This is a genomic window from Saccharothrix saharensis (assembly GCF_006716745.1).
In the GTDB taxonomy this organism is placed as follows: domain Bacteria; phylum Actinomycetota; class Actinomycetes; order Mycobacteriales; family Pseudonocardiaceae; genus Actinosynnema; species Actinosynnema saharense.
Genome location: NZ_VFPP01000001.1, coordinates 1,550,344 through 1,606,421, shown reverse-complemented (window position 1 = coordinate 1,606,421; position 56,078 = coordinate 1,550,344). Strand labels below are relative to the sequence as shown.

At 72.3% G+C, this 56,078-nt stretch carries 55 protein-coding genes and 2 pseudogenes (1 of these 57 running past the window's edge); 32 read left to right on the top strand and 25 right to left on the bottom strand.

Annotated elements, in window-relative coordinates:
* From FHX81_RS06375 to FHX81_RS40335, 3 genes are all read left to right on the top strand, one after another.
* On the top strand, positions 1-139 hold the 3' end of the coding sequence (locus FHX81_RS06375) for an MFS transporter (protein WP_141975970.1). Its footprint begins 1,058 nt before the window's first position; 139 of the gene's 1,197 nt are visible here — the last part of the coding sequence; its start codon lies beyond the left edge, outside the window; its stop codon occupies positions 137-139.
* 124 nt (positions 140-263) lie between these two features.
* On the top strand, positions 264-506 hold the full coding sequence (locus tag FHX81_RS06370; RefSeq protein WP_211363394.1) for a hypothetical protein: 243 nt from the start codon (positions 264-266) through the stop codon (positions 504-506).
* The gene (locus FHX81_RS40335) at positions 503-958 is read left to right on the top strand and encodes a hypothetical protein (RefSeq protein WP_170231848.1); all 456 of its coding nucleotides are present in this window, start codon (positions 503-505) and stop codon (positions 956-958) included. Before FHX81_RS06370 ends, FHX81_RS40335 begins: the two co-directional genes overlap by 4 nt.
* Positions 959-994: 36 nt before the next feature.
* Here FHX81_RS40335 and FHX81_RS06365 read toward each other — a convergent pair whose 3' ends face one another.
* From FHX81_RS06365 to FHX81_RS06355, 3 genes are all read right to left on the bottom strand, one after another.
* Positions 995-1,903, bottom strand: coding sequence for an NADP-dependent oxidoreductase (locus FHX81_RS06365; RefSeq protein WP_141975968.1), 909 nt, complete (start codon positions 1,901-1,903; stop codon positions 995-997).
* Positions 1,900-2,361: a MarR family winged helix-turn-helix transcriptional regulator gene (locus FHX81_RS06360; RefSeq protein ID WP_141975966.1), complete on the bottom strand. Its 462-nt coding sequence runs from the start codon at positions 2,359-2,361 to the stop codon at positions 1,900-1,902. The genes FHX81_RS06365 and FHX81_RS06360 overlap by 4 nt, the downstream gene beginning before the upstream one ends.
* Positions 2,362-2,586: 225 nt before the next feature.
* Positions 2,587-3,003 carry a peptidoglycan-binding domain-containing protein gene (locus FHX81_RS06355; protein WP_141975964.1) on the bottom strand — a complete coding sequence of 139 codons (417 nt, stop codon included), beginning with the start codon at positions 3,001-3,003 and terminating at the stop codon, positions 2,587-2,589.
* Positions 3,004-3,193: 190 nt separating this feature from the next.
* Here FHX81_RS06355 and FHX81_RS06350 point away from each other — a divergent pair, with 190 nt between their 5' ends.
* The 4 genes from FHX81_RS06350 to FHX81_RS06335 all read left to right on the top strand — a co-directional run bounded on the left by FHX81_RS06350 (position 3,194) and on the right by FHX81_RS06335 (position 7,382).
* Positions 3,194-4,195 carry a helix-turn-helix domain-containing protein gene (locus FHX81_RS06350; protein WP_141975962.1) on the top strand — a complete coding sequence of 334 codons (1,002 nt, stop codon included), beginning with the start codon at positions 3,194-3,196 and terminating at the stop codon, positions 4,193-4,195.
* A 366-nt stretch (positions 4,196-4,561) separates the two neighbouring features.
* A complete protein-coding gene (locus FHX81_RS06345) occupies positions 4,562-5,563 on the top strand; it encodes a FecCD family ABC transporter permease (protein ID WP_141975960.1) in 1,002 nt (333 codons plus the stop codon).
* A complete protein-coding gene (locus tag FHX81_RS06340; RefSeq protein ID WP_246107659.1) occupies positions 5,560-6,588 on the top strand; it encodes a FecCD family ABC transporter permease in 1,029 nt (342 codons plus the stop codon). Before FHX81_RS06345 ends, FHX81_RS06340 begins: the two co-directional genes overlap by 4 nt.
* Positions 6,585-7,382 (top strand): ABC transporter ATP-binding protein, encoded by a 798-nt coding sequence (locus tag FHX81_RS06335; RefSeq protein WP_141975956.1) that lies wholly within the window; start codon positions 6,585-6,587, stop codon positions 7,380-7,382. Before FHX81_RS06340 ends, FHX81_RS06335 begins: the two co-directional genes overlap by 4 nt.
* 125 nt (positions 7,383-7,507) lie before the next feature.
* Here FHX81_RS06335 and FHX81_RS06330 read toward each other — a convergent pair whose 3' ends face one another.
* The gene (locus tag FHX81_RS06330) at positions 7,508-8,335 is read right to left on the bottom strand and encodes an SDR family NAD(P)-dependent oxidoreductase (RefSeq protein ID WP_141975954.1); all 828 of its coding nucleotides are present in this window, start codon (positions 8,333-8,335) and stop codon (positions 7,508-7,510) included.
* Positions 8,336-8,337: 2 nt separating this feature from the next.
* Positions 8,338-9,108 carry a carbon-nitrogen hydrolase family protein gene (locus tag FHX81_RS06325; RefSeq protein WP_211363393.1) on the bottom strand — a complete coding sequence of 257 codons (771 nt, stop codon included), beginning with the start codon at positions 9,106-9,108 and terminating at the stop codon, positions 8,338-8,340.
* Between the two features lie 75 nt (positions 9,109-9,183).
* On the opposite strand from FHX81_RS06325, the gene FHX81_RS42805 reads away from it, so the two are divergent.
* Together FHX81_RS42805 and FHX81_RS06320 are read left to right on the top strand one after the other, a co-directional pair.
* Positions 9,184-9,762: a helicase domain-containing protein gene (locus FHX81_RS42805; RefSeq protein WP_342787171.1), complete on the top strand. Its 579-nt coding sequence runs from the start codon at positions 9,184-9,186 to the stop codon at positions 9,760-9,762.
* Positions 9,717-11,237: a UvrD-helicase domain-containing protein gene (locus FHX81_RS06320; protein WP_342787170.1), complete on the top strand. Its 1,521-nt coding sequence runs from the start codon at positions 9,717-9,719 to the stop codon at positions 11,235-11,237. Before FHX81_RS42805 ends, FHX81_RS06320 begins: the two co-directional genes overlap by 46 nt.
* 676 nt (positions 11,238-11,913) lie before the next feature.
* Here the strand turns inward: FHX81_RS06320 and FHX81_RS06310 are convergent.
* On the bottom strand, positions 11,914-12,936 hold the full coding sequence (locus FHX81_RS06310; RefSeq protein ID WP_141975950.1) for an LLM class flavin-dependent oxidoreductase: 1,023 nt from the start codon (positions 12,934-12,936) through the stop codon (positions 11,914-11,916).
* A gap of 63 nt (positions 12,937-12,999) precedes the next feature.
* Here FHX81_RS06310 and FHX81_RS06305 point away from each other — a divergent pair, with 63 nt between their 5' ends.
* The 5 genes from FHX81_RS06305 (at position 13,000) to FHX81_RS06285 (ending at position 18,699) form a co-directional block, all read left to right on the top strand.
* Positions 13,000-13,269 (top strand): GNAT family N-acetyltransferase, encoded by a 270-nt coding sequence (locus FHX81_RS06305; RefSeq protein WP_141975947.1) that lies wholly within the window; start codon positions 13,000-13,002, stop codon positions 13,267-13,269.
* A 241-nt stretch (positions 13,270-13,510) separates the two neighbouring features.
* On the top strand, positions 13,511-15,187 hold the full coding sequence (gene mptB / locus FHX81_RS06300; protein WP_141975945.1) for a polyprenol phosphomannose-dependent alpha 1,6 mannosyltransferase MptB: 1,677 nt from the start codon (positions 13,511-13,513) through the stop codon (positions 15,185-15,187).
* Positions 15,180-16,424 (top strand): mannosyltransferase, encoded by a 1,245-nt coding sequence (locus tag FHX81_RS06295; RefSeq protein ID WP_246107658.1) that lies wholly within the window; start codon positions 15,180-15,182, stop codon positions 16,422-16,424. Before mptB ends, FHX81_RS06295 begins: the two co-directional genes overlap by 8 nt.
* 16 nt (positions 16,425-16,440) lie before the next feature.
* Positions 16,441-17,688, top strand: coding sequence for a glycosyltransferase 87 family protein (locus FHX81_RS06290; RefSeq protein WP_141975943.1), 1,248 nt, complete (start codon positions 16,441-16,443; stop codon positions 17,686-17,688).
* A 9-nt stretch (positions 17,689-17,697) separates the two neighbouring features.
* Positions 17,698-18,699 carry an MBL fold metallo-hydrolase gene (locus FHX81_RS06285; RefSeq protein ID WP_141975941.1) on the top strand — a complete coding sequence of 334 codons (1,002 nt, stop codon included), beginning with the start codon at positions 17,698-17,700 and terminating at the stop codon, positions 18,697-18,699.
* Here the strand turns inward: FHX81_RS06285 and FHX81_RS06280 are convergent.
* From FHX81_RS06280 to FHX81_RS06265, 4 genes are read right to left on the bottom strand one after another with little or no spacing between them, the layout of a single operon-like run.
* Positions 18,692-19,447: an alpha/beta fold hydrolase gene (locus FHX81_RS06280; protein WP_141975939.1), complete on the bottom strand. Its 756-nt coding sequence runs from the start codon at positions 19,445-19,447 to the stop codon at positions 18,692-18,694. The genes FHX81_RS06285 and FHX81_RS06280 overlap by 8 nt on opposite strands.
* An 8-nt stretch (positions 19,448-19,455) precedes the next feature.
* Positions 19,456-19,893 carry a response regulator gene (locus FHX81_RS06275; protein WP_141975936.1) on the bottom strand — a complete coding sequence of 146 codons (438 nt, stop codon included), beginning with the start codon at positions 19,891-19,893 and terminating at the stop codon, positions 19,456-19,458.
* Positions 19,890-21,383, bottom strand: coding sequence for a sensor histidine kinase (locus FHX81_RS06270; RefSeq protein WP_141975934.1), 1,494 nt, complete (start codon positions 21,381-21,383; stop codon positions 19,890-19,892). Before FHX81_RS06270 ends, FHX81_RS06275 begins: the two co-directional genes overlap by 4 nt.
* Positions 21,383-22,573 carry a PP2C family protein-serine/threonine phosphatase gene (locus FHX81_RS06265; RefSeq protein WP_141975932.1) on the bottom strand — a complete coding sequence of 397 codons (1,191 nt, stop codon included), beginning with the start codon at positions 22,571-22,573 and terminating at the stop codon, positions 21,383-21,385. The genes FHX81_RS06270 and FHX81_RS06265 overlap by 1 nt, the downstream gene beginning before the upstream one ends.
* 110 nt (positions 22,574-22,683) lie before the next feature.
* Here FHX81_RS06265 and FHX81_RS06260 point away from each other — a divergent pair, with 110 nt between their 5' ends.
* Entirely contained in the window at positions 22,684-23,385 is a 702-nt protein-coding gene (locus tag FHX81_RS06260) for a lysophospholipid acyltransferase family protein (protein WP_141983769.1), read from the top strand.
* 4 nt (positions 23,386-23,389) lie between these two features.
* Here the strand turns inward: FHX81_RS06260 and FHX81_RS06255 are convergent, their stop codons facing one another.
* Complete coding sequence (locus FHX81_RS06255) at positions 23,390-23,842, bottom strand: YkvA family protein (protein WP_141975930.1); 453 nt, start codon at positions 23,840-23,842, stop codon at positions 23,390-23,392.
* An 86-nt stretch (positions 23,843-23,928) separates the two neighbouring features.
* Here FHX81_RS06255 and FHX81_RS06250 point away from each other — a divergent pair, with 86 nt between their 5' ends.
* Positions 23,929-24,657 carry a hypothetical protein gene (locus FHX81_RS06250; protein ID WP_141975928.1) on the top strand — a complete coding sequence of 243 codons (729 nt, stop codon included), beginning with the start codon at positions 23,929-23,931 and terminating at the stop codon, positions 24,655-24,657.
* Positions 24,658-24,833: 176 nt separating this feature from the next.
* Here the strand turns inward: FHX81_RS06250 and FHX81_RS06245 are convergent, their stop codons facing one another.
* The 5 genes from FHX81_RS06245 to FHX81_RS06225 all read right to left on the bottom strand — a co-directional run bounded on the left by FHX81_RS06245 (position 24,834) and on the right by FHX81_RS06225 (position 30,070).
* Positions 24,834-25,556: a D-Ala-D-Ala carboxypeptidase family metallohydrolase gene (locus tag FHX81_RS06245; RefSeq protein WP_141975926.1), complete on the bottom strand. Its 723-nt coding sequence runs from the start codon at positions 25,554-25,556 to the stop codon at positions 24,834-24,836.
* Between the two features lie 198 nt (positions 25,557-25,754).
* Positions 25,755-27,710 (bottom strand): NAD(P)/FAD-dependent oxidoreductase, encoded by a 1,956-nt coding sequence (locus tag FHX81_RS06240; RefSeq protein WP_170231954.1) that lies wholly within the window; start codon positions 27,708-27,710, stop codon positions 25,755-25,757.
* On the bottom strand, positions 27,707-28,546 hold the full coding sequence (locus FHX81_RS06235; protein ID WP_141975922.1) for a ferredoxin: 840 nt from the start codon (positions 28,544-28,546) through the stop codon (positions 27,707-27,709). Before FHX81_RS06235 ends, FHX81_RS06240 begins: the two co-directional genes overlap by 4 nt.
* A 180-nt stretch (positions 28,547-28,726) precedes the next feature.
* Positions 28,727-29,479: a DUF4142 domain-containing protein gene (locus FHX81_RS06230; RefSeq protein WP_246107657.1), complete on the bottom strand. Its 753-nt coding sequence runs from the start codon at positions 29,477-29,479 to the stop codon at positions 28,727-28,729.
* Positions 29,480-29,491: 12 nt separating this feature from the next.
* Positions 29,492-30,070 carry a hypothetical protein gene (locus FHX81_RS06225; protein WP_211363392.1) on the bottom strand — a complete coding sequence of 193 codons (579 nt, stop codon included), beginning with the start codon at positions 30,068-30,070 and terminating at the stop codon, positions 29,492-29,494.
* A 178-nt stretch (positions 30,071-30,248) separates the two neighbouring features.
* On the opposite strand from FHX81_RS06225, the gene FHX81_RS06220 reads away from it, so the two are divergent.
* From FHX81_RS06220 to FHX81_RS06210, 3 genes are all read left to right on the top strand, one after another.
* Complete coding sequence (locus tag FHX81_RS06220) at positions 30,249-30,812, top strand: sigma-70 family RNA polymerase sigma factor (protein WP_141975920.1); 564 nt, start codon at positions 30,249-30,251, stop codon at positions 30,810-30,812.
* A gap of 3 nt (positions 30,813-30,815) precedes the next feature.
* Complete coding sequence (locus FHX81_RS06215) at positions 30,816-31,547, top strand: anti-sigma factor family protein (RefSeq protein WP_141975918.1); 732 nt, start codon at positions 30,816-30,818, stop codon at positions 31,545-31,547.
* Between the two features lie 276 nt (positions 31,548-31,823).
* Entirely contained in the window at positions 31,824-32,732 is a 909-nt protein-coding gene (locus FHX81_RS06210; protein WP_141975916.1) for an NAD(P)-dependent oxidoreductase, read from the top strand.
* On the opposite strand, the gene FHX81_RS06205 is transcribed toward FHX81_RS06210, so the two are convergent.
* A complete protein-coding gene (locus FHX81_RS06205; protein WP_141975914.1) occupies positions 32,685-33,029 on the bottom strand; it encodes a DUF742 domain-containing protein in 345 nt (114 codons plus the stop codon). The two genes, FHX81_RS06210 and FHX81_RS06205, sit on opposite strands and share 48 nt — an antisense overlap.
* Positions 33,030-33,626: 597 nt before the next feature.
* Between FHX81_RS06205 and FHX81_RS06200 the strand changes: the two are divergent.
* Positions 33,627-33,827, top strand: a pseudogene (locus tag FHX81_RS06200) (ATP-binding cassette domain-containing protein); the annotation flags it as partial.
* A 272-nt stretch (positions 33,828-34,099) separates the two neighbouring features.
* On the opposite strand, the gene FHX81_RS06195 reads toward FHX81_RS06200, so the two are convergent.
* Positions 34,100-34,504, bottom strand: a complete 405-nt coding sequence (locus tag FHX81_RS06195) for a hypothetical protein (RefSeq protein WP_170231953.1) — start codon at positions 34,502-34,504, stop codon at positions 34,100-34,102.
* Between the two features lie 372 nt (positions 34,505-34,876).
* Between FHX81_RS06195 and FHX81_RS40330 the strand changes: the two genes are divergently transcribed.
* The gene (locus tag FHX81_RS40330; protein WP_170231952.1) at positions 34,877-37,168 is read left to right on the top strand and encodes a carboxypeptidase-like regulatory domain-containing protein; all 2,292 of its coding nucleotides are present in this window, start codon (positions 34,877-34,879) and stop codon (positions 37,166-37,168) included.
* Between the two features lie 287 nt (positions 37,169-37,455).
* Here FHX81_RS40330 and FHX81_RS41865 read toward each other — a convergent pair.
* Positions 37,456-37,539, bottom strand: a pseudogene (locus tag FHX81_RS41865) (DNA-binding response regulator); the annotation flags it as partial.
* 166 nt (positions 37,540-37,705) lie between these two features.
* Between FHX81_RS41865 and FHX81_RS06170 the strand changes: the two are divergent.
* On the top strand, positions 37,706-38,578 hold the full coding sequence (locus tag FHX81_RS06170) for a universal stress protein (protein ID WP_141975905.1): 873 nt from the start codon (positions 37,706-37,708) through the stop codon (positions 38,576-38,578).
* Between the two features lie 61 nt (positions 38,579-38,639).
* Here the strand turns inward: FHX81_RS06170 and FHX81_RS06165 are convergent, their stop codons facing one another.
* The gene (locus FHX81_RS06165) at positions 38,640-39,074 is read right to left on the bottom strand and encodes a universal stress protein (protein ID WP_141975903.1); all 435 of its coding nucleotides are present in this window, start codon (positions 39,072-39,074) and stop codon (positions 38,640-38,642) included.
* 208 nt (positions 39,075-39,282) lie between these two features.
* Between FHX81_RS06165 and FHX81_RS06160 the strand changes: the two genes are divergently transcribed.
* The 6 genes from FHX81_RS06160 to FHX81_RS06135 all read left to right on the top strand — a co-directional run bounded on the left by FHX81_RS06160 (position 39,283) and on the right by FHX81_RS06135 (position 45,206).
* Entirely contained in the window at positions 39,283-39,759 is a 477-nt protein-coding gene (locus FHX81_RS06160) for a universal stress protein (protein ID WP_141975901.1), read from the top strand.
* Between the two features lie 83 nt (positions 39,760-39,842).
* Positions 39,843-40,268, top strand: coding sequence for an OsmC family protein (locus tag FHX81_RS06155; protein WP_141975898.1), 426 nt, complete (start codon positions 39,843-39,845; stop codon positions 40,266-40,268).
* Positions 40,265-40,738: a universal stress protein gene (locus FHX81_RS06150; RefSeq protein ID WP_141975896.1), complete on the top strand. Its 474-nt coding sequence runs from the start codon at positions 40,265-40,267 to the stop codon at positions 40,736-40,738. Before FHX81_RS06155 ends, FHX81_RS06150 begins: the two co-directional genes overlap by 4 nt.
* Positions 40,735-41,358, top strand: coding sequence for a CBS domain-containing protein (locus FHX81_RS06145; protein WP_141975894.1), 624 nt, complete (start codon positions 40,735-40,737; stop codon positions 41,356-41,358). The genes FHX81_RS06150 and FHX81_RS06145 overlap by 4 nt, the downstream gene beginning before the upstream one ends.
* Positions 41,339-43,864 carry an HAD-IC family P-type ATPase gene (locus tag FHX81_RS06140; RefSeq protein WP_141975892.1) on the top strand — a complete coding sequence of 842 codons (2,526 nt, stop codon included), beginning with the start codon at positions 41,339-41,341 and terminating at the stop codon, positions 43,862-43,864. Before FHX81_RS06145 ends, FHX81_RS06140 begins: the two co-directional genes overlap by 20 nt.
* Positions 43,865-44,726: 862 nt before the next feature.
* Positions 44,727-45,206, top strand: coding sequence for a hypothetical protein (locus FHX81_RS06135; RefSeq protein WP_141975890.1), 480 nt, complete (start codon positions 44,727-44,729; stop codon positions 45,204-45,206).
* Between the two features lie 496 nt (positions 45,207-45,702).
* Here FHX81_RS06135 and FHX81_RS06130 read toward each other — a convergent pair whose 3' ends face one another.
* The 3 genes from FHX81_RS06130 to FHX81_RS06120 form a co-directional block, all read right to left on the bottom strand.
* Entirely contained in the window at positions 45,703-46,431 is a 729-nt protein-coding gene (locus tag FHX81_RS06130) for a DUF6544 family protein (RefSeq protein WP_141975888.1), read from the bottom strand.
* A gap of 52 nt (positions 46,432-46,483) precedes the next feature.
* Entirely contained in the window at positions 46,484-47,194 is a 711-nt protein-coding gene (locus FHX81_RS06125; protein WP_141975886.1) for a universal stress protein, read from the bottom strand.
* 79 nt (positions 47,195-47,273) lie between these two features.
* Positions 47,274-48,254, bottom strand: coding sequence for an Acg family FMN-binding oxidoreductase (locus FHX81_RS06120; protein WP_141975884.1), 981 nt, complete (start codon positions 48,252-48,254; stop codon positions 47,274-47,276).
* 281 nt (positions 48,255-48,535) lie between these two features.
* Between FHX81_RS06120 and FHX81_RS06115 the strand changes: the two genes are divergently transcribed.
* Positions 48,536-50,224: a sensor histidine kinase gene (locus tag FHX81_RS06115; protein ID WP_141975882.1), complete on the top strand. Its 1,689-nt coding sequence runs from the start codon at positions 48,536-48,538 to the stop codon at positions 50,222-50,224.
* Between the two features lie 13 nt (positions 50,225-50,237).
* On the opposite strand, the gene FHX81_RS06110 is transcribed toward FHX81_RS06115, so the two are convergent.
* Positions 50,238-50,894, bottom strand: coding sequence for a response regulator (locus FHX81_RS06110; RefSeq protein ID WP_141975880.1), 657 nt, complete (start codon positions 50,892-50,894; stop codon positions 50,238-50,240).
* A gap of 830 nt (positions 50,895-51,724) precedes the next feature.
* Between FHX81_RS06110 and FHX81_RS06105 the strand changes: the two genes are divergently transcribed.
* The 3 genes from FHX81_RS06105 to FHX81_RS06095 are packed head-to-tail and all read left to right on the top strand — an operon-like array spanning position 51,725 to position 55,172.
* The gene (locus tag FHX81_RS06105; RefSeq protein ID WP_141975878.1) at positions 51,725-52,213 is read left to right on the top strand and encodes a universal stress protein; all 489 of its coding nucleotides are present in this window, start codon (positions 51,725-51,727) and stop codon (positions 52,211-52,213) included.
* Entirely contained in the window at positions 52,210-54,819 is a 2,610-nt protein-coding gene (locus FHX81_RS06100; RefSeq protein WP_141975876.1) for a bifunctional acetate--CoA ligase family protein/GNAT family N-acetyltransferase, read from the top strand. Before FHX81_RS06105 ends, FHX81_RS06100 begins: the two co-directional genes overlap by 4 nt.
* Positions 54,820-54,878: 59 nt before the next feature.
* A complete protein-coding gene (locus tag FHX81_RS06095; RefSeq protein ID WP_141975874.1) occupies positions 54,879-55,172 on the top strand; it encodes an OsmC family protein in 294 nt (97 codons plus the stop codon).
* A 504-nt stretch (positions 55,173-55,676) separates the two neighbouring features.
* On the opposite strand, the gene FHX81_RS06085 is transcribed toward FHX81_RS06095, so the two are convergent.
* Positions 55,677-55,973 carry an HPF/RaiA family ribosome-associated protein gene (locus tag FHX81_RS06085; protein WP_141975872.1) on the bottom strand — a complete coding sequence of 99 codons (297 nt, stop codon included), beginning with the start codon at positions 55,971-55,973 and terminating at the stop codon, positions 55,677-55,679.
* Positions 55,974-56,078 lie beyond the last annotated feature (105 nt).

The following is a 56,078-nucleotide window of genomic DNA, read 5'->3' as shown; positions in this document are numbered from 1 at the left end:
CCTGGTCGCGGAGGCAGTGGGGCTGCGCGTCGGGATGCTCGGCGCGGTGCTGCTCTGCGTGCCGATCGTGTCGAGCGTGGTGGTGGTCCAGCGCCGTGCTCGACACCTGCCCGCGGAGCGCGGGCAGAACCCGATGTGACGCAGGCGGCGGACGCGGTCGGCGCCGCGCGAGGGCGAACGGCGGAGGGAGTCGGTGACGGTGGCGTCCGAGATCGAGGTGAGCGCCATGCGCCGTGCGGTCGTCCTGTCGACCTTCGGCCTGGGTGGGACGAGCCCGAACCCACCGGTCGGCTGCGTCGTCCTGGACCGCGGCGGACGACCGTGCCAGGGGCGGCACCGCGGTGGTGACCCTCGAACCGGGCAACCACCACGGCCTGACGCCGCCGTGCCGCCACGCAGTCCTCGACGCGGGCATCGCCCGGGTCGTCATCGGCCCGGCGGACCCGACCTCGCAGGCGGGAGGCGGCGCGCCAGGCCGCGCGCCGCCGGGGTGGACGTCGAGGTGAACGTGCCGGCCGACACCGTCCGGCAGGTGCTGCGGCCCTGGTCGCACGCGCCGGCGCTCGGGCGCCCCCACGGCACCTGGCTGTACGGGACCGACCGGCACGGGCGGATCACCTCGCCGAGCCGGGCCCTGGTCCGCCGGCACCGGGCCGCCTTCACGCTGACCGCCACCACCGTCACGGAAGACCTCGACCACCTGCTGAAGACGCTGCACGCGGGCGGGACGCGCTTCGTGCCGGCCGCCTGTCGTCCTGACCTGTCGCACCGGCTGCTCGCCGCGCGGCTGGTCGACCAGGCGGTGTGCTACGCGGTCCCGGCGGGCCCGTCCGGGTTGGGCGAGCCGGTGCCGGCGTCCTGGCCCGACGGTTTCGACGTCGAAGCCGTCGACCCGACCGACGGATGGGTCCGCATCACCGCGACGCCGTCACGCCCGGACAGCGGAGCCGGGCAGTAGACCGAGGGCGGTCGGGCCCGACGGCGGACGGCGGGCTCATGCGGTCAGCACGACCTTGCCGCGCCCGTGGCCCCCGGCGACCAGGCGGTGCGCCTCGGCGACCTCGGTCAGTGGGAACGTCGCGGCCACGGTGGTCAGCAGCTCGCCCTTCGCGGCCAGCTCCGCCAGCTCGGCCAGGCGTTCGGCCGACCGCTCCTGCGGGCCGCCGGTGAACACCACGCCCAGCTCGGCGGCGGCCGGGGCGTCGGCGATCGTGACGATGCGGTCCGTGCCGCCGCGCAGCTCGATCGCGGCCGGCAGCACGCCCTTGCCCGCCACGTCGAACACCGCGTCGACCCCGTCCGGCGCCACCGCGCGCACCCGCTCGACCAGGCCGTCACCGTACGTCGTCGGCGTGGCGCCGAGGGCGGCGACGTGCTCCTGGTTGGCCGGTCCGGCGGTGCCGACGACCCGCAGCCCGGCCAGCACGCCGAGCTGCACGGCCATCGTGCCCACACCGCCCGCCGCGCCGTTGACCAGCAGCGTCTCGCCCGCCTTGACGCCCAGCAGGCGCAGCGCCCGGTCGGTGGTCTCGACGGCCACGGGCAGCGTCACGGCGTGCTCCCACGACAGCCCCGCGGGCTTGCGCGCGACCGTGGTGGCCAACGCGTGCTCGGCGTACGCGCCGGTGTCGGACCAGCCGAGGACCTCGTCGCCGATCGACAGCCCGGTGACGTCCGGGCCGACCGCGTCGACCTCGCCCGCGACCTCGATGCCGAGGATCGTGGGCAGCGGCGTGGTGAAGACGGACTCCATGGCGCCTTCGCGCACCTTCGCGTCGAACGGGTTCACGCCGACCGCCCGCACCCGCAGGCGCACCTGGCCGGGACCGGGCTCGGGCCGGTCGACCTGGTCCAGGCGCAGCTCTTCCGGGCCGCCGAAGCGGTTGAGCACAACGGCTTTCACGATGTCTCCTCAGCGGATGCCCGACGGGCGATCGCGTGTTCGACCGCGCCGGCGAGCCGGGTGAAGGCGTCGATCTCGGCCGCGGTCAGGCCGGCGGTGCAGGCGCGTTCGAGCGTGGCCCACAGGTCGGTCAGCGGTTCCCGCATCGCCCGGCCCTTGTCGGTGAGCCACACGTGCAGCACCCGCCGGTCGCGCTCGCTGGGCTCCCGGGTCAGCAGCCCGGCCTCCTGCATGCGCCGCAACGACTTCGACACCGTCGAGTGGTCCAGCCCGACGCGGCCGAGCAGTTCGGACTGGGTCTGCCCGTCGCGGTCGAGCAGCCGCATCAGCAGCAGCTCCTGGCCGGGGTGCAGGTCCAGGTCGCGCAGCAGCGCGGCGGCGAACCCGCGGTGCGCCCGGGCCAGGGTGAAGATCGCGTAGCTCAGCCTGCCCGCGTCGGCGGTGCTCGGCTGATCCACCGCTGCTCCTCCCGCGCCCGCAACGTGCGTCGGCCACTCGAACCTAGCACGATCAGGTGGCCGGCCACCTTGTCATCGCCATCGCCCGATCGCGTGGTGACGCGATCCCGGGACGGCCTGCGCGCCACGGGTCGGTGAGGTGCCACGCGGACCACGAGAGGCCCGACGGCACGGCAGGGAGGTGCGGACCCCCGCCCGGGACAGCGGGCGAGGGTCCGCACGTGCTCACGGCACGCGGTTGCAGTCCCCGCTCGTCTTGACCGGGTAGTGCTTGATCGCCCTGCGGGTCTGCGGACCGTATTCGCCGTCGGCGGGGATGCCCTCGACCGCCTGCGCCCTCATCAGCGCCTTCCGGGTGTTGCCGCCGAAGTCGCCGTCGATCGTCAGGGCGATCCGGTAGCAGTACTGGAGGGTTCGCTGGAGCGCGCGCACGGCGTTGCTGTTGGCCCCGACGCCCATGTGGCAGTCGGCGCTCCACACCGTGGCCGAGCGGTGGATCGGGATCCACGCGACGGGGGACCACATGCCCTCGTCGTTGCAGTAGTAGGACATCCGCGCGTCCGCCGCGGCGGGTGCGGTGAACCCGGTGACGCCTGCCGCGGTGACGACGAGGGCGATCAACAAGGCGCGTGTTCCGGACACGGTCGTTCTCCTTTCGCCATGGGACGTGGCGGACTGTTCCGATCACCCGTCGGGCCGGACAACGGCGGCGGGACGGTGGGATGTGACGAGGCTTCGAGCTGCGGCAACGGCGTGGTGGTGGGACGCGGTGCGGGATGCCGCCCGACTCGGCGGCCTTCTCTGCCATAGTGGGATCGGAGGGAGGGGCGGCATGGGCGGTGAACCCGGCACCGACCTGTCCGAGCGGCTCAGGGGATTGAAGGAGCGGTCCGGACGCAGCTACCAGGATCTGGCACGGCGGGTGGGGGTCAGCGGGTCCGCGCTGCACCGGTACTGCACGGGGGAGTCGCTGCCGGCGGACTTCGGGGTGGTGGAGCGCTTCGCCCGCGCGTGTCGGGCGACTCGCGAAGAGGTGGCGCAGTTGCGCCGGCTGTGGCTGGTCCTCGAGCTGCGCCGCAGCGAGGCCAAAGCGCCGAGCACCTCGTCCGTCGCGCCCGTGAGCGCGTCCGCGTCCGCCACGGACGGCCCGGAGCCCGTCGAGCCGGTGGTGCGACGGCGGGTGGTGTGGTGGAAGGCCGCCGCGGTCGTCGCGGTGGCGCTGGTGGTCGGGCTCGTGGCGGTGCTCGTCGACTCGCGGCGGCAGGTCGCGCCTGCCACCGTGCCGCTGCTGCTGTCCGATCGCTGTCCCGACGTGCTGCGGATCGGCCAGAGCGGCGAGTGCGTCCACGAGCTGCAGACGCTCCTGCGCGAGATCGGCGGCGTCCTGGCGATCGACGACAACTTCGGCCCGCGCACGCGGATGCGCACCATCGGCTTCCAGGTGCTGAGCGGGCTGCCCGCCACGGGCGAGGCGGACGAAGCCACCAAGAGCGCCCTGTACGCCAAGAAGGCCGAGCTGCGCAGCTGGCCCGCCGAACGGGTCGAGGAGCGCATCCGCGAGGTGTTCCCCGAGGAGCCCGACCGCGCGGTGGCCGTGGCCCGGTGCGCCTCGGGGGTGGACCCGCTGTGGGTGCTGGCCAACGTCGACGGCACCGACAACTGGGGAGTGTTCCAGCTGTCCGACCGTCTGCTGCGGCAGTACTCCGCGACACCGCGGGACGCGCTGGACCCCGAGCGCAACATCGCCCTGGCCCGCCGCACCTGGGAACGCACCCGCGACTTCTCGGCCTGGCCGCACTGCGGCGCGGTGGCACCCGAGTCGGGCGCGGGCTGATCAGGACCGGACCTCCTCCGACACCGCCGACCACGACGTGCTGGTGGGCGAACCGGGGCGGGGCGATGGCCGCTCGCGGCCCGGGTCGCATCGCCACCCCACCGTCGTCCACGCCCCACGAAGCGGCGCGAGCCCGGCCGATCCCGCCCGGACCGGTGCTGCCCGGCTCGACCGGAGGCGGTCTCCGGTCACTCCGCGTGGACCGCCTCGTCGGAGCCGAGCCGCTGCGACGCGGTGTCGCCGCACCGGCCGGGTCGCCCGACGCCGGCCCGTGCGCCCGGGTCCGCCTCGGCCATCGGGCCCGGCCGGACGATCGACTCGGCCCCCGTGTCGGTTAGCCTTACCTAAACTTCCGGGGAGGTGCGGGTGTCGCGCGAAGCGGTGCGAGGGGTCGGCCTGCTCGTGTCGATCGGCGTGCTGGGCGTGATCGTGCTGCTCAGCCTGTGGATCGGCACCAAGAGCATCCCGTTCGCCGACACCTTCGCCCTGCTCCTGGCCGACGACGGCACCGGTGACGCGGCCATCGTGCGCGATGTCCGCGTGCCCCGGGCCGTGCTCGGCCTGCTGGTCGGCGCGGCGCTCGGCCTGTCCGGCGCGGTGATGCAGGCGCTGACCCGCAACCCGCTCGCCGACCCCGGCCTGCTCGGCGTGAACATGGGCGCGGCGGCGGCGATCGTGTCCGCCATCGCGTTCTTCGGCATCACCAGTCCCACCGGGTACGTGTGGTTCGCGCTGCTCGGCGCGGCGGGCACGGCGACCGTCGTCTACGTGCTGGGCGCGGCCGGTCGCGGCGCGGCCACGCCGGACCGGTTGGTGCTCAGCGGCGCGGCGCTGACCGCGGTGCTGTACGCCTACGTCTCGGCGATCCTGCTGCTGTTCACGCACACGTTCGACTCGTTCCGGTTCTGGAACGTCGGCTCGCTGGCGGGCCGTGACTTCGAGCTGGTCGGGCAGGTCTCGCCGTTCGTGCTGCCCGGCATCCTGATCGCGTTCCTGCTGGCCCGCAACCTCAACGTGCTGGCGCTGGGCGACCACACGGGCAGGGCGCTGGGCGCGAACGTCCACCGCACCCGCGCGTTCGGCGTCCTCGCCGTCACGCTCATGGCGGGCGCGGCGACGGCGGCGGCCGGGCCGATCGCGTTCGTCGGCCTCACCGTGCCGCACGTGGCCCGCATGATCGGCGGCAGCGACCAGCGCTGGGTGCTGGCGTACTCGGCGGTGCTCTCGCCGATCCTGCTGCTCGGCTCGGACGTCGTCGGCCGGGTGATCATCGCACCGCAGGAGATGGAGGTCGGCATCATCACCGCGTTCATCGGCGCCCCCGTGTTCATCGCGCTGTGCCGGCGGCGGAAGCTGGCCACGCTGTGAGGACCGTGCGCACGCCCGCCGTCTCGCTGCGGATCAGCGAACGCGCCCTGCTCGTGAGCGCGGCGATCGCCGTGCTGACCGCGGTCGCCGCCGTGGCCACCATGGTCACCGGCGACTTCCCGCTCACCGTCGGCGAGGTGCTGGCCACGTTCGCCGGCCAGGGCGACGGCTACGCCGACTTCGTCATCTTCACGCTGCGCCTGCCGCGGCTGATCACCGGCCTGCTGGTCGGCGCGGCGCTCGCGCTCAGCGGCGCGATCCTGCAGAGCCTGTCCCGCAACCCGTTGGCCAGCCCGGACATCATCGGCTTCACCCAGGGCGCGGCCACCGGCGCGATCGCGGTCCTCGTGCTCGCGCAGGGCAGCATGGCGGCCACCGCGCTCGGCGCGACCGTCGCGGGCCTGCTCACCTCCACCGCCGTGTACCTGCTGGCGCTCAAGCAGGGCGTGCAGGGCTTCCGGCTGGTGCTCATCGGCATCGGCGTGAGCGCCATGATGCTCGCGGTCAACTCCTACCTGATCACGCGGGCCACCCTGGAGAGCGCGCTGGCCGCGCAGACGTGGCTGGTCGGCGGCCTGAACAACCGGGGCTGGGACCAGGCGCAGGTCGTCGCGGCGGTGCTGGCCGTGCTGCTGCCGTGCGCGTTGGCGCTCGGCCGCCGGCTGGCGCTGCTGGAGATGGGCGACAGCGCGGCGACCGGCCTGGGCGTGCCCGCCGAGCGCACCCGCCTTTCGCTGCTGGCGGTGAGCGTCGGCCTGGCCGCCGTCGCCACGGCCGCCGCCGGGCCGATCAGCTTCGTGGCGCTGGCCGCGCCGCAGGTCGCCCGCCGGCTCACCGGCGCGTCCGGTCCCGGTCTGGCCGCGTCGGCGCTGATGGGCGGCCTGCTGCTGGTCGTGAGCGATCTGGCGGTGCAGCGGCTGTTCCCGACGACCCAGCTGCCGGTGGGCATCGCCACCGGCGCGATCGGCGGGCTCTACCTGGTGTGGCTGCTGGCCCACGAGTGGCGGAAGGGGAGCAGGGCATGACGAGGTTGCGGGGATCGGACCTGACGCTGTCCTACGACGAGCGCGTGGTCGCGTCCGGGTTGGACGTCGAGATCCCGGACGGCTCGTTCACCGTCATCGTGGGTCCCAACGCGTGCGGGAAGTCGACCGTGCTGAAGGCGTTGGCGCGCATGCTCAAACCCAGCGCGGGCGCCGTCTACCTCGACGGTGAGGCGATCTCGACGTACCGGTCGAAGGAGGTCGCCCGCCGGCTGGGGCTGCTGCCCCAGACGTCCATCGCGCCCGGCGGCATCACGGTCGGCGAGCTGGTGGCGCGCGGCCGGTACCCGCACCAGCGGCTGCTGCGGCAGTGGTCGGTCGAGGACGAGGAGGTGACCGCCGCCGCGATGCGGATGACCGGCGTGCACGACCTGGCCGAGCGGCTGGTGGACGAGCTGTCGGGCGGTCAGCGGCAACGGGTGTGGCTGGCCATGGTGCTGGCGCAGCAGACGTCGATCCTGCTGCTGGACGAGCCGACCACGTTCCTCGACATCGCGCACCAGGTCGAGGTGCTCGACCTGTGCGCGAACCTGCACGAGGACGGCAACCACACGCTCGTCGCCGTCCTGCACGACCTGAACCAGGCGTGCCGCTACGCCACCCACCTGATCGCGATGAAGCCCGGCGAGGGCGTGGTCGCGCAGGGCCGACCGGCCGACATCGTCACCGCGGAGCTGGTGGAGGACGTCTTCGGCCTGCCGTGCCGGGTGATCGCCGACCCGGAGACCGACACGCCGCTGGTCGTGCCGCTGCGCCGCCAGCGCGTCACCGCGTAGCGGTCACTCCGGCAGGGGTTCGCGTCAGCGGCGTGCACCCGCCGGGTCGCGGACACGACCAGCGGCCCGTCCGGCGCTGGGCACGTGGTGACCGCGGAGCCGGCCGTCCGGCGCGGAACGCCCGGTCAGACCTGCCAGCGGGCCGGGCTCGGCGGTTCGGCGGCCAGGTCCGAGGAGAACGCGGCGGCGAGGGCGTCCACGTCCCACGACTCGCGGGTCAGCACCGGTTGCTTGACCGCGTACTGGGAGATCACGTGCAGCTTGTCCGGCAGGAAGCGGATCAGTTGGCTGGTCACGTGCGCGGAACGGTCGCTGAGCAGGTACGTGACCAGGGGCGCCATCCTGGCCGGGGTCTGCTCGGGCGAGCTGATCGCGGCGGCGCGCGGGTCGAGGTCCATCATCGGGGTCCACGCGAGCGGCGCGACGGCGTTCACCCGGACGTCGCGCGCGGCCAGCGCCCCGGCCCACGACAGGGTCAGCGAGGCGACCGCGCCCTTCGACGCCGAGTAGGCCGCCGCGTTCGGGCGGCCCAGCATCGCGCCGGACACGACGTTCACGATCGACCCGCCGCGCATCACCTTCGCCGCCGCCGTGCCGCAGTACATCGTGCCGAGCACGTTCACCTCGACCACGGCGCGCAGCACGTCCGGCTCGTCGTCCCACGGGTCGCCGAAGTGCGTGATGCCCGCGTTGTTCACCAAGCCGTCGACCCGCCCGAACGCCGACGCGCACCGCTGCACGAGTTCTGTCGCGACCGCCGGATCGGTCACCGTTCCGGTGTGCGCCACCGCCTCGCCGCCCGCGTCCACGATCGAGGACGCGACCTGGTCGGCGCCCTCGACGTCGTTCACCACGACCCGCGCGCCCTCCGCCGCCGCGTGCCGCGCGTACGCCTCACCCAGCCCGCGACCGGCCCCGGTCACGATCACGGCCTTGCCGTCCAGGACGCCCACGACTACCCCCGGTACCCCGCCACCGCGTCGGCCGCGCGCAGCCGCTCCAGCTCGGCCCGCGCCAGCCGGGCCGTCACGACCCGCGGGCCCGTGCCCGCTTCGACCAGCCGTCGTCCGTCCGGGTGCCACACCCCGCTGCCACCGCACGAGCGCCACCCCGGCCCCGCGCCCGCGAGGTTCGCCACCAGCGCGTACATCCGGTGGTCCATCGCGCGGGCCGCCGGGTGCACGTCCAGCCGCCGTTCCTGGCCGTCGGTGTAGAGCGCGGACACCGCGTAGACGTCCGCGCCCCGCCGCGCCATCTCCAGGGCGTGCTCGGGTGCCGCCGCGTCGAAGCACACGGCCAGCGCGACCCGCCAGCCCCGCACGTCCAGCGGCGGCGCGGGCTCGCCCGGTTCGAACAGGTCCCGTTCGGCGCGGCTCAGGTACTGCTTGCCGGCCACCTCGACCCCGCCGTCCGGGAGCAGCGCCACCGAGGCCAGCAGCCGGCGGCCGTCCGGCGCGGACCAGGCGGCGCCGACGACGGTCGTGACGCCGTGGGCGCGACTCGCCTCCCGCACCACGTCCAGCCGCGGGTCGTCCGGGGTCGCCCAGGACGCCCGCTCGGCCAGGCGGCGCAGGTCGTAGCCGGTCAACGACAGCAGGGGGAACAGCAGCAGGTCCGCTCCCGCCGCGTCGGCCACCGCCGCGGCGGCGCGGCGCGCGTTCTCCGCGACGTCACCGGGCACGGGCGCGTGCTGCGCGACGGCGACCACCAACTCGTCGGATTCCACGACGGCGATCATTTCACGCGACCGGACGGTCCGGAGCCGGTCCGGTGAAAAGGGCCGGGAAATGTGGTACACCTGATGGTTGATTTCGCCGGTGAATGGCGGGATGAAGCTGATCCCAGTATATCACAGGGGGCAAGCGTGACTGCCGGGGAATTGTCCGCGGAACAACAGCGGATCGCCTTCCTGCACGACCGGCTGGCGGTGGAGCGGGCTGCCGCCCAGGCCGGGCTGGACGCCGCGCTCACCGACGGCCACGAGCAGCGCTGGCACCGCGAAGTGGCCGTGCGGAGGCTGTCCGAGCAGGTCAGCCGCTTGAAACTGGCTGACGAGAACCTGTGCTTCGGCCGCATCGACGTCGACGGCGACCGTGTCTACGTCGGCCGCATCGGCTTGTTCGACACCGACCACGATTACGAACCGCTGTTGACCGACTGGCGCGCGCCGGCCGCCCGCCCGTTCTACACGGCGACCGCCGCGAACCCGGAAGGCGTGACGCTGCGCCGCCATTTCCGGACCAGGGGCAGGCGCTTGGAGAGCTTCCACGACGACGAGCTCCAGCTCACCTCGAAAGCGCTGCTCGACGCGTTGGCGCACCCCGCTCGGACACCATGCGCGACATCGTGGCCACCATCCAGGCCGAGCAGGACGAGGTGATCCGCCTGCCGCACCGGGGCGTGGTGGTGATCGAGGGCGGTCCGGGCACCGGCAAGACGGCGGTCGCGCTGCACCGCGTGGCCTACCTGCTCTACACGCAGCGCGAGCGGCTGTCCCGCCAAGGCGTCCTGGTCGTCGGCCCGAACCCCGGGTTCCTGCGGTACATCGGGGAGGTGCTGCCGTCGCTCGGGGAGACCGACGTCGTGTTCGCCACGCCGGGCGAGCTGTTCCCCGGCGTGCGGACCGAACGGGAGGACACCCCGCGGGTGCAGGCGCTCAAGGGCGGCCTGTCGGCGCTGGACCTGCTGGCGGCGGCCGTCGCGGACCGGCAGGAGCTGCCCGCCGTGCCGATCGACGTCGAGCTGGAGGACGTCACCGTCCCGTTGACCGCGCCGATCGCCGACCGGGCCAGGCAACGGGCGCGGGACGCCGGACTGCCGCACAACGAGGCCCGGCCGGTGTTCCACCGGGCCTTGGTGGACGCCCTCGTCGCGCCCGCGCTGGACCTCATCGGCCTGGACTGGCCGGAGCTGGCGGCCGACGTGCGCCGGGAACTCACCGGGCACCCGGACGTGCGCCGGGCGGTCGACGTGCTGTGGCCGCTGCTCACCCCGCAGGAGCTGCTGGCCGACCTCTACGCGGGCCGGTGCCTCGCCCTCGGTCACCCGGAGCTGCACCGCGACGACCCGACCGCGTGGACGGTCTCCGACGTGCCGCTGCTGGACGAGGCCGCCGAGCTGCTGGGCTCCGACGGCACGGCCGAGCGCCGCGCGGCGGAGGAGCGCCGGCGGGCCGTGGAGTACGCGCAAGGCGTGCTGCACGTCATCGACACCGACGCCGAGATGTACGAGGAGGACCTGCGGGCCGTGGACCTGGTGAACGCCGAGTGGCTGGCCGACCGGCACACCGCCCCCGACCACCGCGTGCTCGCCGAACGCGCCGCCGCCGACCGCGAGTGGACCTACGGCCACATCGTGGTGGACGAGGCGCAGGAGCTGTCCGGGATGGACTGGCGGGTGCTGGCCCGGCGCGGCCCGAACCGGTCCATGACGATCGTCGGCGACCTGGCCCAGCGCCAGTCCGCGGCCGGGGCCCGCGACTGGGGGACGGTGCTGCGGCCGCTGGCGGGCGACCGCTGGCAGTACCGCGGGCTCACGGTCAACTACCGCACCCCGGCCGAGATCATGGCCTACGCCGCCGGCGCGCTGGCCGAGGTGGACCCGACCGCCGTGCCGCCGACGTCCGTGCGGCACGGCGAGCCGCCGCTGGAGGTCGTCGGCGCCGACCCGGAGTCGTTCCGCCCGGACACGGGCACGTTCGCGGTGATCACCCCGACCGGCCCCCTGACGCCGCGGGCGGCCAAGGGCTTGGAGTTCGACACGGTCGTGGTGGTCGACCCCGAGCGCATGTCACCGGCCGAGCGGTACGTCGCCCTGACCCGCGCCACCCGGCGGCTGGTCGTCGTGCGGAGCTGAATCCGTGCCGTTTGACGGCTCCCTCCACGACCCGGGCGACCGGTGGGCCGGCTGCACGCGACGTTCCGGCCGGGCCCGCACCTCTCGCCGCGGCTTTGCGAGCAGGGCCGCACCCGGGGCGCGGAACCGCACGCCCCGACCCTCCGGGTGCGGCCCTGCTCGTCCGTCACGCCGTCACCGGTTGGGCGGTTGCTCGTTCGGCGCGGGTTCGTTGGGCGCGGGTGGCTCCGGGGTCGGAGGGATCGGCGGCTCCGTGGCGGGCGACGGCTCGCGGGGCGGCTGGGGCACCGGCTCCGGCACGGGCACGGGCCGCGGGTCGGGCGGTTGGGGCTGGACCATGGTGACCTCCTTCCCCGCCGGTGTACCCAGAACGCGCGAGTTCTACGTATACGGCCGGAAATACCGCTCCCGCCATTGTTCCGAAAGCCCGGCACGAATCGGGCGGTGGCCGCTCACCACCGAGCAGGAAATGCGGCGCGATATCGGTTCCCGTTCGCCCGACGCGACGTGGTGTGACCCGCGGGCAGGCCGCGGGAGCTCCCGAAACGCCCGGCAGCGGACGTGCGGGAGGCCGATCGGGTAATCCCGGGTACGAAACCGCCACCCGCACGCCCGCGCGTTCCGCAGCGCCTTGTGCCCGACCGGGTGCGCCGCGTCACCGCCGAATCGCGCGACGTCAGCACGCGCGCGGCGGATCCGTGACCCGGGCCGGGCCGGGGTTCAGGTTCGGCAGGACCTCCCGGCCGAACAGGCGGATCGCGTCCAGCACGGCGTGGTGCGGCAGACCCCCTATGTCGACCATCACCAGTTGCGCGTCCAGGCACAGCAGCTCGGTCAGCCGGTTCAGCCGCGCGGTCACCTCCGCCGGGTCGCCGCACACCGCCGCGCCCTCCATCAGCAGGTCCACGTCCACCTCACCGTCACCGCGCCACGGGTCGGCGAACTGCGCGTACGCGGCCAGGTGGGGTCGCCACACCGCACGCGCCTCCGCCGCCGTCGGCGCGACGAACACGTGGCTGGGCAGCGCGACCCGCCCCCGCCCGCCCATCGCCGCCCGGTAGCGCTCCACCACCGGCCGGTGCGTGCTCGGGTCCCGCAACGTGCTGGGCAGCATCAGCGGCAACCCCAGTTCCACCGCCAGGTCCGCCGACACCGCCGACCCGCTGCCCATCCACACCGACGGCCGCGGCTGCTGCACCGGGCGCGGCCTCGTCGTGACGTCCACCAGCGGACTGCGGTACTTGCCCTCCCAGGTGACGTGCCGCTCCTCCAGCAGCCGCAGCAGCAGCCGCAGGTTCTCGTCGAACCGCGCCCTCAGGTCGTCCTGCACCCCGAACGCCACGTCCGTGCGCTGCGACACACCCCGCGCCACGATCAGCTCCGCCCGACCCCGCGACAGCACGTCCAGCGTGGCCAGGTTCTCCGCCACCCGCACCGGGTCGTGGTGCGCGAGCAGCGTCACACCCGTCGAGAGCCGCAACGTCGACGTGCGCTCCGCGATCGTCGCCAGCAGCAGCTCCGGCGCCGACACGATGTACCTGGTGAAGTGGTGCTCGCCGATCGCCACACCGGCGAACCCGGCCTCCTCCGCCACGACGGCCTGCTCCACCACGGCCCGCAGCCGGTCGCACTCGGTGACCTCCCGACCCGTGTACGGGTTGGGCAGGTGGTCGCCCAGGATCAGCAGATACACGTCCATCCGACAATCTTGCACGCTGCGACTACCGTGGCACTCGCCCGACCCGACCCCGGAGGAGCAGCGGTGACCTCAGCGTCCGTGTCCGACAACCCCGAGCTGTCCCGCTACGAGGTGCGCCTGGACGGCGAGCTGGGCGGCTTCGCCGAGTACACCTCGGCCGACGGCGTGGTCACGTTCACCCACACCGAGGTAGCCGTCGAGGGCAAGGGGCTGGGCAGCGCGCTGGTCCGGCACGCGCTGGAGGACGTGCGCGCCAAGGGCCTCGCTGTCGTCGCGCGGTGCCCGTTCGTGCGCGGCTACCTCGAGAAGCACCCCGAACTCGCGGCCGGGTGACGAACCACACACGCCATCGTGGTTGCCCGTTCGTGTGAATCATCACAAAGCGGGGTAACAACACGGCTAAGTAGGCGGCTTTTGGTCAACAGTGGTAGCTGATCGTGTCAACATTACCGATCGTGGCCTCATTCGTCCTTGATCCCCGCCATGATGGTGATGTCGTCGGCAGCAGACGCGGTCGACGGGGACGAGGACCGAACACGAGACCGATGAGGTGGGCCTGGCTGTGACCGCTGAGGTGAGCGGAAGTAGCGCGCGGACGGACGGCCCGGCTCGCCAGGCCGGCACGTGGGCGGCGGTCCTCCGGCAGGTCCCCCCGAAGGTGCTGCGCCTGGGCGCGCTCGGCGGCCTGCTGATCACGGTCGGCGGGATCGGCGCCGGCGCGGTGCTGCGGCGCGACCCGCTGCTGAGCGGCACGATCCTCAACGCGGTGCGGTACGGCCACGGCCGCGACCTCGCCACCGCCGTGGTGTTCGCCGGCGTGGCGCTGCTGGTCTACTCGTGGGTCCGGCTGGGCCGGATGGTGCGCGCGGGCGAGGTCGGCGGGCGCGGCGTGGTGCTGGCCGCCGCCGCCTGGACCGCACCCATGATCATCGCGCCGCCGCTCTACAGCCGCGACGTCTACAGCTACCTGGCGCAGGGCGCGGTCCTGCTGCGCGGGTACGACCCGTACACGACCGGCGCGTCCGCGCTGCCCCTGCCGCTGGGCGGGAACGTCGCCTCGCTGTGGCAGGACACGCCGTCGCCGTACGGGCCGCTGTTCCTCATGCTGGCCAAGTACACGGTCGCGATCACGGGCGACAACGTGATCATCGGCGCGGTCCTCATGCGACTCGCGGTGCTCGGCGGGCTGGTGCTGCTCGCGTGGGCGATGCCCGGGCTGGCCCGGCACCTGGGCGGGCGCACGTCGATCGCGCTGTGGCTGACCGTGGCGAACCCGTTCGTGCTCGCGGTCGGCATCGGCGGCGCGCACAACGACATCCTGATGGTCGGCCTGATGGCGGTCGGCGTGCTGTTCGTGCTGGACGGCAAGCACGTGCGCGGCATCGCGGTGATCGCGCTGGCGACCGCGGTGAAGGCGACCGCCGTCCTGGTGGTGCCGTTCCTGGTGTGGGTGTGGGTGGCGCGGCTGTCCGGCCCGGCTCGGCAGCGGTTCCTCCAGGCCTGCGCGGTCGGCGGTGTCGCGTTCGCGGCCGTCTTCGCGCTGTCCACGATCGTCGCCGGGGTCGACCTCGGCTGGATCAACGTGCTGCAGAGCCAGACGCCGCTGCTGACGTGGATGTCGCTGCCCTGCGCCGTCGCCGAGCTGCTGTACCACTCGGTCGGGCGGCACGTCCCGGGCGCCACCTACGAGGGCTTCCTCGGCTTCTTCCGGTCGGCCGGCGTGTACGTGCTGGCCGCCGTGCTGGTGCGCCAGTGGTGGCTCGCGCGGGCGGGCGGCGTGGACGCCGTGCGCCGCGCCGCGATCGCCCTGCTGGCCGCGTCCGTGCTCGCACCGTCCGTGCTCCCGTGGTACTTCACCTGGGCCTTGGCGCTCGCCGCCGCGTTCGCGTGGCAGGACAGGTGGCTCGCCGCCGCGGCCGGCTTCTCGGTGTGGATGGTCCTCGTCACGCTCCCCGACGGCACGATCGTCGCCCGGTGGCACTATGGTTCGGCGAACCCCGTCATCTGGTGGTCCTACCTGGCCGTCACCGTCCTGATCGGCGTGTGGGTGGGCCGCGCCCTCCTGGCCCGGCGGCCGGTGTGGTCGCTGGTCAAGGAGCTGAAGGCGCGGGCGAACGACGCCGACCGGCCGACGCGGGTCGGCGAGCAGGCGCCGCCCGAGGCCGGGCCGGCGCCGCGGCCGGTCGAGGGCGACGAGGTGGCGGGCGAGCAGGACACGTCCGGGAAGCAGCGCGGGAGCACGGGTGGTTGAGCGGTTCGAACAGCGGGTGCTGAGGTTCGCGCCGCTGGTGTTGTGCCTGTCGCTGGGCTGGTACTTCTGGCGGCTCGGCGCGCCGACCGGCTGGGGCATGATCGACCTCAAGGTCTACTGGACCCTCGCGCCGAACCTGCTGACCGACCAGCTCTACACGATCGACATGCCGTTCACGGCCGACTTCCCGCTGCCGTTCACCTACCCGCCGTTCGCGGCCGTGGTGTTCCTGCCGCTGTCCTGGCTGCCGTGGGTGGCCGCGCGGATCGCGTGGCAGGTCCTGTCGCTGGTGTGCCTCTGGTGGCTGGTGCGCACGGCGCTGGCGCTGGTCGCGACCAGGTCGGGGGAGCGGTTCGACGGCACCTGGTCGCGCCGGGCGCTGCTGTGGACGGCGCTGGCGCTGTGGTGCGAGCCGGTGCGCAAGACCCTCGACTTCGGGCAGATCAACCTGGTGCTGATCGCCGGCACGTTCGCCGCCGTGGTCGCCACCCGGCACCTGGTGGCGGGGTTCGGTGTCGGTGTCGCGGCGGGCCTGAAGCTGACCCCGGCGATCTCGGTGCTGTACTTCCTGGTGACGCGCCGGTTCAAGGCCGCGCTGTGGACGGCGGTCGGGTTCGGGTTCACCGTGGCCGTCGGGTTCGCCGCGTCGGCGTCGGACTCGTGGCGCTACTGGTTCGAGCTGCTCGGCGCGGCCGACCGGGTCGGGCCGGTGGGGTCGGCGATCAACCAGTCGCTGCGGGGCGCGTTGTCCCGGACGTTGGGCCACGACGTCGGGATGACGTGGCCGTGGCTGCTCGCGGTCGCCGTGTCGGCCGTGCTGACCGGGTTCGCGCTGCGGGCCGCCGTGCGCGCCGGTGACGCGCTGGCCACGGTGGTCGCCGTGCAGCTGTTCGGGTTGCTGCTCTCGCCGATCTCCTGGAGCCACCACTGGGTGTGGGTGATCCCGCTGGTGCTGTGGGCCGTCTACGGCGCGCGCCGCACGTGGCCGGTGACAGCCGTCGCCGCCGCGTGGGTCGTGGTGACCGGCGCGGACCTGATCACGTTCCTGATCGACCAGCAGCCGAGCATCTGGGAGATCCCCCGGCCGTGGCCGCTGGCCGCGTTGGGCTGGTGCTACCCGCTGCTGGGGCTGCTGACCCTCGCGGTGATGCCGGCGGCGGTGCGCGCCGAGGGTCGCCGGCCGGCCGGCGCGCCGCGCACGACGACGTCGACGAAGGCCGAGCCCAGTGTCCCCTGAACCGTCGTCGTCCGTCGTGCGCCTGCTGGGGAACGCGGAGCGGTGGCTGCTGGTCGCCGCGCCGGTGCTGCTGGTGGTGTCGATCCTGGGCCGCACCTGGACGATCGTCACCGGGTTCGGCAACGAGACGATCGACCTGTACGTGTACTGGGCGCTCGCGCCGCACGTGCTCTCCGGCGACCTCTACGACGTCACCTCGCCGAACTCGCCGCCGGACTTCCCGCTGCCGTTCACCTACCCGCCGTTCGGCGCGCTGGTGTTCCTGCCGATGACGTGGCTGCCGTGGGTCGCCGCCCAGTGGGTGCTGAGGCTGCTGTCGGGGCTGTGCCTGTACTGGATGGTGCGGGTCGCGTTGCGCCTGGTGGCCGGCGAGGGCTGGACGGCGGACGCGGCGCTGTGGCGGCGTCGGGCGCTGCTGTGGACCGCCGTGCTGCTGTGGCTGCAACCGGTGGTGCACACGTTCGACTTCGGGCAGGTGAACCTGCTGCTGGCGGCGGTGGTGCTGGGCGCGATGACGGCCCGGGACGCGCGGCTCGCGGGCACGGGGATCGGCCTGGCGGCGGGCGTGAAGCTGGTGCCCGCGATCTCCGGGCTGTACTTCCTGGCCACGCGCCGGTTCGCGGCGGCGGTGTGGTCGGTGGTGGCGTTCGCGGTGAGCGTCGGTCTGGGCTTCCTGGCGGACCCCGCGCAGGCCAGGCACTACTGGTTCGAGCTGCTCGGCGCGGCCGACCGGGTCGGTCCGATCGCCACCGCGCACAACCAGTCGTTGCGCGGCGCGTTGTCGCGGACGCTGGGCTACGACGTCGAGATGACGTGGCCGTGGGTGGTGGCGGTGCTCGTGTCGGTCGTGCTCGCGGGCTTCGCGCTGCGGGCGGCGGTGCGCGCGGGTGACGTGCTGATCGGCGTGCTGGTCGTGCAGGTGCTGGGGTTGTTGCTGTCGCCGATCTCGTGGGACCACCACTGGGTGTGGATCGCGCCGCTGCTGATCTGGCTCGTGCACACCCGGATCGCGCGGTGGGCCAAGGGCGTGCTGCTGGTGCTGTGGTGCCCGGTCATGTTCTGGGACGTGATCGCGTTCCAGCTCGACCGGCAGCCCACGATCTGGACGATCCCGAGGCCGGGGTGGCTGTCCGCGATCGGCTGGGCGTACCCGGCGTTGGCGCTGCTCACGCTGCTGGTGGTCCCGTTCGTGGTGCGGGCGGCGGCCGGGCGCGAACCCGCGGGCGCCACCCGGACCGGCCAGGCCGAGGTTACCGGCAAGTAGTATCCGGGGATGGAGTGGACCGAACCCGGAGTCTTCGAGGTCGCGCCCGGTGTGCACCGGATTCCGCTGCCCTTGCCCAACGACGGGCTGCACACCGTCAACGTGTACGCGATCGAGGACGGCGACGGCCTCGTCCTGGTCGACTCCGGCTGGGCGCTGGAGGCGGGCGAGACGGCGCTGGAGTCGGCGCTGGGGACGCTGGGTCACGGCTTCGAGGACGTGCGCCGCTTCCTGGTCACCCACGTGCACCGCGACCACTACACGATGGCCGTGGCCCTGCGCCGCCGGTTCGGCACGAAGATCGCGCTGGGCGCGGGGGAGCAGCCGTCGCTGGCGAAGGTCATCGGTCGCCGCCGTGACGGCTTCCGCGATTTGACCGGGTGGGGCGCGCCGCACCTGGCCGAGCGGTGGCGCGCCGTGGTGGAGTCGATCGGCGAGGCCGAGCTGCGCGACTACGAGGAGCCCGACGAGTGGCTCCACGACTCCGAGCTGGCCCTGGAGAAGCGGGTGTTGCGGGTCCTGCCGACGCCCGGCCACACGCGCGGCCACGTCGTGTTCGTGGACGTCGACTCGTCGTTGCTGTTCGCGGGCGATCACGTGCTGCCGCACATCACCCCGTCGATCGGCTTCGAACCCGCCCGGCCCGCGCTGCCGCTGGGCGACTACCTGGACTCGCTGCGCCTGGTCCGCGAGTTCCCGGACCTGCGGCTGCTGCCCGCCCACGGCCCCGTCACCGAGTCGAGCCACGCCAGGGTGGACGCGCTGCTCGCGCACCACGAAGACCGCTTGGCGGCCACGCTGGACGCCGTGCGCGCGGGCACCGGCACGGCGTTCGAGACCGCGCGCGGGCTGGGCTGGACGCGCCGCAACCGGCCCTTCGCCGACCTCGACCTGTTCAACCAGGTGCTGGCCACGGGTGAGACGGCCGCGCACCTCGACGTGCTGGTGCACCGCGGTCTGCTCACCGCCGTCGCGGACGCCGACGGCGTGGTGGGGTACTCGGTCAGCTGAAGTGCTCGGCGAGCGCGCCGGCGAGCACGTTCGGCGCGACGCCGTGCCAGTCACCGTCCAGGGTCCGGCGGCGGGCGTTCGGCAGGCGTTCGGCCACGCCGTCGGCCCACCCGCGCAGGCGTTCGTCGCTGCCCCTGCTGTCCAGCACGAGCGTCGGCGCGGTGATCGAGCCCAGGTCCGGCACGGTGGCGGTGATGGTGAGGTCGTAGGCGGTGGTGTGGGCCATCGCCTCCAGCGCGGGCCAGCCCGGTGACTGCCGGATGCCGGTGGTGAACTCCTCCGGTATGCCGCACGCGACCTGGAACCGGATCACCGCGTCACCCCGGCGACCGGCGGCGACCAGCGCGGTGATCTCGTCCCGGGGGTCGGGTCCGGACGGCGCCTCGAACGACAGCGGCGGCTCCAGCAGCGTCAACGCCCGGATCGGCACCCCGGCCGCGGCCGCGTGCAGGGCGAGCACCGCGCCGGAGGAGAACCCGTGCACGAACGCCGAGCCGCCCGCCGCCTCCACGACCGCCGCCAGGTCCTCCACCTCGCGCTCGACGGCGTACGGGCCGCGGTCGGTGCTCTCGCCCCGGCCGCGCCGGTCGTAGGTGTAGGCGGTGTACCCGGTCAGGGCCTCGGCGACCGCGGGCATCGGGCCGCCGCCCCGGAAGCAGCACGCGGCGTCCACCAGCACCACGGCCGGGCCCTCGCCGACCCGCGAGTAGCCGATCGTCGTGCCGTCCCGCGAAGTCACCGTGCTCATGACGATTCCTAGCGGGGCAGCTTCACCACGGTCACGAAGAAGTCGTCGATCTGCCGCACGACCTCGATGAACCGGTCGAAGTCGACCGGCTTGGTGACGTAGGCGTTGGCGTGCAGGTTGTAGCTGCGCAGGATGTCCTCCTCGGCCTCCGACGTGGTCAGCACCACCACCGGGATGGTCCGCAGCGTCTCGTCCGCCTTGATGTCGGCCAGCACCTCGCGGCCGTCCATCTTCGGCAGGTTGAGGTCGAGCAGGATCAGCCCCGGCCGCGGCGCGTCGGCGTACTGGCCCTCGCGGCGCAGGAACTCCAGCGCCTCGACGCCGTCGCGCACCACGTGCAGCTGGTTGCGGATCTTGTGGTGCTCGAACGCCTCCTGCGTCATCAACGCGTCGCCGGGGTCGTCTTCCACCAGCAGGACGTCGATCACGTTCAGCGGGTTGCTCATTGCTCGTCGTCCTCTACAGCGGGCAGCGTGAACTTGAAGGTGGTGCCGGGGCCGGTTCCGCTGGTGTCCAGCCAGATCGTGCCGCCGTGGTACTCGATGATCTTCCGGCACATGGCCAGACCGATGCCGGTGCCGGGGTAGTCGTCCTTGTGGTGCAGGCGCTGGAAGATCACGAAGATCCGTTCAGCGTACTCGGTGTCGATGCCGATACCGTTGTCGCTGACGGTGAACGTCCAGAATTCGCCCGTCCGCTCCACGTCGACCCGCACGTGGGGCGGCTGCTCGCCGTGGAACTTCAGCGCGTTGCTGATCAGGTTGCCGAACACGCCGCCCAGCAGCGACTCCTCGCCGCGCACCGTGGGCAGGTCGGCGACCTCGACGGTGGCGCCGGTCCGCTCGACCACCTCGGAGTAGTTGTCCAGCACCTGGGCGACCAGCTCGTCGCAGTCCACCAGGGTCTGCTCGCGGGTGATGCGGCCGACCCGGGAGAACGCCAGCAGGTCGTTGATCAGCACCTGCATCCGCTTCGCACCGTCCACGGCGAACTGCAGGTACTGCTCTCCGCGCTCGTCGAGCTGGCCGGAATAGCGCCGCTCCAGCAGCTGGCAGAAGCTCGCCACCTTCCGCAGCGGCTCCTGCAGGTCGTGCGAGGCGACGTAGGCGAACTGCTCCAGCTCGGAGTTCGACCGCCGCAGGTCCTCCAGGTCGGAGAGGATGCGCACGCGCATGGTCTCGACGTCCTGGCCGAGCATCACGGTCTCCTTCGGCCCGGCCGCCTCGACCGCGTGCGCGTAGTCGCCGGACGACACCTGCCGCACGTCCGCGGCCAGCCCGCTCAGCGGCGCGATCACGATCCGGTACAGCACCACCGCCACCCCGGCGATGATCAGCACCAGCAGCGCGCCCAGCCCGCCCAGCAGCCACAGCTGCGACCTGGCCACGCGGTCCAGCTCGCGCCGGGCGTCCACGGCCGCTTGGTCGAGCTTGTCGCCCAGTGCGTCCGCGGCGGCCCGGACCCGGTCGAACAGCAGCTTGCCGCGTGCGGCCTCGGCCAGCGTCACCTGCGGCTGGCCGGCCTGCCGCACCTTCTCGATCAGCGGCTCGGCGTAGTTCCGCCGCCAGTCCGCCGCCAGCCGGTCGAGCTCGTCGAGGTCGCCGGCGAGGTCCGGTCGGGTGGAGCGGAGCAGGTCGCCGGCCTGGGCCTCGGCCCGGTGCTCGGCCTCCTGCCCGTCGTTGTAGGGCCTGAGGAAGTCGGGGTTCGCGGTGAGCACGTACCCGCGCACGCCGCTCTCCTGGTCGATCAACGCGGTGTCCACGTCGCGCACCAGGCTGCGAGCCGGCAGGGTCTGGTCCAGCAGCACCACGCGGGCCCGCGTGAGGCCCGCCATGGACAGGCCCAGGCCGCCGATGGAGCCCGCGCACACGAGGATGAGGATGGCCACGGCCGCGATCAGCAGCCGGCTCGCGGGCCAGCGGGTGCGGTAGTCCATCAGGCGCGGTCCGAGATCAGCAGCACGGCCATGTCGTCGTCCAGCTCCCCGCCGTTGAGTTCCTTGACCCGGCTGATCAAGTCGTTGAGCAGCGTCTTCGGTGTGCCCGCCCAGTCGGGCCTGGCGCGGGTGATCTCGCCGATGAGGTCGATCAGCCGTTCCGAGCCCAACCGCTCGGTGTCGCCGTGCACCCGGCCCTCGACCAGGCCGTCGGTGTAGAGCAGCATCGACCAGCCCGGCGGCAGCGGCACGTCCAGGCCGCTCCACGTGCTGTCCGGCAGCACGCCGAGCGGCAGCCCGGCCCGGTCGCGGGGCAGTTCCACCACCCGGTCCCCGACCAGCAGCATGGGTTCGGGGTGCCCGGCCAGGTACACCCGCGCCCACCGGCGGTCCGGCGAGATCGTGACCATGCACGCGGTGGTGAACAGGCCGGGCTGGTGGCGTTCGTGCTCCAGGATCTGGTGCAGCGTGCGCAGCACCCGCGACGGCTCCTGGTCGGCCAGCACCAGCGCCCGCCACGCGATGCGCAGCAGCACGCCGATCGCCGCCTCGTCCGGGCCGTGCCCGCACACGTCGCCGATCAGCAGTTGCAGCGTGCCGTCCGGGGTGCGGACCACGTCGTAGAAGTCGCCGCCGAGCTGCATCCGGCTACCGCCGGGTCGGTAGCTGACCTCCCAGTGGATGTCCTCGCCGTGCATGATCGGCGAGGGCAGCAGGCCGCGTTCGAGGCGGGTCTTCTCCGCCGCGAGCAGTTGCTCGTCGCGCAGTTGGCGCTGGGTCTCCTCGACCCGCTTGCGGCCGACCGCGTAGCGGATGCTGCGGGCCAGGCCCACGCCGTCCACCTGACCCTTGACCAGGTAGTCCTCCGCGCCCTGGGCCACCGCCTGGGTGCCCTGGTGCTCGTCGTTGAGGCCGGTGAGCACGATGATCGCCACCGGGGCCGGGTTGGCGAGCAGCCTGGTCAGGCCGTCGAGGCCGGTCGTGTCGGGCAGGCCGAGGTCGAGCAGCACGCAGTCCGCCCGGGCCAGCAGGCCCTCGGCTTCGCGCAGGGTCCGCGCCCGGTGCAGGGCGACGTCCGCCTCCACCTCGTCCAGCAGGGCTTCGACCAGCACGGCGTCGCCCTCGTCGTCTTCGACGAGGAGCACGTTGATCCGGTTCGCCGCGGCCCGCGGTGGGGGTAGCCCTGCCACGGGGGAGGAGATTAGTCGAACTCGATCAGGACGGGGCCACGGCGGTGCGGTGGGGCGCGGTGACGGCCCCGCGGGGCATGACCGAAGATCCTGCTGTGACGTTCTCCCAGATGGTGGCGCTGACGACCCGTTTGCCCCGGCGGGGCCGCGGTTTCTGGTACTCCGTGGCGATCGACCTGCTGTGGCCGCTGGTGGTGCTGTTCGTGCGGATGCGGATGGCGGGCCGGACGAACATCCCCCGACAGGGTGCGGTGCTGCTCGCGTCCAACCACCTGTCGTTCGCCGACCCGGTGACGTTGACCGCGTTCGCGCTGGCCTCCGGCCGGGTGCCGCGGTACCTGGCGAAGGCGAGCCTGTGGCGCGCCCCGGTCATCGGGTGGGTGATGTCGTCGGGGCGGCACATCCCGGTCGACCGCGACAGCGTGCGGGCCGGCAAGGCGCTCGACAGCGCGCGCACGTCGCTGGACGCGGGGGAGTGCGTGATTGTCTACCCCGAGGGCACGTTCACCAACGACCCGGACGGCTGGCCCATGCGCGGCAAGAACGGCGTCGCGCGGCTGGCGCTGGCGACCCGCACGCCCGTCGTGCCGGTGGCGCAGTGGGGCACCCGGGAACTCCTGCCGCCGGGGAGGTTCCTGCCCCGGCCGTGGCGGAAGGTGACGGTGGTGGCGGGCACGGAGGTCGACCTGTCCGACCTGTACGGGCTGGAGCCGACGAAGTCGGTGCTGGACGAGGCGACCGCGCGGATCATGGGCGCGGTGACCGCGCTGCTCACCGAGGTGCGCGAGCTGCCGCACCCCGGCGGCCGGTGACGCGTCAGCCCGTCTTCTTGACCTTGCGCTCGCGTTCCCAGCGCAGGTACTGGCCGGTGACGGTGGAGACGCTGGTGAGCAGCCACACGGCCACGCCCGCGTCGTCGGTGACGCCGATCAGCGGCAGCAGTTCGGGCAGCAGGTCGACCGGGGAGACCAGGTAGACCACGGCGAACGCCCACGTGGCCAGGGTGGAGGTGGGCAGGCCGTAGGCCTTGCGCTCGCGCAGCAGCCGGGGCAGCGCCTTGGCCCGGTCGATGACGTTGCCGACCGGGCGGGGTTCGCCGTTGCGCTCCCAGCGCCGCCGCCGGCGCACGACCCACAGCACACCGGCCGCCACGCCCAGCACCACCAGGCCACCGCCGGCGACGGCGGGCGGCAGGCCGATCAGGTCGTCGTCACGCCACAGCAGCGTGCTCAGCCCGAGCAGGGTGAAGACCACGCTGAGGAAGATCACGGGTCCATGGTAGTGGCGGCGGGGTGCTCGTGCGGGCGGAGCGCTACCGTGGCGATCGAGCGACCCCGTGAGTACCGATGCGCGCCGTGACCGCCGCCCGACGCAAGCCGCCGCGGCGCGGACCGGCGCTGCGGCTGCCCTTCGCCGCCCACATCGCGCTGTGGCTGGTGCTGGGCGTCACGGTGGCCGCGCTGACGGCGTGGGTGCTGTGGCTGCTGCTGGGGCAACCCACCTTGCGCCCGGCCGGCTCCGGACCCGCGACGAGCCAGGAGAAGTTCGACGGGCTCAAGATCGCGTTGACCGTCGTCGGCGGCGTCGGCGATGTCATCGCGCTGACCGCCGCGTACCGGAAACAACGGCTCGGCGAGGCCGCGGAACGCCGTGAGGACACCAAGGCGCACACGGACCGCTTCTCCAAGGCCTCCGAGCTGATCGGCTCGTCCCAGGCCGCGGTCCGCCTGGCCGGGGTCTACGCCATGGCCGCCCTCGCCGACGACTGGGACGAGCACCGGCAGATGTGCGTCGACGTGCTGTGCGCCTACCCACCGCGTCCCGCCACCCCCGCTCCGACCCCGCTCCGACCCCGCCCGAGGAGCGGCAGGTCCTCCACACCGTCATCCGCGCACCTGCGGCCGGACGCGCCGGTGCCGTGGCACGGGCGCACGTTCGACTTCACCGGCGCCACGTTCGACGGCGGTGACCTGAGCGGGATCCACGTCGGGCCGGACACGCGGCTGATCTTCGACGACGCGACGTTCGCCGGCGGCGCGGTGGACTTCCCGGCCGGGTTCATCGGCACGCGGTCGGCCGGCTGACCGCGCGCCGAAGGGCACCGCGGGCCGCGGGTGGCTGGTGCGGCTCACCCGCGGCCCGCGGTCCTCTCGCGGATCCCGCCGCGTGAAGGGGTGGCGCCGCGGGATCCGGGAACCGGCCGTCCGCGGGTCGAGGGGTGCACCCGCGGGCGGCCGGAGGAAGCGCCCTGGTGGATCGGTCAGATGCCGCAGGACGAGGCCGACCAGAAGCGGCTGCCCCGGTGGTCGACGTGGGTGTGGTCGCCGTGACCCGGGTAGCCCGGCCCGAGGATGCCGTTGAAGCCGTGGTTGCGGGCCTGCTGCGCCATGCGGCACAACGTGTGCGAGCCCACGCCCAGGTCGACGCCGTCGCCGTAGAGGTGCCGTGAGTCGGACGCGCCGCCAACGGCGTTGTTGCACGCGACGCTGCGGAACCCGCTGGTGACCCGGATGGGCTGGTCGCCGAGCGCGTGCCGCATCGCCTGGAGCTTCCACATCGACACCAAGGCGTTGAACCTCGCCGTCGCCGCCGACACCCTGCCGCCGGACCAGTCGGAGTTGCAGTTGTTCAACTCGCCGTAGGTGAAGTTGACCGGTGTGCAGTCGTCGTCTTGCAGGGCGTAGAGACGCGAGTACGTGGCGCTGCCCGCCACCCCGTCCGCCGACAGGCCGTAGGCCTGCTGGAAGCGCACGAGGGCCGACCGCGTGGCCGGGCCGAAGGAGCCGTCGAGGGAGAGCACGGCGCCGTAGCCCGGGTAGCCGGACAGGCGGATCTGCAACTGCCGCACGTCCTCACCGGACGCGCCCTGGGACAGGGTTCGGTTCCACGTGTAGCAGCCGTCGGCTTGCGCCGTGCCACCACCCGTCACGAGCACCACGGCGACGAGTGCCAGCGATGCCAGGTAGGAAACTAGTCGGAGCACAGGGACCTCCAGACCGGGTTGGGGGACGGGACTGGAGCCTGTCGGAGAGGTAAACTTGCGTCAATCTGTCGCGGATGTCTGAATATTTCACACCACGCGAACAGTTTGTGAACGACGGGGTGTCGAGTGGTACCCGTACCTCATCACGACGGGCGTCCCGGCCGGGTGCGGTTGCCTTCGGGGCCGCGAAGCGGCGTCTCAACGGGGTCTGGCCCTGGGTCCGGTGCGGGCCGGCGACCGGCCCTGTCCCCGTGACCGCACGACCGGGGCGTGCGACGGCGGTAAGGGCAGCGGTTGGGACTCCTGCTGCTGACGCGGAACCCGGGCCGGCTCCACCGGATCGGCGAACCTGGCCCAACCCGCGCCGGGGGATTCGGCTCTCGCGGCGTAGGACCTCGCGGAGTCGGACCTCGCGGAGTCGGCTCGCGCCGCCTCGATCCGCACGGCCTCTTGGAGCAACGCGTTCTCCAACCGCAACGCCTCCGACCGCACGGCCGCGAACCGCAACGACTGCTCGGACCGCGTCGGCTGCGCCCTGGCGCGCTGGGAACCGACTTCCTGCACCCCGTCCTGCAACCCCGCGGATCCGACCGCATCGCCGCTCGAAACCCCGGTCCCAGGCGGGATCTCCCGCACGGACGCGGATCGGCCCGGCCAGTTCCGCGAGCCCGCCGATCCGGCCGCATCGTCGCGCGATCCCGCCGCCCGCGCGGGTCGTGGGCGCGGCGCTTCGAACCGCACCGACTCCTCGGCCCTCGCCGTGACCGCCACCGGCGCGACGCGGATCCCGACCCCGCCCCTGATCCCGGCCGGTTCCGGGACCGGCTCCGCCGCCGGTTCCGCTGCCGGCGCGGGCAGCGCGCTGGGCAAGGCCGTGTTCCGCCGTGCCGCGTCCGACCGGGCGCTGTCGTCGAGCGCGGCCTCACGTGGGGTTGGCTGCTGCCGGGGGCGGCGGTAGGGGCCGGTCCCGGTTACCCGGTTCTGCCGCCACAGCTCGGTCGACAGCTTGATCATCGCCGTCGGCGCGTCCAGCCCGACCATCCCGACCAGCCGCCCGTCGTCGATGAACCCGGTGATCGTCCGGTGGTCCTTCTGCGACCCCGCCAACGTCGTCGTGTCCTTGCCCATCGCGGGCAGCCCCGACCCCTGGATGCGCATCCCGTACTGCTCGGTCCAGAACCTCGGCACTGGAGTGAACGGCCGCGAACTGTCCCTGCCCGCCAACAGGTTCTCCGCGGCCGCCCGCCCCATTTCCACCGCGTTGAGCCAGTGCTCCACCCGACGCGGTTGTCCACCGAACCGGAGGTTCGGCCACCGCGCGACATCACCCGCGGCCACGACGTCGGTCCCGCCGACCACGTGGCACGTGGGGTCGCACAGCACCCCGTCCTCCAGCACCAGCCCCGAGCCGCGCAGCCAGGCCACCGACGGCGACGCACCCACCGCGATCACCACGACCGCGGCGAAGAACACCTGCCCGTCGGACAGGTGGATCGCCACCCCACCCGCCTGCCGCACCCAGTGCCGGATCTTCACACCCATCGCCATCCGGACACCGCGCACCCGGTGCGCCTCGGTGACCGTGTCGGCGATGTTCTTGCCCACCGCGCTGCCCAGCAACGTCGACGACCGGCTCACGATGGCCACGTCACGGCCCATCGTCTTCACCGAAGCCGCCATCTCGCAGCCGATCAGCCCGCCGCCGATGACCACGACCAGGCCCTGCGTGGCGTTGATCGCCCGCTTGATCGCGATCGCGTCGTCCACGGTCCGCAGCACGTGGATGCGCGGGTCCTGGCGCGGCGCGCCCGCGAGGTGCCGCGGCTCGACACCGGTCGCGATGACCAGCCCGTCGTAGCGCAGCTCCTCGCCGCCGGGCAGCCCCACCACGTGCCGGTCCGGCTCCAAATGGGTCGCCGCGGTGCCCAGCCGCCACACCGCGTTCAGCTCACGGCTGATGGTCAGCCGCAGGTCGGACGCCACCAGCTCGCCGTTGATGGCCTCCTTGGACAGCGCGGGCCGGTGGTAGGGCAGGTGCCGCTCCGCGCTCACGATGACGATCTCGCCGCGGAAACCCAGCTCCCGCAGCCGCTCGCCCGCGCGCAGGCCGGCCAGCCCGCCGCCCGCGATGACCACGCGTTCCTCGTTCTTCACCGGACACGCTCCCGCAGCTCGATCGCGCGCATCGGGCACGCCCGCGCGGCCGCCCGAGCCTGCGCGAACTGCTCCGGCGGCGGCCTGCGCTCGTACCGCAGGCGCTCGTCGTCGACCAGCTGGAACAGCCCGGGCGCCTCGGCCTGGCAGATGCCGTAGCGGTGGCAGCGCTCGTTGTCGACGCTGACGTCCAACGCGCTGCCGCCCGCGCCGTCGGGCTCGGCCTCGAACCCGGGCTCCGGCTCCAGCATGCCCAGCTTCACCAGCCAGTCCGGTGGCAGGAACCGGGCGATGGCGATGGTCGCCGTCGGCACCAGGATCGTGAGGCCGGCCAACCACAGCACGGCCAGGTTGCCGTTCGCGATCGCGCCGAACCACGAGTGGACCACCGTGACGGTGACCGCGACGTAAGCCAGTTGGTGCAGCCGCAACCACTTGCGGTAGTAGATCTTCTTGCGCAGGCCGGCGGTGATCGCGATGGTGAGCATGATCTCCAGGCCGAGGATGCCCAGCGCGTGCCGGAGCAGGCCGCCGTCGTAGAAGGGCACCAGGATCTTCAAGTACGGGAAAGCTCCGAGTTGCAACAGGGTGAACGCGAACGCGTGCAGCGACCCGAACGTCAGGGCCATGGTCGCCAGCACCATGTGGCTGTTGCGCAACCCCTGCCTGCCGGAGATCTTGTTGGCCCAGCCGGTGGCGATCAGCACGCCCCAGCACAGGGTGGCGCACATGGTCGCGTAGGCCAGGCGCGCCGAGATCTGCGCGACGTGGCGCACTCCGGCGTCGTGGTCGCCGCCGGTCGCCTGGGCGATCAGCAGCGGAACCTGGGTGAGCACTGGTGTCTACCTCCGAGATGGCGGGAGAGAACTCGCAGGTGGTTGGGGGGAACGGGTCGGCGGTGGTCGACCCGCCCGGCCGGCCGCGCAGGAGTGGTCACGACCTGCCGGGCGGGTTCGAGGGTGTGGGGTTCTCCGCGGTGGGAGACGCTCTGGTCGGGGTCCGGTCACCACCTCCTCTCACTTGACGTCGGCACGAGGTCGCAGCAGGCGCAGGATCGTGATCGTCACGACCGCGCCGACCAGGCACATGAGGAGAACCGACAGGGGTGTCGGCCCGCCCGAGGGGATCTGCGCCGAGGCGCGCACCGGGTCGGCGCTCACCGCCGCCGCGGGCGCCGCGCCGGCGGCCACCGGCTTGGCCAGGCCCATGTCGGTGACCATGTTGGTGCTCTCCAACAAGGTCATGTGCTTGAGCACGATCTGGTTGCACACCTGGGCGAACTGGCGGATCGCCTCGTTGCGGGTGGTGGCCCGCACGGTCGCGATGGCCGGGAAGATCGAGCCGTGCGCCGCCCGCAGCCGGTTGGCGAACGAGTCGTCGAACGCCGCGCCGGTCCGCGAGCGCATCTCCGCCATCCACGACTGCTGGTCGGCGTTGGCCTCGTCCGGCAGCGCGACACCCATCTGGGACGCCAGCCGCACCACCCGCTCGTCGAGGAACGTGTGGTCGCTCGCCAACTGCGCGCCGACCTCCTTGACCCGGGTGCTGGCCGCGCGGGTCTGCGCCTCCTCGCCCATGGGCATCTCCCACAGGCCCGCGAGCCGCACCTTGACCAGCAGTTCCTTGTCCAGCGCGGTGATCGGGCCGAGCGGCGTCTGCTCCACCGGCCCGGCCGCGGGCGGATCGTCGGCGCGCGCGACACCGGGCAGCACGGGCAGCATCAGCAGGTGCAGGGCCAGCACGGCCGCCGCGAAACGCTTGCCTGACATGGGTTTCTCGTCCTAGTAGCCGTCGCCGGTGGACGGTTGGCCGGGTGCCGCGCCGTCGTTCGCCTGCGCCTTCTTGCCCTCGGGCGTCACCGCGAACCACGCGCCACCCTTGCCCTGCCCGGTCACCTCACCCGCCTTCTTGTCACCCGCGTACCGGTACAGCGGCCACCCGGCCAGCGTGACCTGCTTCTTCCCGTCCGCGCGCGCCACCGAGCCGACCAGCGTCGGGTCCACGCCGGAGGTCATGGTGTGGTCGCTGACGAGCACCGGCGGCCACATCGCCACGCACTCGGCGTCACAATTCGACTTCGGTGGTTTCGCGGTGTCCTTGTCGTAGCGGTACAGCGCGAAGCCGCCCGCGTCCGCCACGAACCACCCGACCTGCCTCGACTCGGTGGCCGAGAGCATCTGGTGCGGCTCCTTGCCGAATTCCGGCGGTTGTTGGAGAGTCGTCGAACCGGAACCGGCGCCGCCTGCCGGGTTCTGGCCCGCGACGGTGTCCACGCCGGTCACGCCACACGCGCTGACCAGCACGGACACCGTTGCCGCCGGAACCAGCAGCAACGCCTTCCGGGTACGTCGACCACGCATCATTGGTCCTTTCTCCTGCGGGCGGGTCCGCCGAAAGGACCAGCGGACCGGAGAACCGGGTCCGTGCCTTCAGAGCGGATACCGGGGCATACGGACACGAAGCGATGACGGTTCACGAACAAATCAACGACTTTTTTTGCGGCCAAACCCTCGACGCGGCCGCCCCCGGCGCGCTTGGATGCTCGGCGTGGCGCGGCACAGACGCAGCACTTCCCCCCGAAGAGATCACGGCCGGCCGGACCTCAGCCTGGAAGACGAGCTGATCCGCAGGCTCTACCAGGAGTTCGGCAGCGCGCTGCTCGGACATGCCATGAGGCTGACGGGCAGCGACCGGCAGTGGGCAGAGGACATCGTCCAGGAGACGCTCGTGCGGGCGTGGCGCAACGCCGAGAAGCTGGAGCGGGACCCCGTCCTGCTGCGCTCCTGGCTGTTCACCGTGGCCCGGCGGCTGGTCATCGACGACCGTCGCAAGCGGAGCGTCCGACCGCAGGAGTCGGAGTTGACGCCGTCCGACGAGGCCCCGCAGCGGGACGAAGCGGACCGCACGCTGGCGGCCATAGTCGTTGCCGAAGCGATGAACGGACTGACGGAAGAACACCGGGAGGCTATTCTCGAGACGTACTTGAGGGATCGGACCGTCGGGGAAGCCGCAGCGGTGCTCGGGGTACCGCCCGGCACGGTGAAGTCCAGGGTGTACTACGCGCTTCGCGCCCTGCGGCGTGCGTTGCAGGATCGGGGCTGACAGGTGACTTCGCAGCCGAACCACGTCGATGTGGCGGCGTACGTCCTCGGGGTCCTCGACGAGGACGAGGTCGACGCGTTCGAGAACCACCTCGCCCAGTGCCGTCGATGTGCGCTCGACCTGCGTGATTTCGCCGAACTCCCCGACCTGCTCGACGAAGCCGACGCCAACGGCATGCTGCGCGCCAACGCGGGGGAGCGGCCCGACGGCCGTTCGGTGCGCGCGATGCTCGACTCGGTGTCGGACTCCAGGGCGCGCAAGCGCCGCACCTTCGCGCTGCTGGCCGCCGCCGCCGCGGTGGTGCTCGTCGTGCTGACCGCGGTCGTGTCGGTGAACGTCGCCGCACCGTCCGACCCGGTCGCCGCGCCGTCCGCGCCGCCGGTGCCGGAGCAGTCCAACGTGGCGAAGGGCGTGCCCGACTCGTCCGGCACCATCACCCGCACCGACCCGGTGACCGGGGTGTCCGCCCGGCTCTCGGCCAGCCCTGAGCCGTGGGGCACGTCGGTGCAGCTGGAGGTGAAGGGCGTCAAGGGGCCGTCGCGGTGCGAGCTGGTGGCGAAGTCGCGCGCGGGCGAGGCGGTCACCGTCGGCTCGTGGCTGGTGACCGCGTCGGGCCCGGCCAAGGACCCGGTCACCCTCCAGTCCTCCGTGGGCCTGCGCTGGCACGACATCGAGGAGTTCGTCGTGCGCGACACCGACGACGGCTCCACCCTGCTCCGCCTCCCCACCTCCTGACCTCGCCGAGAGTCGAACCTCCAAGCCCCGCGTGTCGAACCTCCAAGCCCCGCGTGTCGAACCTCCAGGTCCTGCGTGTCGAACGTCCAGGTCCTGCGTGTCGAACGCTCAGGCCTCGCGTGTCGAACGCTCAGGTCCCGGAAGTCCTACGTTCGGGACACCCGAGTTGAACGCTCGGAACACGCCGACCGCACCACCGTTCAAGACCGGCACCCCCGGCGCGGCGTTGAATCCCACCCGGGAGACGGCGCCGTGCCGTCGTGCGAGGAGGTCGCGGTGGAGGTCGGATTCATCGGTCTCGGCATCATGGGGCAGCCGATGGCGCTCAACCTGGCCCGGTCCGGCCGGCCGCTCGTCGTCTGGAACCGGTCGCCGCACCGCGCCGAGCCGCTGCGGGACGCGGGCGCACGGGTCGCCGCCACGCCGGCCGAGGTGTTCACCGCCGCCGACGTCGTGATCCTCATGCTCGCCGACCAGCACGCCATCGACGACGTCCTCGCCCGCCGCACGGACCGCTTCGCCGACCACGTCCGAGGCCGCACGATCGTGCACATGGGCACGACGTCCCCCGGCTACTCGCGCGACCTCTCCGCCGACGTCCGCGCCGCCGGCGGCCACTACGTCGAAGCGCCCGTGTCCGGCTCGCGCGGCCCCGCCGAGGCGGGCGAGCTCGTCGCCATGCTCGCCGGCGACCCCGACCCCGTGGCACGGGTCCGCGACGTGGTCGCGCCGATGTGCGCCGAGGTCGTCACCTGCGGCGCCACCCCGAACGCCCTGCTGATGAAGCTCGCCGTGAACCTGTTCCTGATCACCATGACCACCGGCCTGACCGAGGCGTTCCACTTCGCCGAACGGCACGAGCTGGACCTCGGCACCCTGGTCGAGGTGCTGGACAAGGGCCCGATGTCCAGCAAGGTGTCCCGCGCGAAGACCTCGAAGCTGCTCGCCGACGACTTCGACGCCCAAGCCGCGGCCCGCGACGTCCTCATGAACAACCAGCTCATCGCCGACGCCGCCCGCGCCGCCGCGGTCGCGTCACCGCTGCTGGACGCGTGCCTGGCCCTGTTCACCCGCGCGGTGGAGCTGGGGCACGGCAAAGAGGACATGATCGCCGTGGTCCACGCATTGCGCGAACGCTCAGATTCGGCGCAAACCCATCAGGACCCGTTCCATCAACTCCAGTGACGGCCGGCCCTTCTCGTCGATCGCGCGATCCTCGTGCACGTTGATCAGGCTCATGTCCGACATGTCGGCCAACAAAACGCGCACCACGCCGAGCGGCAACCGCAACGTCGCCGCGACTTCCGCGACGGAATGCGGATTGCGGCACAGGTCGCTGATGATGCGGTGTTCCGCGGTCGACGTGAGGGCGTCGCGGGCCGCCTTCTCGTTCGTCGTCACGATGGTCTCGATGGCCAGCGTGGTCGCGGAGCGCGTGCGCCCGCCGGTTCTGGTGTAGGGACGCACCCGGAGGGTCGACACACCAGCTCCTCAAAGCCGTCGGCGTTGATCTTGGTCACGCGGTGTCAGGGTCGCTGACGCCGGTAGACCCTACGAGTGATCACCGCTCCTGTCTCGGTTTTCCCGCCATGTGGGAGAAACGGCGTGTCGTCGCGACGGTCCGTGGCCGGTCGTGTCCGGGGGGTGTTCGACGCGGTGGGCGGCCCGTGCGCAGCCATCGGATGATCGGTCTGCTTCACCGTCCGTTCGTCTCGCGTTCGGCTCCGGATCGCCTGGGACTCCTCGTCCCAGGCGTCCGCCGGGGGTCTACCCGATGGGTGTGGGATTCGCGATCACGCTTACCTCGCAGAACACGTTGGGGGTTTTCCGGTGTCCTGGCGATGAGCTCACCACCGAGCGGCTTGTGGCCGAAACCGAACGTACTGACGGGTGGAGCGCTCTCACAACGGTTGTTGACCAAGGTTTGAGGTTCGGGGATCCCGCACCGGCCTCGGGAATTCCCCCAACCGCGATTCCGGGGTCATTCCGGACGCGCCACGCCCCGCCCGTCCGCCACATTCACCGGCGGTGCACGGCGAGCGCCCTCCCGGGGTGAAGGGGTGGAGGACTACGGGCAACGTGAGGGCCGCCGAAAGAGCGGTGGACGTGTGGAAGCCCTACGGCACGGGGGAAGCCGCGGTCACGGCGCTGGGGGGGGTGAGCGTCGAGTTCGACCGCGGCCGGTTCACCGCGATCATGGGACCGTCCGGGTCGGGCGAGTCGACGCTCATGCACTGCCTCGCCGGGCTCGACACGATCGATTCCGGCGAGGTCCGGATCGCGCACTGACGAGCGGCGACCAGTGGGCGGCTGCTGGTCTTCACCTCACTTTGACGTTCAACGGGCCAGGTGGCTCCAGCAACCGGGGAAGCGGCGACGGGGCTGCTGCGGATGGTGTGGCCTTGCGGTGGGCGGCCTGGTCGCGGGGCTGATCGATGATCGCCTTGATCTTCCGCTGCCGCAGGTAGGCGCGGTTGGCCTGGGAGCTGTAGGCCTTGTCCGCCGGGACCCGGTGCGACCGGGACCGACGAGTGGCACGGAGATCTGCTCGATCACGGGTCTGAACTGCGGGCCGTCACCCCGCTGACCGGCGGTGACCAGCAGCGACAACGGCCGTCGGCCCTGCTCGCAGGCCAGGTGCGGTTTGCTGGTCCACCCGCTTCGCGACCGACCCAACCCGTGATCGTCCGGCTCGGCCCCGCCGAGCGGGGCGTCGGGTGGTTCGACCTGCAGGTCCCCCTTGTCCGCGCACCGGCGGCGTGCTGGTGCGCCCGCGTGGTCGTGGAATCCACGCTCACGTCCCACACGATCAGCCCTTCGCCGTCTGCGCGGACCTGCAAGGCGGTCGACACCCGCCGCCGGACCCCGGCCCGCTGCCGGCGCCGGAACAACCCGTAGACGGTCTGCCAGGGCCCGTACTCGGGCGGGACATCCCGCCGCGGGGCACCGACCCGCACCCGCCACCCCGGTCACCTCACTTCTGAGACACGACCGTGCCGCACCTCTGTGTGTGCTGGGAGCGGTGGCATGAAGTCCGGCGGTGTCGACACGGCCAACCATCTCGGTGGAACGGTGCACGGCCCGGCCGTGCAGGCGGGCAGCGTCGACGTGCTCGACATCCGCCTGCCGGGCTCGACCGCTGGTGCCGTGAGGGTCCCGCAGCAGCTGCCGCCGGTCACCCGGGCGTTCACCGACCGGCAAGGGGACCGGGAGCGGTTGAGCCGCGTGCTCGCCGAGACCCACGGAGCCGGTGATCAGAGGGCCGGGGGACCGATGGCGGTCAGCCTGCATGGTGCCACCGGCATTCGGCAGTCGACCTTGGCGGTGCGGTGGGTGCTCGACATCGTCGAGCAGTTCCCCGACGGGGTGCTGTATGCCCGGTTCGAGCCGGTGAACGTCCACGCCCGTGTGAAGAACGGCACCGACGGGGCGGGGCCGCCGCCGATCCGGTCGAGTGCGTCGTGCTCCACGTCGTGCTCACCGGGCAACAGGTCGAGCAGCGGCGGCGAGGGCTCGCGCGTCGCCGGTCGCGGCGACACGCGAGCTGGTTCTGCCAGGGAGGCTGGTTCGGACCGCCGTCCGCGGAGGGTGGTCGCGGCGTCCCCGGCTTGTTCCGCGGCGGCCTCGGCGCGGTCGATGCGGCCTGTCGCGACGGCCGCGCGATCGTCGCAGCTCCGCATCCCAGCGCAGGGTTCCGACACCTACGGGCAGAGCAGGAAGTCCCTGCTCGACGAGGATTTCCGCCTCGGGACGGTGCACCGACTCCTCTGTCGTCCCTGCCTGGGCGGCAGAAGGCTGGAAGCGGAGCATCCGAAGGAACGCGCACCAGGAGGGAGTGTTCCGAGATGGCGTGCACAGCAAGATCATTGAGCGCGCTGCTGTCGGCCGCGGCGCTGTGCATCGGAGTGTCCGTGGGACCCGCGTACGGGGACGGGGCCACGTCGTCCGAACCGACCGCCACCACGACCGCCCGACCGACCACGGCCGAGATCCAGCCGACCGAGACCGAAACCACGACCTCGGCCCCGGCCAAGACCACCGACCCGACGACCGGGTCGGCCACCACGACCGAACCGGCCGGCACCACCGGTCCCACGCCGGCCGAGCCGTCGGCGTCCGAACCGGATCCCAGGGCGGTGGACCTGCGGCTGGAGACCTGGTTCGAGAAGGACGGCTACTTCCTCGACGAAGAGGTCATCGTGCACGCCAGGGTCACCAACGTCGGCACCACGACCGCGAACCCGGTGTGGGTCGGGTCGACGGGGGAGTCGCTTCACCACTACTGGACCGGCTTCGGGCAGGGCGCCGGACCGGTCGAGCCGGGCCAAGCCGTGGAAGGCAAACTCACGTCGCACATCATCGGCATCGTCGACCTGCTCACGATCGAGGTCAGTACCGGGGCGACCGACCAGGACGACGCGAACCCGGCCGACAACATCGCCACGATCACCGCCCCCGTCACGGTCGTCCGGGGCGACTACTCGGGCACCTTCTACGGCGACCGCAACGTGAACGGCGTCATGGAACCGCACGAGGCGCTCGCCGGCCTGGAGCTGTCCATCTCGAGCGTGGAGCGGAACTACAGGTACCGGACGACCACCGACGAGGCCGGCCGCTTCGCGTTTCGGGACGTGCCCCGGAGCACCTACCGGACCTTCATCGATCTGGAAGGGTGGCAATTCCGGCTGCCTGACGTGGAGGTCGGTCGGGGCGTCGACCCCGATGTCCTGATCCGGGGCGAGTACCTGCCGGACCGGGTCCTCACCGCGACGGCCGCCTTCGATCGGCCGACCTATGGCATCGGCGACACCGCGGTCCTGTCACTCGGACTGACCAACGGCGGTCGCGGAACAGTCCCGAACATCACCGCGATCGCGGTCGCCTACGGTCAGGTTCCCGTCGACCTCGGGAAGTTCGACCAGTACGGTCCCGGTGTCACGCTGCTTCCCGGCGAGACCGGGAGGGTCGACGTGCACATCCCTGTCGACGACCGCGTGGCCGACCTGGGAACCATCAAGGTGACCGTCACCTTCGGTTCGCCACCGTTCGGTTCGGGGAGCGTCCAGGCCTCCGCCATCGCCCGAGTTCCGGGCCGGCGGTTGGCCGTCGTCCAGGGCACCCTGGGACTTCCGTGGTCCTACACCGGCCTTGGCGTCGGTGTCCTGGGTCCACCGCCGTACGGGCGGGTGGTGCCGGACACGAAGGTTTACCTGCGGGACCAGGCCACCGGTGCGGTGTCCTTCCGGGACACCACTGACCGCTTCGGGAAGTTCGAGTTCTTCGACGTGCAGGTCGGCCTGTACACCGTCGGCGTGGTCGGCCCTTGGCGGATCGTCGGCAGCACGGACTTCAGCGTGCCTTCGAACAGCTACTGGTACCCCTACTCCGTGCTCGTCGTTCCCGGTCCCGTCCAACCCGATCCCGACGACCAGCCGCAGACGACCACACCCCAAGGTGGCGTGCCGCCGGCGACCGCTCGAACCACTCCGCCCACGAGCAACGACCCCGAGCAGGAACTGGCCGCGACGGGCGTCGGCGCGACGTGGCTGGCCTTGGGCGGTCTGCTGACCCTCGTGACCGGCGCGGGCTTTGTCACCGGCGCGCGGCGCCGCCGGACCTGACTGCACCACACGACGGGGGTGCAGGTCCGACGGGTCGGCCCCCGTCCGTTCGGGTCACCGGCACCGGGTGCCATGACCATAACGCGACAAGCGTGCGACGCAACCGACTGCTCCCGCCGCGGGGACCGGCAGAATCGGCCCGTCCGGGTTCTTGCTGTCATGTGCGACGCTCGTGACGCTGAAATGCCCGTGTCCGAAGGCTCCCCTTCAGCCTCGTCGAGGCGCACGCCGGTCGCGCCGGCGGCCATACCCCGGAACCGCCCGGATCAGCACCGAGTTGCCCGGTGGCGCTTGAGGACGAATCCGGATGCTCCGGCCATGATGGCGTCGAAGAGGGCTTCGTCCTCGGTGAACGAGGTGAGCCAGGAACACGTCGGCGCCACAGGGACGTGGGTGGGGTCGGGCGGTGGCCCAACGGCCCCGTCCGGTCGGGACCTAGGACCGCTGTTCCCGGCCCGTCGGCTGCTTAACGTCGAACACGAGGGAGTACGCGGGTCGACCTGCGGTCCCGACACCGGATGCGGAGAGGAACCTGTGATGAATGCCCCGATCGTGGTCGGCGTGGACGGTTCGGCCTCAGCGTTGACCGCCGTGAAGTGGGCGGCCGAGGAGGCCGCTCGGCACCGTGTTCCGCTCAAGCTCGTGCACGCCTTCCTGCTGCCCACCCGCGGCTACCCGGAGATCGTGCTGACCGGCCACGACGTGCGGGAGGCGTTCGAGAATCAGGGCCGGCAGTGGCTCGAGGAGGCCGCGGCCGCGGCCCGTGCGGCCGTCCCCGAGGTGGAGCCGGACACCGCGATCGTGTTCGACCGGCCCGCCGCTGCGCTGATCGCCGCCTCGGAAGGGGCACGGTTGATCGTGCTCGGCTCGCAGGGGTTGGGCGGGTTCTCCGGCCTGCTGGTCGGTTCGGTGGCCGTGGCGGTCTCCGCGCACGGCAAGAGCCCGGTGGTGGTCATCCGCGACGAGATCCGCCGTGACGGCCCGGTCGTGGTCGGTGTGGACGGCTCGCCCACGAGCGAGGAGGCGATCGCCTTCGCGTTCGCCGAGGCGTCCGTGCTCGGCGCACCGCTCACAGCGGTCATCGCCTGGACCGACTTCCTGGTCGACAGCGCCTTCCACTCCCGCTTCACGGTCGACTGGGCGCGGGTCGAGGACGAGCAGCTGCGGCTGCTGGCCGAGCGCCTCGCGGGCTGGCGGGAGAAGTACCCCGACGTGCACGTGAACCGCGTGGTCGCGCACGACCGCCCCGTCCGGGCCCTGCTCGACGCCGCCCGGGACGCCCGCCTGCTGGTCGTGGGCAGCCACGGCATGGGCGGCTTCACCGGCATGCTGCTGGGCTCGACCAGCCAAGCCCTCGTCTACCACGCCGAGTGCCCGCTGGCGGTGGTCCGCCCTACCTCGGCGGAGTAGCGGGCAGCGATAAGGGGACCGGTCGGTTGACCGGTCCCCTTATCGCTGACCCGTGGTGGCGTCAGGTCCGGCCGGGTGGCACGACCACGACCGGGCACGTCGCGTGGCGCAGGCAGTCCGCGGTGACGCTGCCCGGGAGGAACCCGGCCAACCCGCTGTGCCCGTGGGCACCGACCACGAGCAGGTCCGCCTGCCTCGACGCCTGGGCCAGCGCCGTCCCCGCGTCACCCACGATGGTGACCTCGGCGACCGGCGGCGCACCCGGCACGGCGGCACGGACCTCTTCCACGATCGAGTGGAGTTCGCGCGCGGGGTGCCGGTGCCCAGGGGTGTCGGCGTGCGGGTGCACGCCCATCGACGCCGCTGCCACGAACTCCGGTTCGCGCAGCCACGCCATCGTCGCTTCGACGGCGTCACCGGTCTTGACCGCCTGCGCCAGCGCCCAGCGCAATGCCTCGCGACTCGCCGGCGACCCGTCCACACCAACCAGGATCATGGCTTTCTCCTCTCCGTTGACCTGCAGCGTTCGCCCTGCGACGGCACGACCGACAGGGACTTGAGCCACCGCCCATCGGGGCCGATGCGCACCAGCGCCCACCCCGGGCCGCCTTCAGGGCCGAAGGTCCCGGAGCCGACGGGACCGCGGCCACTGACCACGTCGACCCCGCGTCGGGAGGCTTGGGGTGAGCACCTGAGGAGGGGCAATGGACGAGACGATCGTGGTGGGAGTGGACGGCTCACCGGTCAGCCGGACGGCGTTGCGCTGGGCGGTCGAGGAGGCGAAGCTGCGCGGCTGCGCGGTCGAGGCGGTCCTCGCCTGGCACGTGGACTACGCCATGGTGATCGGGCCGATGTCGGCCACGGTCGCCGCGATGATGGACCGCGACAAGTTGCGCGAGGAGCACCAGCACGTGCTGGACGAGGTCGTGGCCGAAGCAGGTGGCGACGTCCGCGCGGTGCTGGCCGAGGGCGATGCCCGCGACGTGCTGGTCAAGGCGTCCGAGCACGCGTCGCTGCTCGTGGTCGGCAGCCGGGGAGCGGGGCCGATCCGCGGTGCGCTGCTCGGTTCGGTCAGCTCCTACTGCGTGCACCACGCGACGTGTCCGGTCGTCGTCATCCGCGCGCCCGAGCCCGAGCACGTCGAGCCGAAGCCGGTCATCACCCCCGGACCGCTGCTGTGACCGCGTCCCCGACCCTCGACCGGGCGCTGTCGGCCGATGGCCCAGTGGTCGCGCCGCGAGAGCTGGGACCCGAGGAGGCCGTCATGACCACCACCACCGCCACCACCTCGGTCGAGGTGGCTTACGAGTCCGGTGAGGAGTACGTGGTGCGCATCGGGGACCACGAGGTGCGCACCGACCAGCCGCGGGAATCCGGTGGCCACGACCTCGGCCCGAGCCCGGTGGAGCTGCTGGTCGCGTCGATGGCCGCGTGCACCGCGTTCTACGCGGGCCGGTTCCTCGACCGCCACGGCGAGTCGCGTCACGGCCTGGCGGTGACGGCCGAGTACCGGACGGCCTCCGACCCGCTGGCCCGCGTCGCCGAGGTGTACCTGGCCGTGCGGGTGCCGCGCGGGATGTCCGAGCGGCGCAAGGCCGCCCTGCTGGCCGTGGTCCAGCACTGCACCGTGCACAACACGCTCCGGCGAGCGCCGGAGATCGTCATCGAGCTGAACGAGGTGGAGTCATGAACGCAGGTCCGATCGTGGTCGGGATCGACGGCACCCCTGCGGGCGAGCGCGCGCTGCGCTGGGCCATGGACGAGGCGACCCAGCGGAAGCTCCCCCTGCACGTGGTGAACGCCTACGACTACGAGCCGCTGGCCGACTGGGCGATGACGTCCGAGCAGGACGCGAGGGCCCGCTCGGAGGCGCTGGTCGACGACGCGCTGCGGGCCGCGGCCGTGGGCCGGTTGGAGTTCCCGCGGATCATCCGGCACTGCGTGCGGGGACCCGCGGCCGAGGCGCTGGAGGCGCAGGCGCGGGGTGCGTCGATGCTGGTGGTGGCCTCGCACAGCGGCAGCCGGTTGCGGCGGGTGTTGCTGGGCAGCACCAGCGCGCACTGCGTGCGGCACGCGACCGTGCCCGTGGTGGTCCTCCCGCCGGCCGACGAGCAGCACGACGGGGCCGCGGTCGGCGCGGGACAGGAGGCCGGGCGATGAGGGTCCGGGACCTGATGACGCACGACGTGGTGACCGTCTCGCCCGAGACGGCCGCCCGTGACGCCGCCGCGCTGCTCGCCACGAAGGGGTTCACCACCCTGCCGGTGGTCGACGGAGCCGGCACCCTGGTCGGCGTGGTCACCGAGACCGACGCGCTGCGCGACCGGCTGCCCGTGGACCCGCGCTCGCTCGTGCACGGGCAGCCGTCACGGGCGCGCCCCATCCCGCGCAGGAGGGTCGCTGACGTGATGAGCGAGCCGGTGGTCGCCTCGACCCCCGGGACGGACGTCGCGGAGCTGGCCCGGCGCATGGCCGAACACGGTGCGCGCAGCGCGTGCGTGGTGGACGGCAAGCGGCTGGTCGGCATCGTCACCCGCCGCGACATGCTGCGCGCGATCAGCCGTGACGACCGCGCGCTGGCCGCCGAGGTCCGGCACCGCCTGGGCCTCTACGCCGACCCGCACCGCTGGACGGTGACCGTCACGGACGGCCGGGTAGCGATCGTGGACGCGTTGGACGACGAGTGCGACCGGCACGTGGCCGCGGTTCTGGCGGGCGCCGTGGCCGGTGTGGTCGACGTCCGCTTCCCGGAGACCCGGCATGCCGTCGACCACGGCTGAACGCGACGCCACCCCGCACGGCATGCCGGTGCACGAGGTCGTGCTGCTCGCCGAGACCGACGCCGACACCGGCCTGTCCGGCGCCGTCGCCGCCGCGCGGCTGGCCTCGCTCGGACCGAACAAGCTGCCCGAGCGGCGCGGACCCGGACGGCTGCGCCGATTGCTCGCCCAGTTCCACAACCCGCTGATCTACGTGCTGCTGGCCGCCGCCGCGCTGACCGCCGTGCTCGGCGAGACCGTGGACGCCTCCGTCGTGCTCGGCGTGGTCCTGGTCAACGCCATCGTCGGCTACCTGCAGGAGGTGCGGGCCGAACGAGCGCTCGACGCCCTGGAAGCCATGGTCCGCACCGAGGCGACCGTGATCCGCGACGGCACCGCCGCGCGGGTCACGTCCGAGGAACTCGTTCCCGGCGACCTCGTCGTGCTGGACGAAGGCGACCAGGTGCCCGCCGACCTGCGGCTGGTGCGCACCCGTGAGCTGCGGGTCGACGAGTCGGCGCTGACCGGTGAGTCCCAGCCGGCGCACAAGGACCCGCTGCCCGTGCCGCACGACGCCGCGCTGGCCGACCGCACCAACATGGCCTACTCCGGCACGCTGGTCACCACCGGCGGCGGACGTGGCGTGGTGGTCGCCACCGGCGCCGACACCGAGATCGGGCACGTGCACCGGCTCGTCGGCACCACCACGACCGTGCAGACGCCGCTGACCCGCAAACTGGCCCGGTTCAGCAAGCTGCTCACCGTCGTCATCCTCGGCCTGGCCGTGGTCAGCGTGGTGATCGGGGTGCTGCGCGGCGAGCCGTTCGCCGAGATGGTGACCGCCGCCGTCGCCCTGGCCGTCGGCGCGATCCCGGAAGGCCTGCCCGCCGCGGTGACGGTGACCCTGGCCATCGGTGTCGCCCGCATGGCCCGCCGCAACGCCGTCATCCGCCGCCTGCCCGCGGTCGAAACGCTGGGCAGCACCACGGTCGTCTGCACCGACAAGACCGGCACCCTCACCGCCAACGCCATGACCGTCCGCCAGGTCGTCGCCGACGGGCAGCGCTGGGCGGTCGACGGCATCGGCTACTCGCCGCTGGGGGACTTCCCGCCGCCCACAGCGGCCGTGCGCGAGGTGCTGCTGGCCGGGCTGGCCTGCAACGACGCCCAGGTCGTCCTCCAGGACGACAGGTGGACCGCCGTCGGCGACCCCACCGAGGCCGCACTGGTCGTGTCCGCCCGCAAGGCCCGGCTGACGCCCGACGACGTGCCCGAACGGGTGGACGAGCTGCCGTTCACCTCGCAGCGCCGGTTCATGGCCACCCGGCACGCCGGCGGCGTCGTCTACCTCAAGGGCGCGGTGGAGCGGATCTCCGAGTTCACCGGCTCCACCGACCACACCGAAGCCGACCGGCTCGCGCGCCAGGGCATGCGCGTGCTCGCGTTCGCCCGGACGCACGTGCCCGAAGGCACCCCGCTGACCGAGGACGTCCTGCACGGTGCCGTGTCGCTGGGTCTGCAGGCGATGCACGACCCGCCGCGGCCCGAGGCCATCGAGGCGGTGCGCGCGTGCCAGGAGGCGGGCATCGAGGTCCGCATGATCACCGGCGACCACCTCGGCACCGCCCGTGCCATCGCGGCCCACTTCTCGCTGTCCGACGACGCCGTGCACGCCCGCGTGTCGCCCGAGGAGAAGCTGAAGCTGGTCAAGCAGATCCAGGCGGACGGCCACGTCGTCGCCATGACCGGCGACGGCGTCAACGACGCCCCGGCGCTGCGGCGCGCCGACATCGGCGTGGCGATGGGTCGCGGCGGCACCGAGGTGGCCAAGCAGGCCGCCGACATGGTGCTGACCGACGACAACTTCTCGTCCATCCGCGCCGCCGTGGAGGAAGGGCGTGCGGTCTTCGACAACCTGCGCAAGTTCATCATCTGGACGCTGCCGACGAACATGGCCGAGGGCCTGGTCATCCTCACCGCGATCCTGCTCGGCACCGCCCTGCCGATCCTGCCGGTGCAGATCCTGTGGATCAACATGACCACCGCCGTCGCCCTGGGCTTGACGCTGGCCTTCGAGCCCCGCGAGCCCGACGTCATGCGCCGCCCGCCGCTGCCGCCGTCACTGCCCCTGCTGACCGGGGCCCTGATGCAACGCATCCTGCTGGTCTCGGCCGTGCTGCTGGCCGGCTCGTTCGCCGCGTTCCACCTGCACGGCGGCACCCTGGACCAGGCGCGGACCGTCGCGGTGAACGTGTTCGTGGCCGCCCAGATCGCCTACCTGTTCAACTGCCGCTCGCTGCGGAACCTGCGGCCGCACGTCGGTTTCCGCCGCAACCCGTGGCTGGTGGTCGGCATCGCCGTCACCATCGCGTTGCAGCTGCTGTTCACCTACCTGCCTGCCATGAACACCCTGTTCGACACCGCGCCGATCGGTTGGCGGGACTGGGCGGTCGTGGTGGCGCTGGCCGTGGTGGCCTACGCCGTGGTGGAAGTGGAGAAGTGGCTGCGACGCAAGTCAACCGGGTGAGCGGTTACGCGCCGATCCTTCGCGGTGGGATACTCCCGTGGCTTGAAGGCCGCATGGCGGAGGGCGATCAGGCACGGTCGCAGCCGAAGTCGGCGAGCCGCTGGGCGCGTGCTCGCCGGCTGTGCTCGAAGCGGGCCGAGCGGTCGCCCCGCCAGTGCGCGAGCGCCCGCTGTGCCGATCGTGTTCCCGACCTGGACCCGGACCGCACGAGCGGATCGGCTCGGATCGAGGGTGGCCAGGCTGAGGCTGTGCGGGACGCCCAGAGCCTCCTGCGCTTCGTCGACAGCCACCCGGTCGTCGAGCCGGGCGGCGAGGGGGCCGGGACCGCGTCAGCCGTGAGGACGACAACCCCGTCGGTGTGCTCGATGGCACCGGACAGGTGGCGGCGATCGTCGCCGGTGCCCGTCAGGATGTTCCCCGGGGCCGGGCACGACTTGGGCGAGGTTCTTGCCGCGATCGGCGAGCCGATCACGGTACCCGGCGACGGTGAGCGGGGTTCGTCGGCGATGAACGCCGCGTCCTGCGTCAGCGCCGGCGGCGACCGACCGGGTCGGTGGCCGGCGCCCACCACTGAGCGACTTCCTCGGTGGGGGGAGCCCGTTTTGCTTGCTTCGGGTTCGTCACCACTTCGGCGGTCGTACTCGCGCGACGACCGACGACAATCGATTCGGTGGGGGACCGGTGGAGCGCGCGACGAGATGAAGGGGACGGTGACGGGTTCCGTCGTCCAGGCGGGTGTCATCCATCGGATGGTCCGGCCGGGCGCCCGATTTCGTCGGCAGGGATGCCGAGGTGGCGGCTCTGGATTCCCTGCTTGATGCGATGGGCACGAGTGCTGTGCGCGTCGTAAGGGGGTGGCGGGGTGGGGGAGACGACGTTGGCGGTGTGGTGGGCGCACAAGGTGCAGGAGGGCTTCCCGGACGGCACGTTGTTGGTGAACCTGCGTGGCCACGATCGGGAACAGCCCTTGAACCCGTCGTCGGTGCTCGTGTCGTTCCTGCAAGCGCTTGGGATCCCCGGTGCGCGCATCCCGACCGACCTCGACGCCCAGGTCGGCCTGTACCGGTCATCTCTCGTGGGGCGGCGGGTGCTGGTCGTGCTGGACAACGCCGGCAGCGCTGAGCAGGTCCGGCCCTTGCTGCCCGGTGCGGCGGGGTGCGTCACGCTCGTGACCAGCAGGCGGGCGTTGACGGGCTTGGCCGTCAGCGACGGGGCGAGGCCGTTGTCGCCGCGGTTGTTCAGCCGCGGGGACGCGGAGCGGCTGTTGCGCGCTGTCATCGGTGATCATCGCGTCGACGGGGAACCGGAAGCGGTCGCACGCCTGGTGGACCTGTGCGCGTGATCACCCCTCGCGTAGCGCGTCGCCGCCAGTCGGGTGGCCGCACGAGGCCGCAGGCGGATCGCCGACCTGGTGGAGGAGGTTGACGGTGACCGGCTCGACTCGCTGAGCGACACCGGAGACGACCGCAGCGCCGTGCGCGCCGTGTTCGACTGGTCGTCCACCCGGCTGCCCCGGACCTCGCGCCGCTGTTTTGTTGACTGCGACACTGGCGATCCTGATCAATATGATTCTTGAATACCGATCCTGGTCTATTTTGCGCATTCGCATTGAATGAGACTTCGAGTAAGGCCATGTTTCACGTGGCGATACGGACACTGTGCTGCAGTGCCGTGTCGACGGGCGGTCGTTGTCGCCCCGCCGGTGTCGTGGCGCACCGACTCATCGTCGTCACCGCCGCCCACTCGGCCACGATCGACGCGTCCGGTTTCATGAGGGCAGGTCACCCAAGCTGCCGGTCGATGATCGAGCCCTACGCCCGGGTGTGAGGGCGCCGTGGTCAGCCCGCCGGGTGGTAGGTGATGTCGGCGTTGGTGAAGTCGAACTGGGCGTAGGTGAAGGGGCCTTCGGGCAGGTGCCAGACGGCGCAGGCCCGGCGGGGGCGCATGCGGTCGGCTACGAGGATCCAGCCGTCGACGGGGGTCGTCCAGCGCGTCCTGGTCAGGCCGGTGGGCAGGTCGGCCCAGCGGTCGTCGGTGGTGACCTCGCGGGGTGCGCCGCGGTGGTCGGTGGTGACGCGGGCGGTGACCTGGAGGTCCTGGTCGGTCAGGGTGACGTCGAAGGTGCGGTCATCGACGGCGGTCCAGCTGAGAGGCAGGTCGAGCAGCGTGGACGGGGCGAGCAGGAGCGCGTCGTCGAGGTAGGTGACGAGTTCGGCCCGGTCCATCTCGGGGCCGGTGGCGTCGGCGACCGTGAACGTGCCGAGTGCAGTGGCGTGGAGGTGGCCGTGCCCGTGGTCGTAGGTGTCCGTGGCGTGGACCGGGAGCACGTGCGCGAGGTTGAGGTGCAGGTGGTAGTCGCGGCTGATGTCGGGTGCGGTGTTGCGCTGCTCGATGCGGCACGCCGTCCAGTGGTCGGTGGGCTTGCGGCGGAACCAGCCGTGGGCGTGCAGCTCGAACCCGCTGTCGCGCGGGCGGCCGAGGACGCCGGTGAAGCGCAGGTAGCGTTGGGCGGCCTCAGGCAGGTGGGCGATGTCGTGCTCGGTGACGACGGTTGCGGTGCGGGTCATGGTGCGCCTCCGGTGGGCGGGTGATCGCGGTGGGAAGGGTGGGGAGCGAGGCCTACCCGGCTCGTTGGATGCCTGCCGTCCGGAGTTCCGGGCCGTGGTGGGCCTCGGTGGGGACCTGGTGCGCCACGAGTACCGGGCTGTGAGCGTGGTAGAGCGGGGCTCGGGTCACGGGGCCCCGGTCGGCCAGGACGAACAGGTCGGTGTCGGCGTAGCGGGCCACCGCCTCGTGCGGGTGCATCCGGGCCAGCACCGAGGTGTGCCGGATGTCATGCAGCACGCGATCGGCCTTGGTCACGGGGAGTCCCGGCTGGTCTGCCCGCACGGGCAGGTCCGGGGCGGCGTGCAGCACGCGCAGCGCCGCGCCCTTGCGCTCGGCGAGGTCGACGGCGCGGTGCAGTACCAGTGCGTCCCGCTCGTCACCGGTGATCAGAGCGGTGACGCGGCGGTGCCCGCCCCGCAATGCCTCGGGGGTGCCGCGGACCACGATGACGTCGCACGCGGCGTGCCGGACCAGCGGCAGGACCAGCCGGCCGAGGCCGAACGAGTTCCCGTCGGCACCCCGGTGGCCGACCACCAGGGCCTCGGCGCGGGCGCTGACCAGCAGGAGGTCGTGCAGCTGGTCTTCGGTGGGCGGCTGCTTCTCCAGTGGCGCGTCCAGCAGGGCGGCGTGCGCGGAGGCCCAGCGCACCGCCGCCTCGCCCCAGGGCGAGCCGTCGTCGAGCACGACTACCGGGTGAGCGGCGGGTTGCGTGTCGCGGTCCATGCGTCCACTGTCGTCCGTGGGGGAGGACGGGAGCAGAGGCGACGGTGCTTCCCATGCCGGGACGAAAGTCCCGGCTCGATCAGGACCGGGTCGCAGCGGGGGCCAGCAGCAGGTCGGTGACGTCGCGGCGCGGACTGGGTGGCACGGGTGAGCCGAACCCGACGCGCAGCACGGCCTGCGGCACGACCATGCCGCCGAGCGAGCGGCGCAGGTCGTGGCGCACCTGCGGGACTTCGATCGCCTGGGACATGAACGACGCCGACAAACCCAGTGTCGTCCCGGTCAGCAGCACTCGTTGCAGCGCCTGACCGGCCTGCAGTTCGCCCAGCGGCCCTTCCTGGAACGAGCACAGCACGACGACCAGAGGGTCGGACTCGTAGTCCTTGCCCGGTGGACGTTCGGCGGCGTGGAAGTCGCGCAGCGCCCACTCGTCCTGAGGCGCGGGGCGCACGCCCCCGGAGGCGGGCGGCACGCCGTCGGTCGTGCGCGGACCGGTCCACGAGGCCAGCTCGGCGCGCACGCGAGGGTCCTGGGACTGGATGCGGTGAGCCCGGGTGACCAGGTTCCGCAGACGGGCGCGTTCGTCGCGGTCGACGACGGCGTGCAGCCAGGAGCGCTCGAGCTGGGCGGCCCGCACCAGCGCGTACCGGTGCGCGGCGGGCACGGGCACGTCGTGGAACGGCTTGCGGTTGGACCGCCGCTTCGGCACGGCTCCGACCAGCACCCGGGCTTCTTCGTCGGCGTCACGGTGCCCGCCCCACCGGACCACGGCCAGCGCACCGGGGGCGTCGGTTCCCGGCAGCAGGGTGACCAGCGGCCGGATGCCGCGTGCCCGTAGCGCGAGCCGGAGGTTGAACAGCGCCGCGCCGCACGACAGCCGCAGTTCGCGCCCTTCCGGGTCGGTCGCCGGGAGCGCTCGATCGGGGTCCGCGTGCAGTTCGATGCGGTCGTGGGCGACCCGGAAGCGCCACGGTTGGGTGTTGTGCAGCGACGGTGCCAAGGCCGCCGTGCGCAGCACGCCGGCCACCTCGTCCGGCGTCAACCCGAACACCCCGTCCATCACGTCCACCTCGAACCACGTCTCCCGAACACGTCGACCTTCTCCACCCACTGTCCGGTCAGAGCGGTGGGGAGCACACGGCCGAAGGTCACCAATCGACAGGGACGTCCACGAGGACGACCGAGCGCTGACCGACCTGCCTGCGGGCAGGTCACCGGCCGTGGTCCGCCCGAGTGCGGATCAGTCGAGCGGCGTGACGGCAGGCACGGCACAAGGCGCGCGCACAGCCGCAGGCCATGCGCCTCTTGGCCATCACCTCCGATCCGTGAAACCGTGTGCTCATGGTTGATCCGGACCGTGAACAGCCGCACCGCCTGCTGGGCGGCCTGCGCTTGGACGAGTTGTTGGACGAGGTGCGGGAGCGGTTGACCGAGATCGGGTCGACCAGGGACAAGATGCAGGGCCTGCTGGACGCGGTGCTCGCGGTCGGCGCCGGGTTGGAGCTGGATTCGACGTTGCAGCGGATCGTGCAGGCCGCGGTGGAGTTGGTCGGGGCGCGGTACGGCGCGTTGGGTGTGCTGGGCACGCAGGAGAACTTGTCGGAGTTCGTGTACGTCGGTATCGATCCGGAGACGCGCTCGCGCATGGGGCACCTGCCGGAGGGGAAGGGCCTGCTGGGGTTGTTGATCAAGGATCCGCGGGTGATCCGGTTGCACGACCTGTCCGAGCATCCCGCGTCGGTGGGTTTTCCGGCCAATCACCCGCCGATGCACAGCTTCCTGGGTGTTCCGGTGCGGGTGCGGGATGAGGTGTTCGGCAACCTCTACATGACCGAGAAGATCGACAGTGCGGATTTCACCCCTGATGACGAGGTGGTGCTGACCGCGTTGGCCGCCGCCGCGGGGGTGGCGATCGAGAACGCGCGGTTGTTCGAGCGGTCCCGGATGCGGGAGCGCTGGTTGGAGGCCACCGCGGAGGTCAACACCGAGCTGTTGGGCGGTGCCCTGGTCGATGACGCGTTGCGGTTGATCGCGCAGCGGACGCGGGAGTTGTCGGTGGCGTCGATGTCGCTGATCGTGCTGGTCCAGGACGGGGCGAGGCAGCGGCTGCGGATGGCGGCAGGTGCCGGTGACCAGGTCGAGGGGCTCGTCGGGGGGCCGTTCCCGGGCACCGGTGTGTTCGTGGAGCAGGTGCTGGAGTCGGCCGCGCCGATGCTGATCGAGGACCTGGAGGGCATGCTGGGGGAGGCGGCCACCGGCGTCGGTCCCGGTGTGGCGGTGCCGTTGCGGACGGGATCGACCGTGACCGGGGTGTTGTTGGTGGCGCGGGAGAAGGGTGGGGCGCGGTTCGGGGCGGAGCAGGTGCCGTTGTTGGCGTCGTTCGCCGATCAGGCGGCGGTGGCGTTGGAGTTCGCGGAGAACCAGCGGGCGCGCAGGTTGGTGGACGTGTTGGAGGACCGGGACCGGATCGCCCGTGACCTGCACGATCACGTGATCCAGCGGTTGTTCGCCACCGGGATGAGTCTGCAGGGCGCGTTGGGCGCGATCCGCGATCCGCGGGTGCGGGAGCGGGTGCAGAAGGCCGTGGTGCAGCTGGACGAGACGGTGCTGGAGATCCGCACCTCGATCTTCGACCTCCAGGCGAGCGACGACGCGCCGGGTCTGCGTCGACGGTTGTTGGACCTGGTGTCGGAGTTGACCGAGGACGTGCCGGTGACGCCGACGGTGCGGATGAGTGGGACGGTGGACAACTCGGTGCCCGAGGACGTCGCCGAGCACGCCGAGGCAGTGGTGCGCGAGGCCGTGAGCAACGTCGTGCGCCACGCCCGCGCGAGCGGGTTCGTCCTCACCGTCGAGGCGAGCGACACCCTGACCATCACCGTGGTGGACGACGGTGTGGGCATGCCCCCGCAGGTGGCCCGCAGCGGCCTGCGCAACCTCGAACAGCGCGCCGTCGAACTCGGCGGCACGTGCACAGCCGCCGCCGAACCCGCCGGCGGCACCCGCCTGACCTGGCAGGTCCCGCTCTAGCGGCGCGCCGCGGCTATTCCTCGTCGGAGGGCGCGCTGGGTTTGCGCAACTTGGTGGCGAGGACGGCGGCCTGGGTGCGGCGTTCGAGGCCGAGTTTGGCCAGCAGGTGTGAGACGTAGTTCTTGACGGTTTTCTCGGCGAGGAACATCTTCTCGGCGATCTGTCGGTTGGTCAGGCCCTCGCCGATGTGGTCGAACACGGTGCGTTCCTGTTCGGTGAGGGTGCGCACCGGGTCGCCTTGTTCGCGTTCGCGGCGGATGCGGCCCAGCAGGGCGGCGGTGGAGCGGGCGTCGAGCAGGGATTCGCCGGCGGCGACCTTGCGGACGGCGTTCTGCAGGTCGTTGCCGAGGATGCGCTTGAGGACGAATCCGGATGCTCCGGCCATGATGGCGTCGAAGAGGGCTTCGTCGTCGGTGAACGAGGTGAGCATCAGGCACTTGAGCTCGGGCAGCTGCGACCGCAGCTCGCGGCACAGCTCGATGCCGTTGCCGTCGGGGAGTCGCACGTCCAGCACGGCGACGTCCGCGCCGCTGCCGGGCACCCGGGCCAGCGCCTCGGCCACCGACCCCGCCTCGCCGACGACCTGCAAGCTGTCGTCGCTGTTCAACAGCTCCCGGACACCGACCCGGACCACCTCGTGGTCATCCACCAGAAACACGCGCGCCACCACTGTCGAATCCCTTCCCCTCCACTTGTCTCCAGGCTCGCCCGAATCAATGATCCGGCACAGGGTCCAAAGACCCTGCCGCGACGCGCCCAGGGCCCTGTGCGGACGCTGGAGTTCTCCCCACCGATCCCGATACCGGGACCAGCCCGCGCGCCGAGGGGAACGGTCTCCGGATTCACAGCTGCAGGTCCTGATCGACAGGGACCAACGACCGCGTCGCCGGGCCGGAAGGCTGCCCGGCGTCAGTGGTGGACGAGGTGCGCATGAGGACTGACGACGACCTCACAGGCTCGGGACGGCGCGTCCCGATCGCGGACGGTGATTGTCGCGACGACGGCGGAAGCCGCGCCCGCTCGGTGCCAGCGGATCCGAACCCGGAGAGGAACCTGTGATGAGTGCCCCGAACCGAGAGTCCGACGGGCTCCGCGGAGACGACCCGACCTTCGCCCAAGCGTTGTTCGCTCACTGCTGCGAAGACGCTGGGACGCCTGCCGCCCAGGCCGTGACACAACACCTCGGCCTGCCGGCCCGCGCCTACTGGCTGGACCCGACGGTCCCGAACACCGGCGATGGCTGCACGCTGCGGCGTGCGCGCCCGCACACGCGGTCATGGAAGGTACGGCAGTGTCGACCTCGTGGGAGCCGAGGCCAAGGTCGACACCACCGACGGAGACGGCCGATCAGTCCTGATCAGGGCGACGGGTGCCGCGACTGTTCACGTCGTGCCGCACTCCGGCGGTTCAGGGCCGAAGGTCCCGGCCCACGGGTGACCGCCGTACCTGACCTACGCGTCCGCCGACCGAGAGGCTGGGAGGAGCACCCGAGGAGGAGCGATGGACGACAGGATCGTGGTGGGCGTGGACGGATCGCCCTCCAGCCGGACCGCGCTGCGGTGGGCGGTCGAGGAAGCGAAGCTGCGTGGCGCCGTGGTCGAGGCCGTCCTGGCCTGGCACGTGGACTACAGCATGGTCATCGGGGCGATGTCCGCCGCCGTCGCCGCCGGGATGGACCAGGAGCGGCTGCGCCAGGACAACAAGGCGCTGCTGGACGGGATCCTCGGCGAGGCCGGGGGCGATGTCCGCGCGGTCCTGGCCGAGGGTGATGCCCGCGACGTGCTGGTGCGCGCCTCGCGGGACGCGGCGCTGCTGGTGGTCGGCAGCAGGGGAGCGGGCCCGATCCGCGAGGTGCTGCTGGGTTCGGTCAGCTCCTACTGCGTGCACCACGCGCACTGCCCGGTCGTCGTCATCCGCGAACCCGAGCCCGAGGCCCCGTCCGCGCCGGTGGAGCACAAGCCGGTCATCACCCCGGGACCGCTGCTGTGACCACTTCTTCGAACGTCGACCGCGCGCTGCTGGCGGACGGGTCCGTCGTGGCGCTGCGCGAGCTGGGCCCGGCTGACGCCGAGGCCCTGCTCGCGCTGCACCTCGGTCTTCCGCCGGATGACCGTTACCTGCGGTTCTTCAGCGCCGCGCCGCGTCACCTGGACGAGTTCGTCGCCCGGTTGACCTCCCCGGAAGAGCCGCTGCACGTCGTGATCGGCGCGTTCGCCTCCGATGCGCTGGTCGGCGCCGCCAGCTACGTCCCGCTCGACGACGACACCGCCGAGGTGGCGCTCGTGGTCGCGCACGACCGCCAGTCCCACGGCGTCGGCACACTACTGCTGGAGCACCTGGTCTCACTGGCCCGACGGCGGGGCGTGCGGCGGTTCCGCGCCGACGTGCTCACCGTGAACTCCAAGATGCTGCGCGTCTTCGCGGACCTCGGCCTGGTGTGGACCTCCACGGCTGACAACGGCGAGGTGCGCATCGACCTCGGCCTCGACTCGGGTGAGCGCTACCTGGAGGCGGTCGCCGACCGCGAGCAGGCCGCCGACGTGGCCAGCCTGCGCGCGGTGCTCAAGCCGACCTCCGTCGTGGTGGTGGGCGCGGGGCGCAAGCGGTCTTCGGTGGGCAACGCCGTGCTGCACAACCTGGTCTCCGGTGGCTACACGGGGGCGGTGTACGCGGTGAACCCGCACACCGACCAGGTGCTGGGTGTCGCCTCCTACCGGTCGGTCGCCGATGTGCCGCAGGCGCCGGACCTGGCGGTGGTGTGCGTCCCGGCCGAGGCGGTGCCGCAGGTCGCCGAGGACTGCGGTCGACGCGGGGTGAAGGCCCTGGTCGTGGTCACCTCCGGGGTGGCCCCGGATCGACTGTTGGACGTCGTGCGCCGGTACGGCATGCGCCTGGTCGGCCCCAACTGCGTCGGTGCGTCCGCCACCGACCCCGGTGTGCGGATGAACGCCACCTTCATGGACGGCCGCCTCGCCGCGGGCGAGGTTGGTGTGGTCACCCAGTCCGGTGGGGTGGCGATCGCCGTGGTCGAACGACTGCGCGCGCTCGGCCTGGGCACCACGGAGCTGGTGTCGACCGGCGACAAGTACGACGTGAGCGGCAACGACCTGCTGCTGTGGTGGGAGCGCGACGAGGCCACGAAGGCGGTGGCGCTGTACCTGGAGTCGTTCGGCAACCCGCGCAAGTTCTCGCGCCTGGCGCGGCGGGTCGCGCGGCGCAAGCCGGTGCTGGCCGTGCGTGCGGCGAGCAGCGAGGCCGGTCAGCGCGCCGCGGCCTCGCACACCGCCTCCACCGCCACCCCGGCCGTCACCCGTGACGCGCTGTTCCGGCAGGCGGGGGTGACCGCGGTGGACGGCGTCGGTGAACTGGTGGAAGTGCTGGCCGCGCTGCACGCCACACCGCTGCCCGCGGGCGATCGGGTGGCCGTGCTGTCCAACGCGGGCGGTCTGGGCGTTCTCGCCGCCGACGCGTGCGTCCACCGCGGACTGGCCGTCGCCGAGCTGGGCCCGGACACCGCGGAGGCGTTGCGGGCCCTGCTGCCCGGCACCGCCAGCGCGCACAACCCGGTTGACACCACGGCCGCCGTGGACGAGCGCACGTTCGGCCGTTGCCTGGACGTGGTCGCGGCCGACCCGGGCGTGGACGCGGTCATCGCCGTCACCGTCCCTACCGCGGTCGGCGACCCGGCAGGCGGGGTGCACCGCACCGCCAAGCCCGTGCTGGCGGTGCGGGCCGACCAGGACGAGGCGGTGTCGCTGACATCGGACGGCATCGCCCGCTACGCCGACCCGGCGAGTGCCGCAGCCGTGCTGGCCGCATTGGTCCAGCGCGGCCGGTGGCTGCGCCGCGCCGAACCGGAGCTCGCCGAGCTGCCCGGCGTCGACCTGGCCGAGGCGCGCGCGGTCATCGCGGGTCAGCAGGGGTGGCTGTCACCCGACCGGGTGGTTCGGCTGCTCGCGGCGTTCGGGCTGCCCGTGCTGGGAGGTGTGGTGGTGCGGGACGTCGAGTCGGCGGTGGCCGCCCAGCGCTCCTTCGACGTGCCCGTGGCGCTCAAGGCGGTGGCCGAAGACCTGCTGCACAAGAGCTCGGGCGGCGGCGTGCTGCTCGACCTCGCCGGCGACGACGCCGTGACCTACGGCTTCGAGTCCCTGCGCGACCGGTTCGGCGATCGGTTGACCGGCGTGTTCGTCCAGCCGATGGCCCGGCGCGGGCGCGAGCTGCTCGTCGGTGTGGTCACCGATCCGCAGTTCGGGCCGCTCGTGGTCACCGGGCTCGGGGGTGTCGACACCGACCTGCTCGACGACCGCGCCGCCGCCCTCGCCCCACTGGCCGAGGCCGACCTGGACGACCTGCTGCACGGCTTCCGCGCCGCGCCGAAGGTGTTCCGGGACCACGACGAGACGGCCGTTCGCGACGTGCTGCGCCGCGTGTCGCACCTGGCCGAGTCGCTGCCGGAGGTCGCCGAGCTGGACCTCAACCCCCTGGTCCTCGTCGACGACCGCGTGATCGCGGTGGACGCGCGCGTGCGCGTGGCGCCTGCCGAACCGGTGGACCCGTTCCTGCGCAAGCTGCGCGACGCGAGGAGGACGCCGTGAGCACCGCCACGAGGACCGCGCAGGTCTCGGTCACCTACCTGGCCGGCGAGGAGCACGTGGTGGCGCTGCGCGACCACCTGGTGCCCACCGATCGGCCACAGCTCGACGGTGGTGCCGACGTCGGGCCCGGTCCGGTCGAACTCCTGGTCGGATCGATGGCGGCGTGCACCGCCACCACACCGGTGAGCCGGACACGAACGCAAAGGCCGCACGGTGAGGTCCGCGACGTGATGACCGGGGACGTGGCCACCGTGACACCCGAGAAGCCTGTCTGCCACGCGCGCGACCTGCCGGCGCGACACCTTCACGGTGCGGCCGGTGGACTCGGTCAGACCTGCGTCGAACATGCGTGACGCCTGCTCTCCGACGATGTCGCGGGACACGACCTGGGCGGTGGTGTAGCGCGGGATTCCCATGAGCCTGGCCGAGGCAGCCGACCAGGGCGGGGATGACCGGGTCGTCGACCGCGCCCGCCACGGGTCCTTGTGCGGACCGTCCAACGCGGACTGTAGCCGTGGGTCCTCGTCCACCGCGGGCGCGATGCAGTTCGTCGTGCAAGAGGCGTTGGACACCATGTGGTGCCCTTCCAGGTCGTAGGCCTCTCTTCGCTGACGCCCATCACGATGGTGGCGTCGACGTCCTTGCCCGGCGCGGTGTCCCGGTGCACCCTGCCGAACTACGGCCCGTACGTCGAGTCGTAGGCCGGCAGGTGCGCCAGTGTCTCCGGCGTGGTCAGGTCGTTGACCGCACGGTTTCCAGGTCGGCGTCGGCGCGGTCGGACGCGGCGCGCAGCACGTCTCGCCCGATCCGCCCGAAACCGTTGATGCCGACTCGGACAGCCCTGCTCGTCCTCCGTCTCAGCGACCCATGTCGGCGAGTTGGTGCTGCAACCGGTCGTGGAGCAGGTCCACCGCTTCCTGGTAGGTCGTGGCGGCGGCCTCGGCGTTCACCGGTTTCCCGTTCACGTCCAACGACGCGTGCGCGACGATCGACCGCGGTCCGTCGGTGCGCAAGCGGACGTGGGCGAACTGGACGTCCGCGGGCGCGTACTTGGCGACCGCCGCGACCTTCGCGCGGGCGTACTCGGTGGCATCGGCGGGGACGCCGGTGCCCAGGTCGGTGCGGATGTTGAGGATCTCGTGCACGTTGCTCATGCCTTCAGCCTGGTCGTTGGCCTGTTCGGGTGACAGGGACCGAAGATCCCGTCGGACCGGGTCCTCGGACCCCACCGCCGACGGTGACACCGCTTCCGTCGCAGG

Excerpts from the sequence above, each read along its gene's own strand:
- FHX81_RS06220 (WP_141975920.1), top strand. The coding sequence starts at position 30,249 with ATGCTCGGCGTGGCGCGGCACAGACGCAGCACTTCCCCCCGAAGAGAT.
- FHX81_RS06140 (WP_141975892.1), top strand. The coding sequence starts at position 41,339 with ATGCCGTCGACCACGGCTGAACGCGACGCCACCCCGCACGGCATGCCG.
- FHX81_RS06105 (WP_141975878.1), top strand. The coding sequence starts at position 51,725 with ATGGACGACAGGATCGTGGTGGGCGTGGACGGATCGCCCTCCAGCCGG.
- FHX81_RS06125 (WP_141975886.1), bottom strand. The coding sequence starts at position 47,194 with ATGGACCGCGACACGCAACCCGCCGCTCACCCGGTAGTCGTGCTCGAC.
- FHX81_RS06320 (WP_342787170.1), top strand. The coding sequence starts at position 9,717 with ATGCGCGACATCGTGGCCACCATCCAGGCCGAGCAGGACGAGGTGATC.
- FHX81_RS06260 (WP_141983769.1), top strand. The coding sequence starts at position 22,684 with ATGGTGGCGCTGACGACCCGTTTGCCCCGGCGGGGCCGCGGTTTCTGG.
- FHX81_RS06225 (WP_211363392.1), bottom strand. The coding sequence starts at position 30,070 with ATGCGTGGTCGACGTACCCGGAAGGCGTTGCTGCTGGTTCCGGCGGCA.
- FHX81_RS06350 (WP_141975962.1), top strand. The coding sequence starts at position 3,194 with ATGGGCGGTGAACCCGGCACCGACCTGTCCGAGCGGCTCAGGGGATTG.
- FHX81_RS06145 (WP_141975894.1), top strand. The coding sequence starts at position 40,735 with ATGAGGGTCCGGGACCTGATGACGCACGACGTGGTGACCGTCTCGCCC.
- FHX81_RS42805 (WP_342787171.1), top strand. The coding sequence starts at position 9,184 with ATGGTTGATTTCGCCGGTGAATGGCGGGATGAAGCTGATCCCAGTATA.
- FHX81_RS06120 (WP_141975884.1), bottom strand. The coding sequence starts at position 48,254 with ATGGACGGGGTGTTCGGGTTGACGCCGGACGAGGTGGCCGGCGTGCTG.
- FHX81_RS06230 (WP_246107657.1), bottom strand. The coding sequence starts at position 29,479 with ATGTCAGGCAAGCGTTTCGCGGCGGCCGTGCTGGCCCTGCACCTGCTG.
- FHX81_RS06085 (WP_141975872.1), bottom strand. The coding sequence starts at position 55,973 with ATGAGCAACGTGCACGAGATCCTCAACATCCGCACCGACCTGGGCACC.
- FHX81_RS06170 (WP_141975905.1), top strand. The coding sequence starts at position 37,706 with ATGAATGCCCCGATCGTGGTCGGCGTGGACGGTTCGGCCTCAGCGTTG.
- FHX81_RS06115 (WP_141975882.1), top strand. The coding sequence starts at position 48,536 with ATGGTTGATCCGGACCGTGAACAGCCGCACCGCCTGCTGGGCGGCCTG.
- FHX81_RS06165 (WP_141975903.1), bottom strand. The coding sequence starts at position 39,074 with ATGATCCTGGTTGGTGTGGACGGGTCGCCGGCGAGTCGCGAGGCATTG.
- FHX81_RS06280 (WP_141975939.1), bottom strand. The coding sequence starts at position 19,447 with ATGAGCACGGTGACTTCGCGGGACGGCACGACGATCGGCTACTCGCGG.
- FHX81_RS06310 (WP_141975950.1), bottom strand. The coding sequence starts at position 12,936 with ATGGACGTGTATCTGCTGATCCTGGGCGACCACCTGCCCAACCCGTAC.
- FHX81_RS06150 (WP_141975896.1), top strand. The coding sequence starts at position 40,265 with ATGAACGCAGGTCCGATCGTGGTCGGGATCGACGGCACCCCTGCGGGC.
- FHX81_RS06160 (WP_141975901.1), top strand. The coding sequence starts at position 39,283 with ATGGACGAGACGATCGTGGTGGGAGTGGACGGCTCACCGGTCAGCCGG.
- FHX81_RS06335 (WP_141975956.1), top strand. The coding sequence starts at position 6,585 with ATGACGAGGTTGCGGGGATCGGACCTGACGCTGTCCTACGACGAGCGC.
- FHX81_RS06275 (WP_141975936.1), bottom strand. The coding sequence starts at position 19,893 with ATGAGCAACCCGCTGAACGTGATCGACGTCCTGCTGGTGGAAGACGAC.
- FHX81_RS06155 (WP_141975898.1), top strand. The coding sequence starts at position 39,843 with ATGACCACCACCACCGCCACCACCTCGGTCGAGGTGGCTTACGAGTCC.
- FHX81_RS06270 (WP_141975934.1), bottom strand. The coding sequence starts at position 21,383 with ATGGACTACCGCACCCGCTGGCCCGCGAGCCGGCTGCTGATCGCGGCC.
- FHX81_RS06130 (WP_141975888.1), bottom strand. The coding sequence starts at position 46,431 with ATGACCCGCACCGCAACCGTCGTCACCGAGCACGACATCGCCCACCTG.
- FHX81_RS06285 (WP_141975941.1), top strand. The coding sequence starts at position 17,698 with ATGGAGTGGACCGAACCCGGAGTCTTCGAGGTCGCGCCCGGTGTGCAC.